The 57671-nt window shown below is 65.6% G+C and carries 52 protein-coding genes, 1 tRNA gene and 4 pseudogenes (2 of these 57 running past the window's edge); 27 read left to right on the top strand and 30 right to left on the bottom strand.

What is annotated here, in order from left to right; genetic code table 11:
• Positions 1-709, bottom strand: the 5' portion of a protein-coding gene (locus tag QP164_RS19230) for a phosphatidylserine decarboxylase (RefSeq protein WP_132738126.1). The gene continues 20 nt to the left of window position 1, outside the view; the window shows 709 of its 729 coding nt (coding positions 1-709); it begins with the start codon at positions 707-709; its stop codon lies off the left edge, out of view.
• A gap of 130 nt (positions 710-839) precedes the next feature.
• Here QP164_RS19230 and QP164_RS19225 point away from each other — a divergent pair, with 130 nt between their 5' ends.
• Complete coding sequence (locus QP164_RS19225; protein WP_132738123.1) at positions 840-2060, top strand: NADP-dependent isocitrate dehydrogenase; 1221 nt, start codon at positions 840-842, stop codon at positions 2058-2060.
• A gap of 214 nt (positions 2061-2274) precedes the next feature.
• Positions 2275-4053 carry a cation:proton antiporter domain-containing protein gene (locus QP164_RS19220; protein WP_333924141.1) on the top strand — a complete coding sequence of 593 codons (1779 nt, stop codon included), beginning with the start codon at positions 2275-2277 and terminating at the stop codon, positions 4051-4053.
• Positions 4054-4117: 64 nt separating this feature from the next.
• Here QP164_RS19220 and QP164_RS19215 read toward each other — a convergent pair whose 3' ends face one another.
• Entirely contained in the window at positions 4118-5710 is a 1593-nt protein-coding gene (locus tag QP164_RS19215; RefSeq protein WP_333924140.1) for a long-chain fatty acid--CoA ligase, read from the bottom strand.
• An 18-nt stretch (positions 5711-5728) separates the two neighbouring features.
• Positions 5729-9247, bottom strand: coding sequence for a DNA polymerase III subunit alpha (gene dnaE / locus QP164_RS19210; protein WP_435368366.1), 3519 nt, complete (start codon positions 9245-9247; stop codon positions 5729-5731).
• Between the two features lie 151 nt (positions 9248-9398).
• On the opposite strand from dnaE, the gene QP164_RS19205 reads away from it, so the two are divergent.
• Positions 9399-9992, top strand: a complete 594-nt coding sequence (locus QP164_RS19205) for an HdeD family acid-resistance protein (RefSeq protein WP_333924138.1) — start codon at positions 9399-9401, stop codon at positions 9990-9992.
• Positions 9993-10213: 221 nt separating this feature from the next.
• On the opposite strand, the gene QP164_RS19200 is transcribed toward QP164_RS19205, so the two are convergent.
• The 6 genes from QP164_RS19200 to QP164_RS19175 all read right to left on the bottom strand — a co-directional run bounded on the left by QP164_RS19200 (position 10214) and on the right by QP164_RS19175 (position 14854).
• Complete coding sequence (locus QP164_RS19200; protein WP_333924137.1) at positions 10214-10693, bottom strand: glutathione peroxidase; 480 nt, start codon at positions 10691-10693, stop codon at positions 10214-10216.
• A complete protein-coding gene (locus QP164_RS19195; RefSeq protein WP_333924136.1) occupies positions 10690-11286 on the bottom strand; it encodes a GNAT family N-acetyltransferase in 597 nt (198 codons plus the stop codon). The genes QP164_RS19200 and QP164_RS19195 overlap by 4 nt, the downstream gene beginning before the upstream one ends.
• Complete coding sequence (locus QP164_RS19190) at positions 11283-11957, bottom strand: ABC transporter ATP-binding protein (RefSeq protein ID WP_333924307.1); 675 nt, start codon at positions 11955-11957, stop codon at positions 11283-11285. Before QP164_RS19190 ends, QP164_RS19195 begins: the two co-directional genes overlap by 4 nt.
• Positions 11958-11988: 31 nt before the next feature.
• A complete protein-coding gene (locus QP164_RS19185; RefSeq protein WP_333924135.1) occupies positions 11989-13239 on the bottom strand; it encodes a lipoprotein-releasing ABC transporter permease subunit in 1251 nt (416 codons plus the stop codon).
• Between the two features lie 666 nt (positions 13240-13905).
• Positions 13906-14592 carry a hypothetical protein gene (locus QP164_RS19180; RefSeq protein WP_333924134.1) on the bottom strand — a complete coding sequence of 229 codons (687 nt, stop codon included), beginning with the start codon at positions 14590-14592 and terminating at the stop codon, positions 13906-13908.
• A gap of 172 nt (positions 14593-14764) precedes the next feature.
• Positions 14765-14854, bottom strand: a tRNA-Ser gene (locus QP164_RS19175).
• A 155-nt stretch (positions 14855-15009) separates the two neighbouring features.
• On the opposite strand from QP164_RS19175, the gene hspQ reads away from it, so the two are divergent.
• The 4 genes from hspQ (at position 15010) to QP164_RS19155 (ending at position 17014) form a co-directional block, all read left to right on the top strand.
• Complete coding sequence (hspQ, locus tag QP164_RS19170) at positions 15010-15405, top strand: heat shock protein HspQ (protein ID WP_132738318.1); 396 nt, start codon at positions 15010-15012, stop codon at positions 15403-15405.
• A gap of 241 nt (positions 15406-15646) precedes the next feature.
• A complete protein-coding gene (gene rplU / locus QP164_RS19165; RefSeq protein ID WP_056065957.1) occupies positions 15647-15991 on the top strand; it encodes a 50S ribosomal protein L21 in 345 nt (114 codons plus the stop codon).
• A 13-nt stretch (positions 15992-16004) separates the two neighbouring features.
• Positions 16005-16295: a 50S ribosomal protein L27 gene (gene rpmA, locus QP164_RS19160; RefSeq protein WP_056055842.1), complete on the top strand. Its 291-nt coding sequence runs from the start codon at positions 16005-16007 to the stop codon at positions 16293-16295.
• 173 nt (positions 16296-16468) lie between these two features.
• Positions 16469-17014: a GNAT family N-acetyltransferase gene (locus tag QP164_RS19155; protein ID WP_332755434.1), complete on the top strand. Its 546-nt coding sequence runs from the start codon at positions 16469-16471 to the stop codon at positions 17012-17014.
• Between the two features lie 269 nt (positions 17015-17283).
• On the opposite strand, the gene QP164_RS19150 is transcribed toward QP164_RS19155, so the two are convergent.
• The gene (locus QP164_RS19150) at positions 17284-18153 is read right to left on the bottom strand and encodes a metal-dependent hydrolase (RefSeq protein WP_277983611.1); all 870 of its coding nucleotides are present in this window, start codon (positions 18151-18153) and stop codon (positions 17284-17286) included.
• A 63-nt stretch (positions 18154-18216) separates the two neighbouring features.
• Here QP164_RS19150 and QP164_RS19145 point away from each other — a divergent pair, with 63 nt between their 5' ends.
• The 10 genes and pseudogenes from QP164_RS19145 to lptG all read left to right on the top strand — a co-directional run bounded on the left by QP164_RS19145 (position 18217) and on the right by lptG (position 28317).
• On the top strand, positions 18217-18816 hold the full coding sequence (locus QP164_RS19145) for a TetR/AcrR family transcriptional regulator (protein WP_277983612.1): 600 nt from the start codon (positions 18217-18219) through the stop codon (positions 18814-18816).
• Between the two features lie 77 nt (positions 18817-18893).
• On the top strand, positions 18894-19940 hold the full coding sequence (obgE, locus tag QP164_RS19140; RefSeq protein WP_277983613.1) for a GTPase ObgE: 1047 nt from the start codon (positions 18894-18896) through the stop codon (positions 19938-19940).
• A gap of 149 nt (positions 19941-20089) precedes the next feature.
• Positions 20090-21186: pseudogene (proB, locus tag QP164_RS19135) on the top strand (glutamate 5-kinase).
• Positions 21187-21277: 91 nt separating this feature from the next.
• Complete coding sequence (locus QP164_RS19130) at positions 21278-22177, top strand: NAD-dependent epimerase/dehydratase family protein (protein ID WP_277983615.1); 900 nt, start codon at positions 21278-21280, stop codon at positions 22175-22177.
• Positions 22178-22235: 58 nt separating this feature from the next.
• Positions 22236-22481, top strand: coding sequence for an acyl carrier protein (locus tag QP164_RS19125; protein WP_333924133.1), 246 nt, complete (start codon positions 22236-22238; stop codon positions 22479-22481).
• 123 nt (positions 22482-22604) lie between these two features.
• On the top strand, positions 22605-23867 hold the full coding sequence (gene spt, locus QP164_RS19120; RefSeq protein WP_333924132.1) for a serine palmitoyltransferase: 1263 nt from the start codon (positions 22605-22607) through the stop codon (positions 23865-23867).
• A gap of 109 nt (positions 23868-23976) precedes the next feature.
• On the top strand, positions 23977-25506 hold the full coding sequence (locus QP164_RS19115; protein WP_333924131.1) for an ATP-binding protein: 1530 nt from the start codon (positions 23977-23979) through the stop codon (positions 25504-25506).
• A gap of 2 nt (positions 25507-25508) precedes the next feature.
• Positions 25509-25928 carry a response regulator gene (locus QP164_RS19110; protein WP_333924130.1) on the top strand — a complete coding sequence of 140 codons (420 nt, stop codon included), beginning with the start codon at positions 25509-25511 and terminating at the stop codon, positions 25926-25928.
• An 89-nt stretch (positions 25929-26017) separates the two neighbouring features.
• Positions 26018-27223: an LPS export ABC transporter permease LptF gene (gene lptF / locus QP164_RS19105; RefSeq protein ID WP_207894149.1), complete on the top strand. Its 1206-nt coding sequence runs from the start codon at positions 26018-26020 to the stop codon at positions 27221-27223.
• Positions 27220-28317, top strand: coding sequence for an LPS export ABC transporter permease LptG (gene lptG, locus QP164_RS19100; protein WP_132738088.1), 1098 nt, complete (start codon positions 27220-27222; stop codon positions 28315-28317). The genes lptF and lptG overlap by 4 nt, the downstream gene beginning before the upstream one ends.
• 65 nt (positions 28318-28382) lie before the next feature.
• Here lptG and QP164_RS19095 read toward each other — a convergent pair whose 3' ends face one another.
• Entirely contained in the window at positions 28383-29471 is a 1089-nt protein-coding gene (locus QP164_RS19095; protein WP_333924129.1) for a fatty acid desaturase family protein, read from the bottom strand.
• 173 nt (positions 29472-29644) lie between these two features.
• On the opposite strand from QP164_RS19095, the gene QP164_RS19090 reads away from it, so the two are divergent.
• Complete coding sequence (locus QP164_RS19090) at positions 29645-30796, top strand: N-acetyltransferase (RefSeq protein WP_333924128.1); 1152 nt, start codon at positions 29645-29647, stop codon at positions 30794-30796.
• 150 nt (positions 30797-30946) lie between these two features.
• Here the strand turns inward: QP164_RS19090 and QP164_RS19085 are convergent, their stop codons facing one another.
• From QP164_RS19085 to QP164_RS19055, 7 genes are all read right to left on the bottom strand, one after another.
• Positions 30947-31234 (bottom strand): hypothetical protein, encoded by a 288-nt coding sequence (locus tag QP164_RS19085; protein ID WP_333924127.1) that lies wholly within the window; start codon positions 31232-31234, stop codon positions 30947-30949.
• Positions 31235-32044, bottom strand: coding sequence for a transporter (locus tag QP164_RS19080; protein ID WP_333924126.1), 810 nt, complete (start codon positions 32042-32044; stop codon positions 31235-31237). It lies immediately after the preceding gene.
• Positions 32026-32796 (bottom strand): exodeoxyribonuclease III, encoded by a 771-nt coding sequence (gene xth, locus QP164_RS19075; protein ID WP_333924125.1) that lies wholly within the window; start codon positions 32794-32796, stop codon positions 32026-32028. Before xth ends, QP164_RS19080 begins: the two co-directional genes overlap by 19 nt.
• A gap of 7 nt (positions 32797-32803) precedes the next feature.
• Complete coding sequence (gene erpA / locus QP164_RS19070; RefSeq protein WP_056057508.1) at positions 32804-33142, bottom strand: iron-sulfur cluster insertion protein ErpA; 339 nt, start codon at positions 33140-33142, stop codon at positions 32804-32806.
• Between the two features lie 272 nt (positions 33143-33414).
• Positions 33415-34194, bottom strand: a complete 780-nt coding sequence (locus QP164_RS19065) for a M23 family metallopeptidase (RefSeq protein WP_333924124.1) — start codon at positions 34192-34194, stop codon at positions 33415-33417.
• Positions 34195-34453: 259 nt separating this feature from the next.
• Positions 34454-34909 (bottom strand): peroxiredoxin, encoded by a 456-nt coding sequence (locus QP164_RS19060; RefSeq protein WP_277983621.1) that lies wholly within the window; start codon positions 34907-34909, stop codon positions 34454-34456.
• Entirely contained in the window at positions 34899-37577 is a 2679-nt protein-coding gene (locus tag QP164_RS19055; protein WP_333924123.1) for a bifunctional [glutamine synthetase] adenylyltransferase/[glutamine synthetase]-adenylyl-L-tyrosine phosphorylase, read from the bottom strand. The genes QP164_RS19060 and QP164_RS19055 overlap by 11 nt, the downstream gene beginning before the upstream one ends.
• Here QP164_RS19055 and QP164_RS19050 point away from each other — a divergent pair.
• On the top strand, positions 37483-37842 hold the full coding sequence (locus tag QP164_RS19050) for a hypothetical protein (RefSeq protein ID WP_333924316.1): 360 nt from the start codon (positions 37483-37485) through the stop codon (positions 37840-37842). The two genes, QP164_RS19055 and QP164_RS19050, sit on opposite strands and share 95 nt — an antisense overlap.
• A gap of 178 nt (positions 37843-38020) precedes the next feature.
• On the opposite strand, the gene QP164_RS19045 is transcribed toward QP164_RS19050, so the two are convergent.
• Together QP164_RS19045 and QP164_RS19040 are read right to left on the bottom strand one after the other, a co-directional pair.
• Entirely contained in the window at positions 38021-38674 is a 654-nt protein-coding gene (locus QP164_RS19045) for a sigma-70 family RNA polymerase sigma factor (protein ID WP_132896205.1), read from the bottom strand.
• 398 nt (positions 38675-39072) lie between these two features.
• Positions 39073-39876 (bottom strand): response regulator, encoded by an 804-nt coding sequence (locus QP164_RS19040; protein ID WP_132896204.1) that lies wholly within the window; start codon positions 39874-39876, stop codon positions 39073-39075.
• Between the two features lie 247 nt (positions 39877-40123).
• Between QP164_RS19040 and QP164_RS19035 the strand changes: the two genes are divergently transcribed.
• The 3 genes from QP164_RS19035 to QP164_RS19025 all read left to right on the top strand — a co-directional run bounded on the left by QP164_RS19035 (position 40124) and on the right by QP164_RS19025 (position 42431).
• The gene (locus QP164_RS19035; RefSeq protein ID WP_132738058.1) at positions 40124-40327 is read left to right on the top strand and encodes a NepR family anti-sigma factor; all 204 of its coding nucleotides are present in this window, start codon (positions 40124-40126) and stop codon (positions 40325-40327) included.
• 119 nt (positions 40328-40446) lie between these two features.
• Positions 40447-41976 carry a sensor histidine kinase gene (locus QP164_RS19030; protein ID WP_333924306.1) on the top strand — a complete coding sequence of 510 codons (1530 nt, stop codon included), beginning with the start codon at positions 40447-40449 and terminating at the stop codon, positions 41974-41976.
• Positions 41977-42296: 320 nt separating this feature from the next.
• The gene (locus QP164_RS19025) at positions 42297-42431 is read left to right on the top strand and encodes an entericidin A/B family lipoprotein (protein ID WP_132738056.1); all 135 of its coding nucleotides are present in this window, start codon (positions 42297-42299) and stop codon (positions 42429-42431) included.
• Between the two features lie 77 nt (positions 42432-42508).
• On the opposite strand, the gene tatC is transcribed toward QP164_RS19025, so the two are convergent.
• From tatC to QP164_RS18980, 9 genes and pseudogenes are all read right to left on the bottom strand, one after another.
• Positions 42509-43291: a twin-arginine translocase subunit TatC gene (gene tatC, locus QP164_RS19020; protein WP_132738053.1), complete on the bottom strand. Its 783-nt coding sequence runs from the start codon at positions 43289-43291 to the stop codon at positions 42509-42511.
• Between the two features lie 371 nt (positions 43292-43662).
• A pseudogene (tatB, locus tag QP164_RS19935) lies at positions 43663-43903 on the bottom strand (Sec-independent protein translocase protein TatB); the annotation flags it as partial.
• A gap of 53 nt (positions 43904-43956) precedes the next feature.
• Positions 43957-44202 (bottom strand): Sec-independent protein translocase subunit TatA, encoded by a 246-nt coding sequence (locus tag QP164_RS19010; RefSeq protein ID WP_056416986.1) that lies wholly within the window; start codon positions 44200-44202, stop codon positions 43957-43959.
• A 28-nt stretch (positions 44203-44230) separates the two neighbouring features.
• Positions 44231-44839, bottom strand: a complete 609-nt coding sequence (gene scpB / locus QP164_RS19005; protein WP_333924121.1) for an SMC-Scp complex subunit ScpB — start codon at positions 44837-44839, stop codon at positions 44231-44233.
• Positions 44836-45558 (bottom strand): segregation and condensation protein A, encoded by a 723-nt coding sequence (locus QP164_RS19000; RefSeq protein WP_056055791.1) that lies wholly within the window; start codon positions 45556-45558, stop codon positions 44836-44838. The genes scpB and QP164_RS19000 overlap by 4 nt, the downstream gene beginning before the upstream one ends.
• A gap of 405 nt (positions 45559-45963) precedes the next feature.
• Positions 45964-46965 carry a glycoside hydrolase family 3 N-terminal domain-containing protein gene (locus tag QP164_RS18995; protein WP_333924120.1) on the bottom strand — a complete coding sequence of 334 codons (1002 nt, stop codon included), beginning with the start codon at positions 46963-46965 and terminating at the stop codon, positions 45964-45966.
• Positions 46966-47184: 219 nt separating this feature from the next.
• The gene (locus QP164_RS18990; RefSeq protein WP_333924119.1) at positions 47185-50895 is read right to left on the bottom strand and encodes a translocation/assembly module TamB domain-containing protein; all 3711 of its coding nucleotides are present in this window, start codon (positions 50893-50895) and stop codon (positions 47185-47187) included.
• Positions 50874-51356 carry a hypothetical protein gene (locus QP164_RS18985; protein WP_333924118.1) on the bottom strand — a complete coding sequence of 161 codons (483 nt, stop codon included), beginning with the start codon at positions 51354-51356 and terminating at the stop codon, positions 50874-50876. Before QP164_RS18985 ends, QP164_RS18990 begins: the two co-directional genes overlap by 22 nt.
• Positions 51353-53344 carry an autotransporter assembly complex protein TamA gene (locus tag QP164_RS18980; protein ID WP_333924117.1) on the bottom strand — a complete coding sequence of 664 codons (1992 nt, stop codon included), beginning with the start codon at positions 53342-53344 and terminating at the stop codon, positions 51353-51355. Before QP164_RS18980 ends, QP164_RS18985 begins: the two co-directional genes overlap by 4 nt.
• A 202-nt stretch (positions 53345-53546) precedes the next feature.
• Here QP164_RS18980 and QP164_RS18975 point away from each other — a divergent pair, with 202 nt between their 5' ends.
• Positions 53547-53759, top strand: coding sequence for a hypothetical protein (locus tag QP164_RS18975; protein ID WP_333924116.1), 213 nt, complete (start codon positions 53547-53549; stop codon positions 53757-53759).
• Positions 53760-54161: 402 nt separating this feature from the next.
• Here QP164_RS18975 and QP164_RS18970 read toward each other — a convergent pair whose 3' ends face one another.
• Complete coding sequence (locus QP164_RS18970; RefSeq protein ID WP_333924115.1) at positions 54162-54794, bottom strand: S24 family peptidase; 633 nt, start codon at positions 54792-54794, stop codon at positions 54162-54164.
• A gap of 89 nt (positions 54795-54883) precedes the next feature.
• Here QP164_RS18970 and QP164_RS18965 point away from each other — a divergent pair, with 89 nt between their 5' ends.
• From QP164_RS18965 to QP164_RS18950, 4 genes and pseudogenes are all read left to right on the top strand, one after another.
• Entirely contained in the window at positions 54884-55060 is a 177-nt protein-coding gene (locus QP164_RS18965; protein ID WP_165899516.1) for a hypothetical protein, read from the top strand.
• Positions 55061-55062: 2 nt separating this feature from the next.
• Positions 55063-55383 (top strand): hypothetical protein, encoded by a 321-nt coding sequence (locus tag QP164_RS18960; RefSeq protein ID WP_333924114.1) that lies wholly within the window; start codon positions 55063-55065, stop codon positions 55381-55383.
• A 67-nt stretch (positions 55384-55450) separates the two neighbouring features.
• A pseudogene (locus QP164_RS18955) lies at positions 55451-56634 on the top strand (acyl-CoA dehydrogenase).
• Positions 56635-56770: 136 nt separating this feature from the next.
• Positions 56771-57671: pseudogene (locus QP164_RS18950) on the top strand (CaiB/BaiF CoA transferase family protein); it runs 232 nt beyond the window's last position.

Raw genomic sequence — 57671 nt, 5'->3', positions numbered from 1 at the left:
CCGGAACACCACCGACGCGACCCAGCACGGTCTCACCTGCAACGCTGCGCTGACCGAGGCAGACCTGCGGCACGACATGATCGGGCAGGTACACGTCGACGCGGCTGCCGAACCGGATCAGCCCGATGCGCTGGCCGGCCGCGACCATGTCGCCGGCCTTGACGAAACCAAGGATACGACGCGCGACGAGGCCCGCGATCTGCGTAAAGCCGACCCGCATGCCGTGACGATCTTCGACGACAAAATGCTGACGCTCGTTTTCGTCGCTGGCCTTGTCGAGGTCGGCGTTAAGAAACTTGCCCGAGATATAAACGACTTGGCGGACGGTCCCGGCGATCGGCGTGCGATTGATGTGCACGTCGAACACCGACATGAAGATCGACACGCGGACCAGCGGCGCATCGCCGAGGCCGTTCTCACCGGCGAGTTCGCGCGGGATCGGCACGCGCTGGATCATCGTGATCAGTCCATCGGCCGGCGCGACGATCAGGCCTTCACCCTGAGGGGTCGTGCGGATCGGATCGCGAAAGAACGTCGCGACCCAGATCACGACGCCGACCATCGGCCAGAACAGCACGTGGCTGACAATCGTCAGCAACAGTGTGATGCCGGTCGCGATCGCGACGTATTTGTGGCCTTCCGGATGGACTGTGGGAAATCGCCATTTGACCGTGGAGGTCGTGACGGGCGGCTTGTCGAGCGATGCCATAGCCCGCGGGTCTATCCGTGCAGGACGCGCGATACAACGATGAACCCGCTTTTCCTTACAGGACCAGTGGTTGATCGCCGCGGCGTGCTCCCCTAGACGCTCCCCAAACCCCTCCCCGAAGGACCCGGATATGGCGAAGATCAAGGTAAAGAATCCGATCGTGGAGATCGATGGCGACGAGATGACCCGGATCATCTGGGAATGGATCCGCGAGCGCCTGATCAAGCCGTATCTCGACATCCAGCTCGATTATTACGATCTCGGCGTCGAGCACCGCGACGCGACCGACGACCAGGTCACGATCGACAGCGCGCTCGCCACGCAGAAGCACGGCGTCGCGGTGAAGTGCGCGACGATCACGCCCGACGAGCAGCGCGTGACCGAGTTCGGCCTCAAGAAGATGTGGAAGTCGCCGAACGGCACGATCCGCAACATCCTCGGCGGCACCATCTTCCGCGAGCCGATCGTGATCAAGAACGTCCCCCGCCTGATTCCGGGCTGGACGCACCCGATCGTCGTCGGCCGTCACGCATTCGGCGATCAGTACCGCGCAACCGACTATCTGGTCCCAGGTCCGGGCAAGCTGCGCCTCGTCTTCGAAGGCGACGACGGCACGGTGATCGACCGCGAGGTGTTCCAGTTCCCGTCGGCGGGCGTTGCGATGGCGATGTACAACCTCGACGATTCGATCCGCGATTTCGCCCGCGCCTCGATGCACTACGGCCTCAACCTAAAGTGGCCGGTGTATTTGTCGACCAAGAACACGATCCTCAAGGCCTATGACGGCCGCTTCAAGGACCTCTTCGCCGAGGTGTTCGAGGCCGAGTTCAAGGACAAGTTCAAGGAAGCCGGCATCGTCTACGAGCATCGCCTGATCGACGACATGGTCGCATCGGCGCTGAAGTGGAATGGCGAGTTCGTCTGGGCCTGCAAGAACTATGACGGCGACGTCCAGTCGGACCAGGTCGCACAGGGCTTCGGATCGCTCGGCCTGATGACCTCGATCCTGCTGACCCCGGACGGCAAGACCGTCGAGGCCGAGGCGGCGCACGGCACCGTCACGCGGCACTTTCGCATGCACGAGCAGGGCAAGGCGACCTCGACCAACCCGATCGCGTCGATCTTCGCGTGGACCGGTGGCCTGAAGTATCGCGGCAAGTTCGACGATACGCCAGACGTCACGAAGTTCGCCGAGACGCTCGAGCGCGTCTGCGTCCAGACGGTTGAGAACGGCCACATGACCAAGGATCTCGCGATCCTGATCGGCCCGGACCAGCCCTGGATGACGACAGAGCAGTTCTTCGAGCAGGTGCGCGCGAACCTCGAGACCGAAATGGCCAACTGGGCCTGATCGCACTGCCCCGCTCCCCCTGAAGGGGCGGGGCCTTATCCCTCCCGTCATCCTGACGAAATTCAGGACCCAGGGTTATAGACGCTGACGTTTTTGGCTCTGGATCCTGACTTTCGTCAGGATGACGGAGGAAATACACCTCTTTCCGCTGCCGATTGCGGCAGCACGTCACCACGGGTGACAAATCCGTCATGCGTCCCCTAAGGTCGCACGCATGGCATTACGGCTCGACAATCAAGGTTTCAGCGACACGCTCGTCATCCTCGGCGCGGCGGGCCTCGTCATTCCCGCGTTCGCGCGGTTCCGGGTCAGTCCGGTCATCGGTTTCATCCTGGTCGGGCTGCTCGTTGGCCCGGCCGGCTTGGGCTCGCTTACCGGCTCTGCGCCGTGGTTGTATTACCTGACCATCTCGAATCCGGAATCGATCGAGCCATTCGCCGAGTTCGGAATCATCCTGCTGCTGTTCTCGATCGGCCTGGAACTGTCGTTCAAACGCTTGTGGTCGATGAAGCGCCTGGTGTTCGGCACCGGCGCCGCAGAACTGATCGGTTCGGCGCTGATCATCGGCGTGGCGCTTCATTTCATCGGCCAGGAATGGGCGGGAGCGATCGGGCTTGGGTTCGCGCTCGCCCTATCGTCCACAGCGCTGGTCCTGCCGCTTGTCGGCACCACCGGCGCGGTCGGGCGCGGCGCGTTCGCAATGCTGTTGTTCGAGGATCTGGCGCTCGTCCCGATCATCTTCGTGCTCGGCGCGCTGGCCCCGACCGCGAGCGCGGATGGCTGGTCGAATATCGCCGGCGTCGCGTTCCGCGGCGGGCTGACCGTGGTCGCGATGTATGTCGGCGGACGGCTCGTCCTGCCCCGCCTGTTCGGACAGGCCGCACGAACCAAGAGCCCCGAACTCTTCCTCGCCGCGTCGCTGCTGGTAGTGATTGTCGCCAGCGTCGCGACCACCGCCGCCGGGCTGTCGCCGATCGTCGGCGCGCTGCTGGCGGGACTGCTGATCGCCGAGACCGAGTATCATAGCGAGGTCGAGGTCATCACCGCGCCGTTCAAGGGGCTCGCGCTTGGCGTGTTCCTGATCACCGTCGGCATGAGCCTCGACCTCCGGTTGATCGCACAGAACTGGCCATCGCTGCTGCTCGCGGTGACCGGCGTGGTCGCGACCAAGGCGATCGTGACGTTCCTGTTCCTGCGCGTCGCCAACTCTCGGCGCGGCGTTGCAGCGGAAACCGGCCTGCTGATGGGCAGTCCGTCCGAGACGACGCTGATCGTCCTGGCCACCGCCGCACAGGCACAGCTGATCCTGCCGTCGACTGCGTCGTTCTGGCAGACGGTCACCGCGATCGGGCTGACGATCACGCCGCTGCTGGCAAAACTGGGCCGCACCGTCTCTCGCCAACTGGAGAGCCGATCGGGTGCCGATGCAGGCGATATCGAGATCGACGAGGACGGGCCGGGAACGGTCGTGATCGGCTTTGGCCGGGTGGGCCGGATGGTGGCGGACATGCTCGCGGTCCATGGGCAGAAATACGTCGCGGTCGAGGCGGACATCGACTCGGTCGAAGCCGCGCGCGCCCAAGGCCATCCGGTACTGTTCGGCGATGTCGCTCGCCCGGAACTGGTCGATCGGCTGAAGCTGCATACCGCCAAGGCGCTGATCCTGACGATGGATGATCCGGTGTTGACGGTGCGGCTGGCGCGGCGTGTGCGGGCCTTGGCGCCGGATCTGCCGATCGTGGCGCGTGCGCGCGATACGGCGCATGCGGCCGAGCTGTACCGGGCGGGCGTGACGGATGCGGTGCCGGAGACTTTGGAGAGTTCGCTGCAGTTGGCGGAGGCGGTGCTGGTCGATCTCGGGGTAGCGATGGGGCCCGTCATCGCCTCGATCCATGAGAAGCGCGACGAGCTTCGTCAGGAGATCAAGGCGGCCGCCGACATGATCGCCGAGCCCCGGATCAGAAAGGCCAAGCGAACACCCCGCGCGGTGTAGCGGTGTAAGTGTCGAGCGATGCTCGTTGTACCTGGTTATCAAATGACGGCGGTGAGCGGATCGATCAGGCGGCGGCCAGCGCGAAATCCTTGAAGCGTTCGCGGAGGGCGGTTTTCAGGAGTTTGCCGGTCGCGGTGTGCGGCAGGTCGTCGACGAAGACGATCGCGTCGGGGAGCCACCATTTGGCGACATGCTTGGCCAAATGATCGAGGATCGCCTGTTCGGTCACCTCGCTGCCGGGCTTGCGGACGACTATCAGCAGCGGGCGCTCGTCCCATTTGGGGTGGTAGACGCCGATTGCCGCCGCTTCCGCGACTCCTGGGCAGCCGACAGCGGCGTTCTCTAGGTCGACCGAGCTGATCCATTCGCCGCCGGACTTGATGACGTCCTTCGAGCGGTCGGTAATCTGCATCGTGCCGTCGGCGTGAAGCATCGCGACGTCGCCGGTGTCGAACCAGCCTTCCTTGTCCACCGCATCTTCGCCGGCGCCGAAATAGCGTTGGACGACCCAGGGGCCGCGGACTTGCAAGCGGCCCGCGACCTTGCCGTCGCGGGCTAGGACCGTGCCTTCATCGTCGATGATGCGGAGCTCTATACCGAAGGGGACGCTGCCCTGTTTGCCGACGAGGTCGAGTTTTTCGTCGTGACTCATGTCGTCCCAATGCGGCGGATTGAAGCCGGCGGTGCCGATTGGGGAGGTTTCGGTCATGCCCCAGAGGTGTTTCACCGTGGCGCCCATGCCCATGATCCGTTCGATCATCGCGCGGGGAGCTGCCGAGCCGCCGATCGTCACCTGTTTGAGGTGGCGCGGGGCATCGCCCGAGGCGTCCATGTGGCCGAACATCGCCAGCCACACCGTGGGGACGCCGGCGGAATGCGTGACCTTCTCGTCGTTCATCAGCCGGCACAGCACGGCGGGATCGTTGACCGCGGAATAGACGACCTTCGCACCGGACAGCGCGCAGGCGAACGGCAGGCCCCAGGCGGCGGCATGGAACATCGGCACGACGGGGAGCACGACGGCGTTGGGGGAGAGATCGAACACCCACGGCGCGACCTCGGCCATCGCGTGGATCAGCGTCGAGCGGTGCGTATAGAGGACGCCCTTCGGATTGCCCGTGGTGCCGCTGGTGTAGCAGAGCATGCACGGGTCGCGCTCGGGCCCTTCGACCCACGCGTAATCGCCATCCTCCGCGTCGAGCATCGCCTGGAAACCGTCGGGGCCAAGATCGTCGAAGCAGATATAGTGGTGGACGCTGGTCCACTGCGCGCGGAGACGATCGACCAGCGGTTGGAACGCCTTGTCGTAGAGCATCACGCGGTCTTCGGCGTGGTTGGCGATGTAGACGAGCTGTTCGTCGAACAGCCGCGGGTTGATCGTGTGAATGACGCCGCCCATGCCGATCGTGCCGTACCAGGCGACGAGGTGGTGCGCGTGGTTCATCGCCAGCGTCGCGACCCGGTCACCGGGCGCTACGCCTAGTTTTTCGAGCGCTTGCGCGAGTTTGCGGGCGTCACGCGAGATGCCGGCCCAGTTGGTGCGCGTTTCGCGGCCGTCGGCCCAGTAGCTGACGAGTTCCCTCGCGCCATGCTCTCTCGCCGCGTGGTCTATCAGGCGGGGAACACGAAGCTCGAAATCCTGCATTCCACCCAGCATTCTCGCTCTCCCAAGCTGTTATCCGACCAGAGCGAGCCTCGTTTCCGAGGTCTTCATCTCCACCTTGGCGACACCGTGCAACGACTCGATGTGCTCGACAAGCTCTCCGTCGAGCAGGAAGTCGCGGCCGAGCAGGATGCAGACCTCGCCGTCGGGCAGTTGCGCGCGGACGCGAACCTCGCCGCGCGCGCCGCGGTGTTCGGCGAGCAACGATGCGAGGCCGGCGAACGCGGTCATGTCGGAGATCGTCACGACCACCTGGAAGCGCGCGAGGTTGGCGAGGCCCTCGAATGGCTGGATGCGCTTGATACTGACGCGCGGCGTGTCCTCGCCGGGCTTGCGGTCGAGTTCGACGGTGATGAGGCCGCAGCCGCCGGCCTTGGCTGCCTCTTCGAGGTCCTTCGAGACCTGTTCGTCGAAGCAGGTCGCCATGAACTGGCCGCTGGCGTCGGAGCATTGCGCCATCATGAAGCGCTTGCCGCGCGCGGACGTGCGGTAGCGCGCGTCCTCGACCAATACCGCCATCGTCGCGCCGGCGCGGCTGCCGTCGTCGGGGATGTTGAGCTCCGACAGCGCGGTGTAGGCGCGGGCACCGTGGCTGACCGCGATGTGACGGTGGCGGTCGACCGGGTGCGCGGAGAAATAGAAGCCGAACGCCTCCTTCTCCTGGTCCATGCGCTGGCTTAGCGTCCAGCGGACCGATGGCGGCAGCTTGATCGCGTCGCCGGCTGGCTCGGCGTCACCGAACAGGCCGCCCTGCCCGCTGGTCTTCTGTTCGTGCGTGCGCGCGGCGATCGCGAGAATCGTCTCGGCGGTGGCGTGGATGCCGGCGCGGTTGGGTTCGAACGAGTCGAACGCGCCGGCGGCGGCGAGCGTTTCGAGCTGGCGCTTGTTGAGCAGGCGCGGGTCGACTCGTTTGGCGAGGTCGTCGAGGCCGGCGAACGGGCCGTTCTGGACGCGCTCGACGATGAGCTTCTCCATCGCGCCTTCGCCCACGCTTTTGAGCGCACCTAGGGCATACCGCACCGCAAGATTGTTTCCCCGCGAAGGCGGGGACCCAGTCTGGGCACCCGCCTTCGCGGGTGAACATTCTGCTGGTGGAGCGTCAGCATTTGCAAAGACCTCGACGTCGAACTCGGCCTGGCTCGCGTTGATGCACGGCGGCAGCGCGGTGATCCCGAGGCGGCGCATGTCGTCGGTGAAGATCGCGAGCTTGTCGGTCTGGTGGAGGTCGTAGCACATCGACGCCGCGAAGAATTCGTGCGGGTGGTGCGCCTTCAGCCACGCGGTCTGGTAGGCGAGCAATGCATAGGCCGCGGCGTGGCTCTTGTTAAAACCGTAGCCGGCGAACTTGTCGATCAAGTCGAACAGCGCGTTCGCCTCGGCCTTCTTGATGCCGTTAACCGTGAGACACCCTTCGACGAAGCCCGCGCGCTGCGCGTCCATCTCGGCCTTCACCTTCTTGCCCATCGCGCGGCGCAGCAGATCCGCGCCGCCGAGCGAGAAGCCCGCCAATACCTGCGCGGCCTGCATGACCTGCTCCTGGTACACGAAGATCCCGTAGGTCTCCGCCAGGATCGGTTCGAGCAGCGGGTGCGGATAGTCGATCGCCTCGGTGCCGTTCTTGCGGCGACCGAACGACGGGATATTGTCCATCGGGCCCGGTCGATAGAGCGATACGAGCGCGATGATGTCGCCGAAATTGGACGGGCGGACGGCGGACAGCGTGCGGCGCATGCCCTCCGACTCGAGCTGGAACACGCCGACCGTGTCGCCCTTTTGCAGGAGCGCGTAGACGCCCGCATCGTCCCATTCGAGCGCTTCGAGATCGACCGTTACGCCACGCTTGGCAAGCAACTGCACCGCCTTTTGCAGTACCGACAGCGTCTTAAGCCCGAGAAAATCGAACTTCACGAGGCCCGCGCCCTCGACATATTTCATGTCGAACTGGGTGACGGGCATGTCGGAGCGCGGATCGCGGTAGAGCGGGACTAGCTGCGCCAAGGGCCGATCACCAATCACAACGCCGGCGGCGTGCGTGGACGAGTGGCGCGGCAGGCCCTCCAGCTTCATCGCCAGATCGAGCAGCTTCCGGACGCCGTTGTCGTTGGCGTATTCCTTCGCCAGTTCGCCGACGCCGTTGAGCGCGCGCTCCAGCGTCCACGGGTCGGTCGGGTGGTTCGGCACCAGTTTCGCGAGACGATCGATCTGGCCGTAGCTCATCTGGAGCACGCGGCCGGTGTCCTTGAGCACCGCGCGCGCCTTCAGTTTCCCGAAGGTGATGATCTGCGCGACCTGGTCGCGGCCGTATTTCTCCTGGACGTAGCGGATCACCTCGACGCGCCTAGTTTCGCAGAAATCGATGTCGAAATCGGGCATCGACACACGTTCCGGGTTCAGGAAACGCTCGAACAGCAAGCCCAATTTGATCGGATCCAAGTCCGTAATCGTCAGCGACCAGGCGACGACCGAGCCTGCGCCTGAGCCGCGGCCCGGACCGACCGGAATGTCGTGATCCTTCGCCCATTTGATGAAGTCCGCGACGATCAGGAAATAGCCGGGGAAGCCCATCTGGACGATCACGTCGACCTCGAACGCCAGCCGCTTGCGGTAGACGTCGCGCCAGCCGTCCTCGCCTTCACCGTGAAGTTCGGCGATGCGGGCGAGACGCGCTTCGAGACCGGCTTCGGCGTCGTCGCGCAGCAGCTTGGCCTCGCCCTCGATGTCACCGGCGAGGCTGGGGAGGATCGGTTTGCGGTACGGCGCCATCACCGCGCAGCGCTGCGCGACGACCAGCGTGTTGGCGATCGCCTCGGGCAGATCGGCAAACATCTCGTGCATCACCGGCGCGGGCTTCATCCATGCTTCGGGGCAACTGCGGATGCGGTCCTCGGTCTCGACATAGGTCGAGTGCGCGATGCAGAGCATGGCGTCGTGCGCGTCGCCGAACGCGCTCTCGGTGAAGCAGCACGGGTTGGTCGCGACCAGCGGGAGATTGCGGTCGTAGGCGATGTCGATCAGGTCGGCTTCGGCCGCGGTCTCGATCGCGTCGTTGCGGCGCGAGAGCTCGATGTAGAGGCGGTCGCCGAACAGGCCTTGCAGGCGATCGAGATACGCGCGGGCGCGGTCGGGCTGGCCTTCCGCGAACAGGCGGGCGAGACCGCCCTCGCCGCCGGCGGTCAGGGCTATCAGACCGTCGGTGTGGCGTTCGAGCGCGGCGAAGTCGACATGCGCGGGCATCTCGATCGGGCGGTCGAGATGCGCCATCGAGACGAGCGCGCAGAGATTGTCGTAGCCGGTCATATTTTGCGCATAGAGCGCGAGCCAGTCGAACTGCGTCGCGACGCCATCGGGCATGTCGGGACGACCGACGCCAAGCATCACGCCAATGATCGGCTGCACGCCGTCCTTCTTGGCGGCGTCCGAATAGGCCATCGCCGCGTACAGCCCGTTGCGATCGGTCAGCGCGGCAGCGGGGAAGCCCAACGCGCGCGCCTGCTTGGCGATCGCTTTCGGATCGATGGCGCCGTCGAGCATGGTGTAGCAGGAGAAAACGCGGAGGGGGACGTAACCGGAATGCATCTACCGGAGGTAGGCGCTGCGGCGTGATTCGACCAGCCGGGATGAGTCCGGTCGGAACTGCGGACACGACGAGCCGTTGCGGCGGGGACTTCTGGGAGCATTCTTCATGACGGATCCACGCGGGCACTTTGCCGATACCGAAACCACTGCTGCGGGGACGCCTCGTGCGGGCGCTGGCTGGGGGTGGATCCTGGCTTACGGCGTGCTGTCGGTAGTGCTCGGGATCATGGCGTTCGCGTCGCCGTTTTCCGCGACCTATGCCGCGACTTTGGTGATCGGGGCGTTCTTCATTGCGGCCGGGATCGTGTCGATCGTGTCGGGGTTTGCCGGCAAGGGGCATGAGGGGCGCGGCTATGCGATCGGGTTCGGGATTGTGTCGCTGGTGATCGGGCTGATCATGGTGTTCGAGCCGGCTACGGGCGCGATTTCGCTGACGTTGCTGATTGCGGTTTGGCTTGGTTTGCGTGGCGTTCTGGAGATCGGGCTTGGGGCGCGGTTTCGGCATGGCAAGGGGCTGATGATCGCGCTGGGGGTGGTGAACGTCGTGCTGGCGGTGATCGTGCTGGCGACGTTGCCTTGGTCGGCGTTGACGTTGCCAGGGTATGTGCTGGGGATTAGCTTCTTGTTTGGTGGGGTTACTTCGGTTGCGTCGGCGCTGGCGCATAAGAAGGGCGCGCCGGCGTTTTCGGTGACCGCGTAATTGTTCTCCCGCGAAGGCGGGAGTCCAGTCTGGGCCCCCGCCTTCGCGGGGGAACATTCTTACTTTGAATTGCGCTGCCACCCTGCATACTGTGCCACCCCGGCGGAGGCCGGGGCCCAGTTGGGGGACGTCGCTAACTGAGGCCGGCGCTTCGTTACTGCGACCTTTACAACTGGGCCCCGGCCTTCGCCGGGGTGGTGCCGTTTGTGGGGTGACTGCTTCTAGAGCAGCTTCTCGATATCCTTGCGGATGTCTTCGGGCTTTGTCGTTGGGGCGTAGCGGTCGAGGACGGTGCCGTCGCGACCGACTAGGAACTTCGTGAAGTTCCACTTGATCGCTTTTGACCCGAGGACCCCCGGTGCGTCCGACTTCAGGCGTTCGAATAGCGGCTCCGCATCAGAGCCGTTGACGTCGATCTTCGCGAAGACCGGGAACGTCACGTCGTAGGTCAGCGTGCAGAAGTTCGCGATCTCCGCTGCATCCCCCGGCTCCTGCCCGCCGAACTGGTTGCACGGAAACGCCAGCACCTCGAAACCCCGATCGGCATAATCACGGTGCAGCGCTTCGAGGCCATCATATTGCGGGGTGAAGCCGCATTTCGAGGCGGTGTTGACGATCAGCAGCACCTTGCCGCGATACGGCTCTAGCGACGCTGCGGTGCCGTCGGCGGTCTTTACGGTGAAGTCGGTGATCGCGGTCATGGGCGGTCCTCGTTGCGGGCCAGCAGATACGCCAGGTTCTGACGCACGCCCGGCCATTCGTGGCGGAGGATGCTGTAGACGACGGTGTCGCGCAAGCGGCCGTCGGCCATCACCTGGTGTCCGCGCAGCACGCCGTCGCGCCGTGCCCCGAGGCGTTCGATCGCGCGCTGCGAATTCTTGTTGAGCGAGTCGGTGCGGATCTGGACGCATTCGCAGCCGAGCGCGTCGAACGCATGGTTCAGCAGCATCAACTTTGCCTCGGTGTTGACGCCGGTGCGCTGCACCGCCTTGGCATAGAAGGTGCCGCCGATCTCGAGCCGCTTGTTGCCCTCGTTCATCCGCATGAAGCGCGTGGTGCCGACGACGATCCCGTCGGCGACGACCGCGAACAGTCGCGCCCGCCCGAAGTCCTGCTCGCGCAACGCCGCCGCGAGCCAACGGTCCGGCGCCTTTATCATCGCGACGTTGGCGTAGAATGTGTCCCAGAGGTTGTCCGCCGACGCTGCCGCGACCAGCGCGTCCATGTCGTCGGCGACCAAAGGGCGGAGCGTGACGTGACGCCCGGTGAGCGTCGGCGTCTCGCCCCAGGTCACGCCAGCCGTCCCTCGTGCAGCCGGAACACGCGGTCCATGCGCGCTGCCAGCCGTTCGTTGTGCGTCGCGACCAGCGCCGCCGTCCCCTGCTCGCGGACCAGACGGACGAATTCGGCGAAGACGATGTCCGCGGTATGCTCGTCGAGATTGCCGGTCGGCTCGTCGGCCAGCACCAAAGCGGGCTTGTTGGCGAGCGCGCGCGCAACGGCGACGCGCTGTTGCTCGCCGCCGGAGAGCTGGCTTGGGCGGTGCGTCAGGCGGTGGCCGAGACCGAGCTGGGTCAGCAATTCCGCTGCGCGCGCGTCCGCCTCGGCGCGGGTGGCGCCGTGGACGAGCTGTGGCAGCACGACATTCTCGGTCGCGTTGAAATCGGGGAGAAGGTGGTGGAACTGGTAGACGAAGCCGAGGCTGTCCCGGCGGACGACCGTGCGCTCATGCGCGTTGAGCTTGGCCGCCTCGGTGCCGGCAATCCTGATCGATCCCTGAAAGCCGCCCTCGAGCAGACCCACGGCTTGCAACAGCGTCGACTTGCCCGAGCCCGATGGCCCGAGCAGCGCGACGATCTCGCCCGGTGCGATCGCGAGGTCGACGCCGCGGAGCACGTCGATGGTCGCGCCGCCTTGCGTGAAGCTCTTGGTCAGCCCGCTGGTCTGGAGGACGTAATCGTCCATGCGCTCGATCTGGCGGTCGATTCGGAGGCCTTCATTCATAACGCAGCACCTGCACGGGGTCGGTACTCGCCGCTTTCCAGGCCGGATAGAGCGTTGCGAGGAAGCTGAAGATCAACGCCATCGCCGCGATCACGACGATCTCGACGGGGTCGGTCTTCGACGGGAGTTCGGTCAGATAGCGGATCGACGGATCCCACAGGTTCTGGCCGGTGACGAGCTGGACGAAGTTCACCACCCCCTGGCGGTAGAACAGGAAGACGAAGCCGAGCCCGAGTCCCGCCAGAGTCCCGAGCGCACCGATCGTGGTACCGACGACGATGAAAATCCGCATCAGCCCGCCGCGCGTCGCGCCCATCGTCCGGAGGATCGCGATGTCGCGGGTCTTGGCGCGGACTAGCATGATCAGCGACGACAGGATGTTGAACACCGCGACCAGGATGATGATCGACAGCACGGTGAACATCGCCACCCGTTCGACCGCCAGCGCCTCGAACAGCTGCGCGTTCATCGTCCGCCAGTCTTGGATGATCGCCTGCCCGCCGATCTTGTCGGCCAGCGGCTTGAGGATCTCGCCGACTTTGTCCGCGTTCACCGTCTTGATCTCGACCATGCCCGCCGCATCGCCCATCAGGAGGAGCGTCTGCGCGTCCTCGATCGGCATGATGATATACGCCTTGTCGTAATCGTAGACGCCGATCTCGAAGATCGCCCCGACGGTGTAACTGACGATCCGCGGCACGGTGCCGAACGGCGTGGTCTGCCCCTGCGGGCTGAACAGTGAAATCTCCGAGCCGACCTGCGCACCGAGCGACTCCGCCAGTCGCGAGCCGATCGCGATCCGGCCGCTGCCTTGCGTGATCGACGATAGCGAGCCCATCACGATCTTGTTCTGGATCGTCGAATTGCGGCGGATGTCGTCGACGCGCATCCCGCGGACCAGCACCGCCTCGGCGCGCCCGTTATAGGTGGCGGCGAGCGGCTGTTCGATCAGCGGCACGGCGCTGGTCACGCCGGGGGTCGCGCGCGCCTGTGCGACGATCTCGCGCCAGTCGGGCAGCTTGCCGCCGACGCCCTGCACCACCGCATGGCCGTTGAGCCCGACGATCTTGTCGAACAGCTCGGCGCGGAAGCCGTTCATCACGCTCATCACGATGACGAGCGCGGCGACGCCGAGCATCACCGCGACCAGGCTGATCGAGGCGACGAGGAAGATGAACGCCTCGCCCTTGCCCGGCAACAGATAGCGACGGGCTATCATCCGTTCGTAGCGGGACAGGATCATGGGCAGCCGGGTTCGATCGTTAGGGAAACAGTCCTGCGGCTCTAGGACGCGGCCCCGCGCGAGGCAACACGCGCGAGATGGCGCGCGAGTTGGAGGGAGCGGAGATCGCAGCGTCATGGGTATGCTCTCGCCAATGGCTAGATTGGTATGTTGCGTAATCGCCACAGGGCGTATTCAATCGTGCCGCAGCACGCGCAAACACCGTGACAAATCCCGGCAACATAACTAGCAAAAACCTCGCTGAGACACAGGCAACGGCCGTGGTTCGGGGACTGCTTTTACGCCGCACGCAAGTGCAGAGCGGAAGCACAAAAATGGGGGCTGACGAGCGATCGTCACGCAGGCGCCCGGATCGGCAACGGTCCGGGCGTTTGCTTGTCCGCCGTAGTTCGTTGCTGCATCTATACTTCGTTATACTTGGCGGATCCGCAACCTGGCGGTGCCTGCTGCGCTGTTCATGCATCGATGACGACAGACAGGTGCATTGCACTTGGTCGGAAGTTCGCGCGTGCCCGACGGACGAGAGAGGTCACGCTCACGCGTGTCGCGCCCTCCGCCTCCGTCGTCTTAGGCGCCACCCCTCCCCGGCGGGGGAGGATTTAATCACGCCTCCCGCCGACATGGAATCAGCCGTCGAGCCAAGGTCGAGCCGAGGTCAACCCGATGTCAGCGCCGCGCCGATGCCATCGCCTGTCCCGTCAGCGCGCCTTGCTCGAAAGTCGCTGGCGCGGGCTGGGCCATGGCGGGCGCCATGTCGGGACGGACCTGCGTCGCCGCGACCTGCTGCCATGGCTGGACCGCGAACCTTAGATCTTCCGCGAGATAGGCGCGAACGACGGTGCCCGGCGGCAATTGCGCGCTCGTCCCGTGCACGAGAAAGCCCAGCACCGACGCAAACATGATCGTCGCGACCGAAGTGATCGTTCCGCTGGTCCCCTCGTCGTTCGCCTGATTGCTCAACCGGACCGGACCGTTGGGCGTATCGATATAGAGCAGCCGGATCTCCAGCTTGCCCTTCTTGCCGAAATGCCCGTTGCGCTGCACCGCTGCGACCTCGGCAACGGCGACCGACCCTGCGGGGATCACGACTTGGCCGCGGTATGACAGGCTCTCCGCCACTTCCAGATAGAGACGGTCGCCCGGCGCGTTCATCTTGGTCGACACCTGCGTGCGCGACCGGAGCGTCAGCGGCGTCCCCATCGGGAAATACGACATCAACGCCGGACTCGCGGCGGTCGTCACCTGCGCTGGCCAATAGGCAAAATTCTGTGCGCCCGCAGATCCCGAACTCGCAAGCAGCGCGGCCCCTGCCATGATGCCTGCCTTTACGCCTGCCTGTACCATCGTCTTCATCACGCTTCCCCCGTTACTGTGGGGCATGCGCTACGACCCATTCGTGTCGAACCGCCGAAAGAGCAGAGTTTCTGCAGCTTTAACCACGCGGCCTTAGCCACGCGAAGCGCGAGTTCACGCACGGACATGGGGCCCCAGCAAGGGCGATGTATCCAGCGATGTCAGCAAATAATGGCGGAGAGGGTGGGATTCGAACCCACGGTACCCTCGCGGGTACGCCGCATTTCGAGTGCGGTACATTCGACCACTCTGCCACCTCTCCGCAGGTCATCCAAGGTGCTGCGAACAGTCCCTCCGATCGGTCGAAGCGCGGCCTCTAATGAAGTGCCCCAAGGGACGCAAGCGGATTTCGGGGTTGCGGGCTCCAGCTGGCGCGTTTTCCTTGTGCGGCGCAAAACAGACCCTAAATTGGCGAATATGCCCCGACACGACAGTATCGCTCACGACATCACCAGCCCGCTCATCCCCGTCGAGGTGGTCGCGCCGCCGATCTCGCATGCGAATTTCTCGATCGGCGACGTCGTGCGGCACCGGCTGTTCGATTTTCGCGGGGTGATCTTCGATGTGGACCCCGTGTTCGCGAATAGTGACGAATGGTATGCGGCGATTCCGGAGGATATCCGTCCGCGCAAGGATCAGCCGTTCTACCATCTGCTCGCGGAGAATATGGAGTCGAGCTACGTCGCGTATGTAAGCCAGCAGAACCTGGTGCCCGACGACAGCGACGAGCCGGTCGACCATCCGGCGATCTCGGGGTTGTTCAGCGACTATGCGGATGGCCGGTATGCGCTGCGGCAGGTTCACCGGCACTGAGGCGAATCGCGCCGTCGCCTAAAGACGCTTGTTCTTTCGCGAAGGTGGGAGTCCGGCCCGGCCCCGCCTTCGCGGACAAACAATCTTGCGACGGTGCGGTAGACGACACCACACTCTCCATCTTTACCACCCTCCCGCGCCCCTTCTCGGTTGACAACTCTGCCCCCTCCCTTAGCTGCCCGGCTTCTCCCGGCGGACCTTGCGTTCGTGGGGCACATGTATTTGGAAAGTGACAAGGGCCATGTTCGCAGTCGTGCGCACGGGCGGCAAGCAGTATCGCGTCGCCGCCGGAGATAAGATCGTCATCGAGAAGATCGAGGGCGATGCAGGTGCGTCGGTGACGCTTGGTGACGTTCTGCTGGCGGGCGAAGGCTCGGAGCTGCGGTCCGTCGAGGGCTTCGTCGTCGCCGCAGAGATCATCGCGCAGGCGAAGGCGGACAAGGTCATCGTCTTCAAGAAGCGTCGTCGTCACAACTATCGTCGTAAGAACGGCCATCGCCAGCAGCACACGATCCTGAAGATCGTCAGCGTTGGTGGCCAGACCGCCAAGCAGACCGAGGCTGATGCCCCGGCCGCTCAGGCATAAGGAGTAGCTTCAGATGGCACATAAGAAAGCAGGCGGCTCTTCGCGCAACGGTCGCGATTCGGCCGGTCGTCGCCTCGGCGTCAAGAAGTTCGGTGGCCAGGCGTGCGTCGCCGGCAACATTCTCGTGCGTCAGCGCGGGACGAAGTTCTACCCGGGCACCAACGTCGGTATTGGTACGGACCATACGCTGTTCGCGCTGGTCGATGGCCGCGTCGTGTTCAGCCAAGGCAAACTCGGACGCAAGTTCTGCTCGGTCGAGCTGGCAGCGAACGACACTGCCGATATGGCAGCAGCAGCCGAATAACATCGGGTAACCATCCGGGTTGCCCACCAGGGTGACCCGGGTCGCGAAAGCGAACCTGAACAAGGGAGACGGGTCACCCCGGCTCCCTTTTTATTGCTCCCTCCACGCGGCTGTCGCGGTCCCGTCATCCCGACGTGGCATGCGCGCAGCCAACGACGCGATAGGAGAGAGCCGTGTTCGCGCGCACCAAGAGACTGACGTTGCGGCCGGGTTGGCCGGAAGATGCGCCCGCACTGGCACGGGCGATCGGCCATGAGTCGGTGGTCGCCAAGCTGGCGCGGGCGCCCTGGCCATACGCGCTGGGCGACGCGGAGGCGTTTCTGGCGCAGCCGCGTGGGCCGCACGATCCCCATTTCATGATCGAGACGATGGAAGCAGGCGCGCCGCGACTCGTCGGCGGGATCGGTATCCGCGCGGCGGATGCGGGCCATGAACTTGGCTATTGGCTGGCGCCTGACGCCTGGGGTCGCGGCTATGCGACCGAAGCTGGCGAGGCGGTGGTGGCGATGGCGCGGCATGCGCTGGGCCTGCGCCGGCTGGATGCGTTCCATTTTGTCGATAACCCGGCGTCGGGGCGCGTGTTGGCGAAACTTGGGTTTCGGCCGACCGGGCGGGTCGAGCCTCGGACGTCGCGTGGGCGGGGTGGCGAGGCGCCGGCGGTGATGTTCGAGCTGGATCTGGATGACGACCGATGTGCGCCGATGCCTTTGGCGGCGTGATTCGCGCACACGTCCATTGAGCGAGCAGCCCCACCCCGGCGAAGGCCGGGGCCCAGTTGGGGAACGTCGCTAACGGAGGACATCGCTCCGTTACTGCGACCTTTCCAATTGGGCCCCGGCCTTCGCCGGGGTGGATTGATGTCAGACGGCTGCCTGCGAGTCATGTTCCACAAAGCTCTGTCATCCTGACGAAAGTCAGGATCCAGGGTAACGGGCGCAGTCGCTGATGGCTCTGGATCCTGACTTTCGTCAGGATGACGGGAGAAGGCTCAGGCTACCGCCACCACCCGCTTCGCAACCGGCAGTACCGCCGCCTCATACTCGCTCTCCGCCAGCCCGATCAGCGCGCGATCGTCGTGCTTCCACGGATGGAACCCCGGCAGGAAATAGGCAGCCCAGACGCCCGCGACTTTCCGCGCCATCCCCGGATTGCCGAACGCGTACCACGCCATCCGCGCCCACACGCGTGGCCCGGTCAGCCCGTCCTGCCGCAGCAGTTCCGCCATTCCGCGCGCACGCCCGGTGAAGAAGCGCCAAGTCGTGATCAGCATCACCTTCGACTTGATCCGCCACCGCAGCAGTCGCGGCCAGTCACGAGTCGCGTGCAGCCAGGTGTCGTAGGCGACGCCCTTGTGCTCGATCTCCTCGGCTGCGTGCCACAGCCACAATGCCGCCGCCTGCTCGTCGCCTCCCGCCAGATGCTTCGGGTTGGCGATCAGTTCGTGCGCCAGCATCGCGGTGAAATGCTCGAGCGCGGTGGTCGCGGCAAGGCTCGCGATCTCTGGCTTGTCCTTGGTAATTGCCAACTGCGCATCGACATCGGCCATCAACGGCGCGACGTCATAGCCCTGGTCGGTCACGTGGCGGTTGAAGGCGACATGCTCGCGCGTGTGGATCACCTCCTGCTTGATGAAGGCGTTGATCTCCGCGTGGAGCTTGGGCGGCGTACCCTCGCGAAACTTCCGCACGCTGTCGACGAAATAGCCCTCGCCCTTCGGAAACGTCACCGACAGCGCGTTGTAGAACGCGGTCGCGACGGGATCGTCGTTCAGCCACCAGCGACGGATATCGGCGCCGCGGCCAAAGCGGCGGTCGCGTGGGGTGATCGTCAGATCGGCAGGCGTGGTTGCTTTCGCCACGGAAACCTCCAAACAGGAATGAACACTCGTTACTTACATTGATGTAAATAGGTTTCCCGATCCGTGACGTCAACTCCGCGCAAGCGCCTCTCCCCCACCGAATCGCGCGAAGCCGCCGTCGAGGCTGCGCGCGCCCTGCTCGTTGAAAGCGGGCCCAGCGCGGTCACGCTGAAGGCGGTCGCGGGCCGGATCGGGCGCACGCACGCCAATCTGCTCCACCATTTCGGCTCGGCGGAGGCGCTGCATACCGCGCTGATCACGCGGATGGCGGCGGACATCGTTGGGACGATCGGCGCCGCGGTGCTACGCGTGCGGGCGGGCGAACTCGACCCGCGCGAGGTCGTCGAGATGACCTTCGACGCGTTCGGCAAGGGCGGCGCGGGCGCGCTGGCGAGCTGGATGATTCTGTCGGGCAACACCGATGCGCTCGACCCGATTCTCACCGCGATCCACGATCTGGTCGACGAGCTCGCAGAGGGTGACATGCCCGGCGACCAGCCGATCCAGGAACAGACTCTGACGCTGGTGCTGATGGCGCTCGGCGATGCACTGATGGGGGCGCCGATGGCGCGCGCGCTCGGGCTGCCGGTCGGCAAGGCACGCGAACTGGCGCTCGACGCACTGCTCGCCAGCAAGGACGCCGCCGCCCCTCCCCGCTGCTGACACGCTCGGATCGGGGGCGAATCGCAAGCTAGATCGCAGAGGGTAGAAATTTTTGCCCATTTCGCTATGGGGCGGCGATGCATTTTCTAGACCAAGCCAAGATCTACGTACGTTCGGGTGAGGGCGGCCCCGGTGCCGTCAGCTTCCGCCGCGAGAAATATATCGAATATGGCGGCCCCGACGGCGGCAATGGCGGCAAGGGCGGCGACATCGTGTTCGAATGCATCGCCGGCCTGAACACGTTGATCGACTTCCGTTACACGCAGCATTTCCGCGCGCCGCGTGGCTCGGGCGGGTCGGGCTCGAACCGCACCGGCGCAGGCGGCAAGGACCTCGTCATCCGCGTCCCGCTCGGCACGCAGGTGCTGTCGGAGGACAAGGAAGAGGTCCTGATCGACTTCACCGAGGTCGGCCAGCGCGAAGTGCTGTTCCGCGGCGGCGACGGCGGGCGCGGCAATGCGAGCTACAAGACCTCGACCAACCGCACCCCGCGCCAGCACGGCACCGGCTGGCCGTTCGGCGAGGCGTGGGTCTGGCTGCGGCTGAAGCTGCTCGCCGACGCGGGCCTTGTCGGGCTGCCGAATGCGGGCAAGTCGACCTTCATCAACCAGGTGACGAACGCGCAGGCGAAGGTCGGCGAGTACGCCTTCACGACCACGCGCCCGCAGCTGGGCGTGGTGCGCCACAAGCAGCGCGAGTTCGTGGTCGCGGATATTCCGGGGCTGATCCAGGGCGCCGCCGAAGGTGCGGGGATCGGCGACCGTTTCCTCGGGCATATCGAGCGGTGCCGGGTGCTGCTGCATCTGGTCGATGCGAACGACCGTGACGTGGCCGAATCGTACCGGATCGTGCGCGACGAGCTGGAGAATTACGGCGAGGGGCTCACCGACAAGCGGGTGATCGTCGCGCTGAACAAGATCGACATGCTCGATCCGGAGCTGATCGCGGCGTTGTCGGCGGAGCTGGCCGAGGCCAGTGGCGCCGAGGTGATGGCGATTTCGGGGGCAAGTGGCGCTGGTATCGAGGCGGTGCTGGACCAGCTGATCGAGGCGATCGGGCCGGCGGCGGGCGCGGCGAAGGAACTGGAAGAAGGCGAAGTGCCGGTCGCATGGTCGCCGCTTTAGGGGCTTCCTTGGCCCTCTCCCCTGCGGGGAGAGGGACGGTTCCAGATTTCTCCCCTTCCGCTTGCGGGAGGGGTCGGGGAGGGCTTTCTTGTCGATAGGTCACGCCCGCCCCTCCCTAACCCCTCCCGCAAACGGGAGGGGAATGCGTGATGTTTCCGCCGTCGTCGTGCGCGCGACTGATCGTGAAGATCGGGTCGGCGTTGCTGGTCGATCCTGACGGGAGCGTTCGACGCGAGTGGCTTGCGGGCCTTGTGGCCGACATTGCTGCTCGAACTAGCGCGGGCCAGCAGGTCGCGATCGTGTCGTCTGGCGCGATCGCCTTGGGCGCGCGCCGGCTTGGTCTCCCCAAGGGTGGGCGAGCCAGTCTCGAGGACGCGCAGGCCGCAGCCGCCACCGGTCAGATCGCGCTCAGCCAGGTCTGGGCCGAACTGCTCGCCGCGCAGGGGCTGAACGCGGCGCAGATGCTCGTCACGCTCGACGACCTCGAAGACCGCCGCCGCTATCTCAACGCCGCCGCGACGCTCAACCGGCTGTTGTCGCTCAAGGTCGTGCCGGTCATCAACGAGAACGACAGCGTCGCCACCGAGGAAATCCGGTTCGGCGACAATGACCGCCTTGCTGCCCGCGTCGCGCAGGCCGCCGGCGCGCAGGGCGTGATCCTGCTGTCCGACGTCGATGGGCTCTACACCGCCAACCCGCACACGGATCCATCCGCGACTTATATCGCCAGCGTGCCGCGGATCGATGCGGTTGCGGGGATGGCGGATGACGGGTCGGGCTCGGGGATGGGTTCGGGTGGGATGGCCTCGAAGATCGCCGCAGCGCGGATCGCGACGGGTGCGGGCATTTCACTGGCGATCGCTTCGGGGCGGATCGAGCACCCGCTGTCCACCCCTGCCCGCCACACGATATTTACGGCGGAGCGGACGGCGTCTGCACGGAAGGCCTGGCTTGCGGGGGGCTTACCGCGAAGGGTGCGATCCATGTCGATGCGGGGGCTGCGGCTGCGCTTGGACGGGGGCGGAGTTTGCTGGCGACCGGCGCGACGCGGATCGACGGCGGTTTCGCGCGGGGCGATCTGGTGACGATCGAAGGGCCGGCCGGGACTGTCGCGCGGGGTCTTGCGGAGTATGATGCGGCGGATACCGCTCGGCTACTCGGTCACCATAGCGACGACCATGCGGAGATCCTCGGCTATGCACCTCGGTCGGCGCTGGTGCACCGCAATCACCTGGCGCTCATATGATCGGCCGGGCCTTGTTCACCCGCGAAGGCGGGTGCCCAGTCTGGGCACCCGCCTTCGCGGGTGAACAATCTTCTTCGATTGGAGCGCCGTCATGATTCTCGCCATCACCGGCGGCACCGGGTTCGTCGGTAGCCACCTGATCGATCATGCGCTGGAGACCGGGCACACCGTTCGCGCGCTCGCGCGGAAGCCGCAGGCCAAGCGCATCGGCGTGACCTGGATCGAAGGCGCGCTCGATCGCCCCAAGAGCCTCGCGACCCTGGTCGAAGGCGCGAATGTGGTGATCCACGTCGCCGGTGTCGTCAACGCGGCCAACCGGGCGGGCTTTGCCGAGGGCAACGTCGCCGGAACCGAAGGCATCCTTCAGGCGACGCGAGCGGCCGGCATCCGCCGTTTCGTCCACGTCTCCTCGCTCGCCGCGCGCGAGCCGACGCTGTCGAACTATGGCTGGTCGAAGGCCGAGGCGGAAACGCGTGTTCAGACGTCGGGGCTGGACTGGACGATCGTCCGCCCGCCCGCGATCTTCGGCCCGCGCGATCTTGAACTGCTCGACGTCTTCAAGGCGGCACGGTCCGGCTACATCCCGATGCCCCCGGCCGGCACGCGCGTCTCATTGCTATACGTCGAGGACCTGACCGCGCTGTTGCTCGCGCCCGCCGAGGGTAACGATGCGCCATCGATCATGGAGCCCGACGACGGGGTGCCGAACGGCTGGGACAACCGCGATTTCGCGCGCGCGATCGGTGTGGCCGTGGGCAAGCCGGTCAAGGTCTTCTCGACGCCCCGCGCGCTCCTGAAGCTCGCGTCGGCCGCCGACCGGCTCGTCCGCCGCGGCAAGGCCAAGCTGACGCGCGACCGGGTCAGCTATTTCTGCCACCCCGACTGGGTCTCGCACAAGCCGCCGCCGGCCGCGCTGTGGACGCCGTCCGTCCCGACCCCGCAGGCACTCGCGCAAACCGCGGCGTGGTATCGCGCCGCCGGGCTGCTATAGCGCCGAAAAGCCGCCGCAATTTCCTGCGAGGGATGTGTGCGACACCGAAGGGAATAGCATGAGCGACCGTCAGCAGATCTACGACATCGTCACCGCGCAGATCGAGCCATTCAACAAGAAGGGCGTCGCGCTGAGCGATGCCACCACGTTCCAGGGCGACCTGGAGTGGGACAGCCTGACCGTCATGGATTTCGTCGCCGCGATCGAGGACGAATTCGACATCATCATCACGATGAACATGCAGGCCGAGATCGAGACGGTCGGCCAGCTGGTCGACGCGGTCGCGAAGTTGAAGACCGCCTAACACTACCCTCCCCGTTCGCCCTGAGCGAAGTCGAAGGGTGGCCCCGTGAGGCGAGGCTTCGACTTCGCTCAGCCCGAACGGGGTGGGGGAAAGACGACACATTCCAACCTCATGGAATCTAACATGACCGAAGCCGCCACCACCGCCCACGCCCTCCCTGTCGACGCTCCCGAGGTCGCGCCCGAACGCGACCTGATGTCGAAATTCGACGCGCTCATCGCCGAACGCGAGGCGCTGATCGCCAGTGGCGTGCGCAATCCGTTCGCGATCGTGATGGACGAGGTGAAGGGCCCGACTCAGGCGGTGATCCGCGGCAAGGACACGATCCTGCTCGGCACCTACAACTACATGGGCATGACGTTCGACCCCGACGTCATCCAGGCGGGCAAGGACGCGCTCGACGCGTTCGGGTCGGGCACCAACGGCAGCCGGATGCTCAACGGCACGTTCCATGACCATATCGACGTCGAACAGGCGCTCCGCGAATTCTACGACATGACCGGCGCGATCGTGTTCTCGACCGGGTACATGGCGAACCTCGGGATCATCTCGACGCTCGCCGGCAAGGGCGAATACGTCATCCTCGACGCCGACAGCCACGCGTCGATCTACGACGGCTGCAAGCAGGGCAATGCCGAGATCGTCCGCTTCCGCCACAACGACGTGCAGGACCTCGACAAGCGGCTCGGTCGCCTGCCGAAGGAAGCCGGCAAGCTGGTGGTGCTCGAAGGCGTCTATTCGATGCTCGGCGACATCGCCCCGCTGAAGGAGATGGTCGCAGTCGCCAAGAAGCATGGCTGCATGGTGCTGGTCGACGAGGCGCATTCGATGGGGTTCTTCGGCCCCAACGGACGCGGCGTGTACGAGGAGATGGGGCTTACCGACGAGGTCGATTTCGTCGTGGGCACCTTCTCGAAGTCGGTCGGCACGGTCGGCGGATTCGTCGTGTCGAACCACCCGAAGTTCGAAATGGTGCGGTTCGCCTGCCGTCCGTACATCTTCACCGCCTCGCTGCCGCCCTCGGTGGTCGCCACCGCCGCGACGTCGATCCGCAAACTGATGACAGCACACGACAAGCGTGCGCAGCTCTGGAAGAATGCGCGCCGGTTGCACGGCGGTCTGAAGGCGATGGGCTTCAAGCTGGGCACGGAGACGTCGGATTCGGCGATCATCGCGGTGATCCTGACCGACCAGGAACAGGCGATCGCGATCTGGCAGTCGCTGCTCGAGGGTGGTCTCTACGTCAACATGGCCCGCCCGCCCGCGACGCCTGCGGGGACGTTCCTGCTACGGTGCTCGCTGTGCGCGGAGCATACCGACGAGCAGATCACGACGATCCTCGGGATGTTCGAGGCGGCTGGGCGCGCCGTGGGTGTGATCGGCTGATCCTTGATCCTCCCCTATATGGGTAGGATCAAGACAGGTGCGTGATACCATCTGTAGCCGCTCGCGAAATCATTGCGCGGGGGCAACGACGCGTTAGGATGGCCGGGTGATGCGTAGCGAGGCCCAGACCGCAGCCCTGGGGGGCGGAGCGACCTGGCGGGTCATCATGCTGGTCGTGATGGGACTGCTCGGCGCCGCCGTGCTTATCGCGCTGATCGTGACGCTCGGGAATGCCAATCGCCAGCGCGACCGCGCGTTGGAACTGCAAGCTCACAGCTACGACGTGATGATCCTGGCCCGCACGCTGTCGGGCACGATTGCGCAGTCGGAGGCGTCGCTTGGCCGCTACGTGATCAGCGGCGACAAGCGGCTCGGCCAGCTGTATTTCGACGAATGGCTGCTAGCCGGCACGCAGATCGATCGGCTCGACCGGATCACCAATGACAATCCCGAGCAGCAGCCGCGAGTCGACCGGCTCCGCACGGCCTATGATTCGCGCGGCCGGGAATTGTCGCTGACTGCACTCAGCACGAGTTACGGCAAGAACGGCCAGGCGCTCGCGCGCTATTACCAGGCGCGGAAATCACCGACGCTCGCCGAGATCAATACGACACTCGACACGCTCATTGCCCGCGAACGCGCGCTGTTGGACGACCGGACCGCAACCGCATTGGGATCGGTCGAGCGCTCCAGCTGGGTTGCGGGGGTACTCGCGGTGTTCGGCGTGCTGATCGTGCTGGGCGCGATCCTGCTGGGCTGGTTCACGATCCGCGCGGTTGGCGATCGCGCGGTCGCACAGGCCGACGCCGAACTGGAACGCGAGCGTGCCGACGAGCTGACCGCCGCAGTCGCCACCGCCACTGCCGAATTGCGCGTGCAGGAAGCCAAGTTACGCCAGATCCAGAAGATGGAAGCCGTCGGCCAACTCACCGGCGGGATCGCGCACGACTTCAACAACATGCTGGCGGTGGTGCTTGGCGGCCTGGAGCTTGCCCGGCGTAGCGTCGCCGCCGATCCTTTGGCAGCGCGTCGGCACATCGACAGCGCCACCGAAGGCGCGAACCGGGCGGCGGCGCTGACCCGCCGGCTGCTCGCCTTCAGCCGCGAGGATTCGCTGAAGGCCGAGACAATCGACGCCGCCGCGTTGGTCGCCGGGATGTCGGACCTGCTCGATCGCACGCTGGGCGACGCGATCATGATCATCGTCCGTGACGATGCGGCCGGCGGCTGTGTGCGCGCCGACCGCGTCCAGCTGGAGAACGCCGTCCTCAACCTCGCGGTCAACGCGCGCGACGCGATGAACGGACGCGGCATGTTGACGGTCGCGACCGGCACGACAACCCTGGCAGCCGAGCAAGTCGGGCGGTGCGCGGCAGGCGATTATGTGACGATCACCGTCCGCGATGACGGTTGCGGAATGGCGCCAGACGTCGCCGAGCGCGTATTCGAGCCGTTCTTCACAACCAAGGAAGTCGGCAAGGGCACGGGACTCGGGCTCAGCCAGATCTTCGCGCTGGTCCAGCAGCTGCACGGTGAAGTCGGCATCGTCTCTGCACCGGGCGAGGGAACGACCGTCACGCTCTATCTCCCCGCGCCGCCGCTTTGGGCACACCCTCTTTGCCGACCGTTCCGATCGTAGCGGTGGATCCAATCGCGCCGAAGATGCCGGAGACGCTGCATATCCTGGTGGTGGAGGACGATCCGCGCGTGCTGGCGGCAACGACCGGCGCGCTGGAAGAGATCGGCCATCATCCGATCGGTTGCGACGATCCGCTCGCCGCCCCTGCCCTGCTGGCGGCGAACCCGGCGATCGGGCTGATCATTTCCGACGTGCTGATGCCGCGCCAGACCGGCCCGGAGATGATCGCCGCACTTTCCCCGCTTTATCCGCATATCGCGGTGCTGTTCGTCACTGGCTTTGCCGGCGAGGTGAACGTCGCGCAGTTCGGAGGGCACGAGGTGTTGCGCAAGCCGTTTACACTCAATGGCCTGGAACGCGCGGTCGTCACCGCAATGACGGCAGATCGCCGCGCCGCAGCCGATCGTATCGCCGCGGAATGATCGTTCACTGACGTGTTGCGATTGAGGATGACGCCCCGCCCTGCCGCCCCTATACCCGCGCGACCCAGCATACCGAGCCCAACCCGCGCATGAAATCCATCGACCGCTACATGGCCCGGCTGATCGCGGTGCCGCTGTTCTCGACGCTGCTGATCGCCGTCATGCTGTTTGTGCTCGATCGCATGCTCGGGCTGTTCAATTTCGTCGCGACGCAAGGCGGGCCGATCAGCGTCGTGTGGCGGATGCTCGCCAACCTGCTGCCCGAATATCTGGGGCTTGGCATCCCGATCGGGCTGATGCTGGGTATCCTGCTCGCGTTCCGGCGGCTGTCGACCTCGTCCGAGCTGGACGTGCTGCGCGGTGTCGGCATGAGCTACAACCGGCTGCTGCGCGTGCCGTACATGTATACGATCGCGCTGGCGCTGCTGAACCTCGCGATCGTCGGCTATGTCCAGCCGATCGCGCGCTATTATTACGAAGGCCTGCGGTTCGAGCTACGCACGGGTGCGCTCGGCGCATCGATCAAAGTCGGCGAGTTCACCAATCTCGGCCAGCGGATGACGCTACGGATCGAGGAGAGCAAGGACAAGGGCCGCGAGCTGTCTGGCATTTTCGTCCATGCATCGACTCAGACTGGCGACTGGCTGGGCGTCACCGCGGAGAAGGGCAAGTTCCTGGCGACCGACGATCCCAACGTCATCATCTTCCGCCTCGCCAACGGCACGCTCGTCCACGACAAGCCCGAGTTCAAGACGCCGCGCGTGCTGACCTTCACCAGCCACGACCTGCCGATCAACCTGCCCAAGTTCGAGAGCTTCCGCAGCCGCGGCGGTCGCAATCTCGAATATACGCTGCCTGAACTGGCCAAACAGGGCCAGCGCGGGGCGACGCTGGAGCAGCGCGACGGCAGCCGGTCGGAATTCCACTTCCGCCTCGCCGAGGTCGCGACGATGTTCCTGTTGCCGCTGCTCGCGCTCGCGCTTGGGGTGCCGCCCAAGCGATCTTCGTCCGCACTCGGCGTGTTCCTGTCGATCGTGATGATCGTCACCTATCACAAGGTGAACCAGTATGCGGCGGACGTCGGCGAACTGGGGCGGATCGACCCGATCATCGCGCTGTGGGTGCCGTTCACGATCTTCGCCGGACTGATCCTGTGGATGTATTACACCATAGCCTATGTGCCGGGAGGCCAACCGATCGGTGCGCTCGAGCGCGTGTTCTCGAAGACGTTCAAGGCGATCACCAAGCGCATTCCGGGCTTCCGGCCCAAGTCGCAGACGAGCAAGACCGCATGAAAACCGTCAGCTTCTTCCCGTCGCGCACGGTCGCTATCTACATGGGACGGATGTTCCTGGTGCGGACGTTCGCCGTGCTGGCCGCGCTCGTGCTGGTGCTCCAGGCACTCGACCTGCTGAGCGAGTCGGGCGACATTCTCGCCTATCCCGGCAATGGAGATGCGCAGGTCTGGCAATATGTCGCGCTGCGCGTGCCGCAGATCGTGTCGCGGTTCCTGCCCTTCTCGGTGCTGCTGGGGACGATCCTGACGCTGATCACGATGAACCAGAACAGCGAGATCGTCGCGCTGAAGGGTTCGGGGCTATCCGCGCATCAAGTGCTCGCGCCATTGCTGGTCGCGAGCCTCGGCGTGGCGGTGATCAGTTTCGCATTCAACGACCGGGTCGTGGCGCGCTCCACCGCGACGCTGAACCAGTGGCAGAAGGTGAATTACGGCAAGCTGCCGATCGATCGCGGCGACCGCGCCAACGTGTGGGTCCGCGATGGCGACGACCTGATCGAGGTCAATCAGATCCGCGGGCGCGGCGATGCGACGCGGCTGGGTGGGATCACGCTGTACGATCGTACCGGTGGCAACCTCGTCGCGATCCTGCGTGCCGATCACGGCAAGCGCGCCGGTGGTGGCTGGCTGGTCGAACCTGCGACGCGGTTCGATGTGGCGCGCGGTACCGTTACCAACCTTGGCTCGATCGTGATCGCGAAGGACGTACGGCCGGATCAGTTCACGCTGGCGAGCGTCGATGCGGATGGGTTGTCGTTCGGCGCATTGAAGGCGGCGATCGGCGACCTGTCCGATGCCGGACGCCCGACCAAGGCGCTCGAGGGCTCGCTATGGCACAAGCTGTCAGGGCCGCTGTCGTCGGTGTTGATGCCGTTACTGGGAGCGGTCGCGGCGTTCGGTATCGCGCGGTCGGGCAAGCTGTTCGTGCGCGCGGTGATCGGGATGGGCCTGGGGTTCGCGTTCTTCGTCGCAGATAATTTTGCGTTGGCGATGGGCAATCTTGGGGCCTACCCGCCGTTCCTGGCGGCGTGGGCGCCGTTCCTGCTGTTCTTCCTTATCGGGGAAGCGGTGCTGATCCGGTCCGAGGAATAGAGCCTCCCGCGAAGGCGGGAGCCCAGTCTGAACCCCCGCCTCCGCGGGGGAACACACACTCTCTCCTAGCGCCTAACCATCGTGCTGCGGGCGATCTTGCTCACCAGCCCCGGCAATCCCGGATAGCTCGCCTTGTGATACGGCGACATCGCATCCAGCTCCGCCGAGATCCGCCGATGTGCCTCACCGAGCGCGTGATATGGCAGTCCTGGCAGCAGGTGATGCAGCGCATGATAGCGCAGACCGACAGGCGCCCACAGCGCGGGCAGCAACGCCGGCGGCGGCACGTTGACCGTGTCGAGATACTGCGCGGTCACCGTCATCGGCTCGCCGTCATTCTCCCACAGATGCGCCACCAATGTGCGGACCTGGTTGAGCACTGCGAACGCCGACGCCACGCCGAGGATCGTCAGGAACGCACGCAAAGGCAGCACGCCCGTCACCGTAATTGCGATCAGCGTGATCGCCCACAGGCTCGCCGCGATCTCGAGGCGGTTCCAATAGGTCTTCGCCTCGCCCTCGGGCGTGCGACGGCGGAACTGAGGATTGATCGCAAGCGCCGAATAGCGCTCGACGATCATCGTCCGCAGCTTCGGCGACAGCAGCGACAACGGCGACAGGATCGCGAACCGGACAATCAGCGCGATTGGCGCCAGTGCGGACACGACGATGAACAGCGGCAACGTCCACGGCTTCATCAGCGCGAGCGGCAGATATTCGGGATCCTCGACCGTGCCATAGCGCGTCTTGGCATGGTGGAGGTTGTGCACGCCCTCATACATGAACGACGGCGTCATCATCGGCACGCCGACCAAGATGTTCCAGCCGAGCCGGAAGTTCGGCACCGACGTATGCTTCATGTGGCTGACTTCGTGGATGAAGCTCAGCCCGCGATACAGCCCGAGCACGGACGCGATCGCGGCGATCACCGCCACCGCCGTCGAGTCGCTCGTCGCCGCCACGAACAGCGCGCCATAGCCCAGCACCATCGACGCGATCAGGTCGCCCCAATACACCGCGGGCCGCGGCTTCACGAGGTCGCGCGTCAGGTCGGCGGCGGCACGCAGCATCGCCTTGTCGTCTGCAACGCGAACGACGCCAATCGGCGGAACGGGAGCGGCCTTGCCGCGGGCGAGGCTGAGCGATGTGTCCATGGGCATATCCATTGCTCGAAGATAATGGCTGCAGCGTGGCATTTACAGGTTGTCGGCCCACCCGCCTGCGGAGGAAACGCGATCACCGTGACAGTAGCGGCCGATAACGCATGTACTCGCCTTTGTCGGCATCGCTGGCTAGACACGCTCGACTGCGCTTTCGGGAACGACACATGGCCAAGCTTACGATACGTCCGGTCGAGACGAAGAAAGACCGGAAGATCTTCATCGACCTGCCGTTTCGCCTCTACGCGGACGATCCCAACTGGGTGCCGCCGCTGAAGTCCGAGGCGCTGGGGCTGATCACGCCTGCGAAGAATGGCTGGTTCAGCCATGCCAAGGCGCAATTGTTCCTCGCCGAGGAAGACGGCCGCTTGGTCGGGCGGATTTCCGCGCACATCGATACGCTCGCGCTGACGATGCCGCCCGAGCAGGGCTTCGGTCCCGGCGTCGGCCAATGGGGCCTGATGGAGGCCGAACGGCAGGACATCTTCCAGGCGCTGCTCGCGCGCGCCGAAGCGTGGCTGCGCGAACAGGGCATGACGCGCGCGATGGGGCCGATCAGCATGTCGATCTGGGAGGAGCCGGGCCTGCTGATCGACGGTTACGATCATCCGCCGACGATCATGATGGGCCATGCCAAGCGCGAATATCGCGGCTGGATCGAATGGGCGCAATATCGCCCGATCAAGCAGCTGATGACCTATGAGGTCGACGTCACGAAGCAGTTCCCGCCGATCGTCCAGCGCATCATCAAGTCGGGCGAGAAGAACGCGCGGATCACCGTTCGCAACGTCGACAAGACCAAGTTCGAGGAGGAGGCGGCGATCATCCTCGCGATCCTCAACGATGCGTGGAAGGACAATTGGGGGTTCGTGCCGCTCACCCCGCCCGAGATCAAGGACGTCGGCGTGAAGCTGAAGCCGATCGTCTTCAACGACCTGATCCGCATCGCCGAACTGGATGGCAGGCCGGTCGCGTTCATGATCACGCTCCCCGACCTGAACGAGGCGATCAAGCCGCTGAACGGCAGCCTGCTCCCGTTCGGCTGGGCCAAACTCTTGTGGTGGTTGCGCAAACCCAAGGTGCGGACGGTACGCGTGCCGCTGATGGGGGTGGTGAAGGAACTGCAGGCGTCGCGGATGGCGAGCCAGCTGGCCTTCATGATGATCGAATATATCCGCCGCGCCTCGGTCGCGAATTATGGTGCGAGCCGGGCCGAGATCGGCTGGATCCTCGACGACAATCAGGGGATGCGGTCGATCGCCGAGACGATCGAGAGCCGGGTGAACAAGGTGTACCAGGTGTACGAGCGGACGCTGTAGAGGGACCCCACCTTCCGTCATCCTGACGAAAGTCGGGACCGATGGCATCGAACACTGCCCTGCTTGGCTCTGGATCCTGACTTTCGTCAGGATGACGGAAGGCGTGTACGCGCTACTCCCGCTTCCCTTTGCCGAACGGCATCTTCAGCGTCACCGCGCCCCCTGCCCGACCGCGCCGGGCAGTTCGGTACGAATCGCGTGGACGTTGCCCTTGCCGCCCCCGGGTAGGCGAAACGACAGCGGATTGTCACGCAGCGGCTGGACGGGTTCGGCGAGCGTGGCGAGACGCTGATCGGTCGGCCGCGCGCAGACGACGATCTCGCCGTCGGGATCAGATTGCACCGGGCACGGCATCGTCGCTCGCGCGACGCGTTTGCGCAGTTCCGGCGGAAGCGGCGGCCCAGCTACCGCTTGGAGCAGGAACAGGCCGGCCAGCATCTAGAACCGCCGCGATATTCCGGCATACACCCGCGCATCCGGGGTGTCGTCGTTCAGCCCCGCCGCGCCGAGGATGTCGAACTGGAGATCGTCGTTCGCCATCCACGCCAGCGACAGCGCGGCGAGCGCCTGCGTCGCATGCTGGTCGGGATCGTTGTCGCGCAACGCCTGCACTTCGCCGGTGAGCGTGAAGTCCTTCGCGACCTTGAACGCCAGGCCCGCGGTCGAGCTGTACGCCAGATGCCGGCCGTTGCCGTCCTGATCGACCGCCGCATCGATCTCCGGTGTCAGATCGAGCGAGACCGTGTCCGACAGTTCGTAGGTCAGCGGCACGAGAAACCCCGCACCCCAGTCGCCTGCACCGATCGAAGACCGTCCGACCGGCAGCGTCACGAACGGCAGCACCGACACCGACACTCCCGAGCCATCCGGATTGAGCAGGTTCGCCTTCATTCCGAGCGACACGTCGCCGACGCCGTTGACCGTATCGACGCCCGTCGAGTCGCGCATCCGGTCATGCCCGAACGGCGTCCACCCAATTCGCGCCTCGATCGTGTCGCTCACCCCGACGCGGACCAACGTGTCGCCGAACAGGATGCTGTCTTCACGCGAACCGGGCTGATCGTCGCGCGTCCAGTCTGCGATCGACGTCTCGACCGAAATCTTGCCGGGCGCGATCGTGCAGGCGGGCGTATCGAGCCCGGGCCGCTCAGGGCAATATTCGCGGTCCTGCGCACTGGCGCTGGTCGCATACAGTGCCGCGAACGACAGCAGGGCGACCGATAGCGCCTTCACCGCAACCGGACCCATGTCGGTGCATGGTCGCTGGCCTTTTCACGGCCGCGATAGGCCTTGTCGACGCCGGCCTCGATCATCCGGTCGGCGGCCAGCGGGCTGAGCAGCAGGTGATCAATGCGGAACCCGGCATCGCGCTGCCACGCGCCGGCCTGGTAATCCCAGAACGTCCAGACGCCGCCCTTGGGGAATTGCGTGCGAAGCGCGTCGGTCCAGCCCTGCGCGACGAGCGCGCGGTAATGCTCGCGGCTTTCGGGCTGCATCAGCGCATCGTCCTGCATCGCGCGGACGGAGAAGGTGTCGTCGTCATTGGCGATGACGTTGTAATCGCCTGCGAGGATCGCTGGCTTTTCTTCAGCCAGGATTACGCGTGCGCGGTCGGCGAGGCGGTCCATCCAGCGGAGTTTATAGTCGAATTTGGGCCCCGGTTGCGGGTTGCCGTTGGGCAGGTACAGCGCTGCGACGATCAGACCGTCGATTTCCGCTTCGATATAGCGGCTGTGCTCGTCCTCGGGTTCGCCGTCGAGGCCGCGCTGGCGGACCACCGGCGTGCGGCTTTTCGCGAGGATCGCGACGCCGTTCCAGGCCTTCTGGCCGTGCCACACCGCGCCGTAGCCGACCGCTTCGATATCGGCGATCGGGAAGGTGTCGTCGCTCGACTTGAGTTCCTGGAGACAGACGATGTCGGGTTGCGCCTCGACGAGATACTCGATCAGCCGCGGCAACCGCGCCTTGATGCCGTTGACGTTGTACGTGACGATTTTCATGGCGTTGTCAGACCGAGAAGCTGGAGCCGCAGCCGCAACCCGAGGCGGCGTTGGGGTTCTCGACCTTGAACGCGGCGCCGGCGAGCGACTCGACGTAATCGACCGCGCAGCCGCGGACGAGATCGATGCTGACGCTGTCGACGACGAGCTTCACGCCGTCATGCTCGGCGATTACGTCGTCGGACTCGACCGAGTCGGCGAACCCGAACTTGTACTGGAACCCGGAACAGCCGCCGCCGTCGACCGAGAGTCGTAGGATCGCCGGCTTCCCCTGCTTGACGGCGATCGCCGCGACGCGTGCCGCGGCGGAGGGGGTGAGGATGATGTCTTGAACCAGCGTTGCCATGTCTGGGAGATAGGGGGTTGCGGTACTGGCGGCAACCTTGGCTGCGATGGCACGCGTGACGCCTGTCGAAGTTCCGCAGCCTCCGCCTCACCCGTCATCCCAGCGAAAGCTGGGATCTCATGCTGATGGTCCGTCCTCGGGGAGGGAGATCCCAGCTTTCGCTGGGATGACGGGGTTGCTGGACGATAGTCCGTCCCTGTGGGGCGAGGTCCCGGCTTTCGCCGGGATGACGCGGGTGTGCCCAACTATTGGCGCCTAGGCCTGCGTCGGCATTAGTCCTGTGCGGCGGGGCCGCCCGTCGACACTGGGATCGCGTTGACCGAGCGGTCCTGGGCGGCGAGCAGGTAATCCGCGGTGGTCAGGAACGGGATCGGGTTGACCGCGTGGCCGTCGATACGGACTTCATAGTGAAGATGCGGGCCGGTCGAGCGGCCGGTCGAGCCCATCAGCGCAATCAGCTGGCCGCGGGTGACGCGGGCGTTGTCGGCGACGAGGATCTTCGAAAGATGGCCGTAGCGGGTCGCGATGCCCTTGCCGTGGCTGATCTCGACCATGTTGCCATAGCCGCCCTGGCGACCGGCGTGCGCGATGATGCCGTCGGCGGTGGCGTAGATCGGCGTGCCGACCGGACCGGGAATATCGACGCCGGCATGCATCGCCGCGGTGCCGCGGAACGGATCCGAGCGGATGCCGAAATTGCTGGTGAACGAAAGCGAATGGACCGGCTGGACCGATGGGATCGCGATCACGCCCTGCTGAGTCGCGTCGAGCTTCTTCCAGGTCTGGAACAGCGTGCGGAACTGCGCGTCGGCACGGAGATCGGCGGTGGCTTCCTCGGTGTTGGCGGCGATCATCGGACCGCCGGTGGCTGCAATGTGGTGCAGCTTAGCGCCGTTGGTCGACGTGGCGACCTGCGCCTGGGCGGTAACGCCGAAGCCAGATAGCGCGATCATTGCGGCGGCACCGGCGACCCGGCGGAAAACGGATGATGTGGCGGTCACGGACGCGGTCTTGAAGCGCGTCACGATGGCTGCTGCGGTAAATTCGACCATTGGTCCCCGACACAAAAATGCAGGGCCGTTCGCGTGAAAGCGCACGGCACCGAAACTCTGTCCTGACTCGCAGCCCCTCCGCGCCCCAGACACTGGGAGTTAGGCCAAATACGGCCGTTCCGGGCAAGGGCGCGCGGGCGTTCTAGCGGCGGGGCGGCAGGTTGATGCGGCGAGTTGATGCGGATCAGGGCACTTAGCCGGGAACGATGCCGCAAGGCGCCGGAATATCCGCGAATCCCGGGGCCTTACGGAAACGTCTTCAGAGTGCCTTTGCGGCTGCCAGCACGGCGTCAGCATGGCCAGGAACGCGGACCTTGTGCCACACCTTGGCGAGCGTGCCGTCGGCGCCGAACAGGAACGTCGCGCGCTCGATGCCCATGTACTTCTTGCCGTACATCGCCTTCTCGACCCAAACGCCGAACGCCTCGCAGGCAACGCCGTCGACATCGCTGCCGAGTTGCACGGTAAGCGCATGCTTGGCGGTGAATTTCGCGTGCGAGGCGGGCGTGTCCTTCGAGATGCCGACGACCTTTACGCCGGCCGACTCGAACGCTTCGGCCAGTGCGGAAAAGTCCTTCGCCTCGGTGGTGCAGCCCGAGGTGTCGTCCTTCGGATAGAAATAAACCACGAGCGGCGCACCCAGGCTCGCTAGCGACACGGCTGTGCCGTCAATCGTGACGTTCACGTCGGGGATCTTTGCGCCTTCATCCATCATGCTCTCCCGTCACTTGTGTCCAGAACCGGCGAACCTCCTGCCGCGTCGATTCGAGCGCGGCAACCACCGCCGGCCAGTCCGCGACGCCGATCGCACGCGCGATCAGTTCTTCCGTCGCGTGACCCGGCGGCGCGGCATCGGGCGCGACGAGGCGAAGCGTGACCAGCAGCCGGGTCAGCACGTCATGCGCAGCAAGCAACGTCGGCGGGACAAGGCCTTTAGTCGTAAGTCGATCGATCGCGGCGCCCAGATTGGGATCAAAGCCGGCGCGGTTGACCAGCTGGACGACGTGCACCGCGAATTCCAGATCGACGAGGCCGCCGGGGAGAAGCTTGGCGTCGAGCGGTCCCTTGGGTGGCTTGTGCGCCGCCATGTCCGCGCGCATCGATTTGGCCTCTGCGACGACGTCGCGGGTCGGGCGGTCGCCTTCGAGCACGCCGCGGACGATCTCCGCGACCGAGGCGCGCGCGTCCAGCGAACCGAACACCGGCCGCGCCCGGGTGAGCGCCATATGCTCCCACGTCCACGCATCCTCGCGCTGGTAACGGGCAAAGCTGTCGAGCGTGACGACCAGCGGCCCCTGCCCGCCCGACGGCCGCAACCGCGTGTCGATCTGGTAGAGCGGGCCGGCGGCGGTCGCGACCGATAGCGCCGCGGTCACGCGCTGGGCGAGCCGATTGTAATACAGCGTTGCACCAAGCGGTTTCGGCCCGTCGGACTCCGCGGTGAAGTCGCCCGTGAACAGATAGATCAGGTCGAGATCGGACGCGTGCGTAAGCATCGCGCCGCCCATCCGCCCGAGCGCGAGGATGACGAGCTCGCCGCCCGGCACCGCCCCATGCGCCTTGGCGAACTCCTCGATCGTCGCGCGGGCCAGCACGCCGATCGCTGCCTCCGCCACCCGCGCATAGCCCGCGGCGACATCCAGCGGATCGGACGCGCCCGCGACGATCTGCGCGCCGAGCGCGAACCGCAATTCACCGACCACCCGGCGGACATGATCGAGCCGGGCCTGGTAATCGCCCCCGGCCTCGCCTGCGCGCATCGCCGCCTCCAGCGTCGCGATATCACCGACCGGCTCGAACGCGGTGGCGTCGATCAGCCCGTCAAGCAGGTTTGGTCGTCGCCCGAGATCGTCAGCGAGAGTCGGCGCATGACTGAGGATCGCGGCGAGTAACGTCGCCAGCCCCGGCCGCGCCTCCAGCAAGCGGAAGATGTTGATCGCGCTCGGCAGGCGTTCGAGCAGAGCATCGAGCCTGAGCAACGCCGCTTGCGGCACCGGCGCGGTCGCAAACGCCGTGACGAGGGTCGGCAGCACCGCCTCCAGCGCCTCTCGCGCGGCCGGGCTACGCAGCGCAGGATACGCTCCACTCCGCCACGCCTCGATCCGACGACGCGCAGGCTGGGGCTCGTCGAACCCCGCGGCGGCGAGGTCGGCCTCCAGCGTCACCGCGTCATGCGAAAAGGCAGGGCGCACGGTGTCGTCGAGCGCATCGTAGATCCGCCCGGTCGCCGCCACCCGCGGTACGAGCAGCTCCAGCAATGCCCCCGCATCCTCCAGCCCGTGCAGCTTGGCGACGCGATCGAGCGCCTCTCCGATCGGCAGCGCGTGAGTCTGGCGATCGTCGATCATCTGCACGCGGTGCTCGATCGTCCGGAGCAGCGTGTAGCCGTCAATCAGCGCCTGCGACTCGTCGGCGCCGATCCAGCCCGCCTCCGCCAGCCGCGCGAGCGCATCGCGAGTCGCGGGCGCACGGACGCTTCGATCGCGCCCGCCGTGGATCAGCTGGTGGATCTGCGCGAAGAACTCCGCCTCGCGTATCCCGCCCCGCCCGCGCTTCAGATCGTAGCCCGGACCGAAAGCCTGCCCCTGCGAATGATGATCGCGGATCCGCGCGGAGATACCGCGGATCTCGCCGATCGCCCCGAAATCGAGCGCGCGGCGCCATACGAACGGCCGGATCGCATTGAGAAACCGCTGCCCCAGCGCGACATCCCCCGCCGCCGCGCGCGCACGAATGAACGCGGCGCGCTCCCAGGGCAGCGCCTGCGCCTCGTAATAGCCGATCGCCGCCTCGACCGGCAGGACGATCGGCGTGATCTCGGGCGAGGGTCGCAGCCGCAGGTCGACGCGCAGGACATAGCCGTCGCCGTCACGCGCCTGGAGCAGCTCGACAACGCGCTTGCCGATCCGAACCGCCGCCTGCTCTGGCTCCTCGCGCGGTTTCAGCGGCAGCGTCGCCGGATCGAACAGCAGGATCGGATCGATGTCCGACGAATAATTGAGTTCGCCGCTGCCCTGTTTGCCGAGCGCGATCGCGGTGAAGCCGAGCGGCTCTGCGCCGGGCGTCCGCTCCTCGATTGCGGCACGGATCGCGGTATCGAGTGCATAATCGGCAAAGCGCGTCAGCGCCCCTGTCACCGCGGTGAGGTCGAGCACGCCCGCCAGATCGCCGATGGCGACGTTGAGCGCCATTGCGCGCCGTTCGAGCCTCAACCGTTTTGCGACCGGCATATCGGGCTCGGCGCTCGACAACCCCAGATCAAGACGTCCCGCCGCGAACGATCGCACGATGACCGGTTCACGGTCGAGGATCATTGATAGAAATGGCGACCACAAGCGGGCGCGATCAACCGCATTATCTAACTTATGTTCAGTATTCGGCATGACCACCCCGCAATACTCAATAATAAAAGTATTGCTTGACAAACGAAAGCAACGAATTTCGCGATCGCACGTTGTGCGCGGTATGATGTATTCTTCTCTAACGATCAAACGCGAAACCGATGGCCAACAGATCGTGCGGCGCCCCCGCGTCACCGACGCGGTCGGCGATGTGCTGCGCAATGCCTTTAGTGAACAGGGTGGCTTGCCCGCCGATATGGAGCGGCTTTTGCGCCAACTGGATGGAACGGGTCAGAGCTTCCACTGATCGGGAAGATGCAAGTGCAGCACCAGCCTAGCCCGGCCATGGTTTGAGCACGCATGCTCAAAGCAGTCCAATGTAGCGGCCTCATTCCGGCATCCCCGACATCGGGTAACTTTCAGAAACCGAACTACGGCACCAACCACCCCGGAATATCTCCGGGGCGACAGCTATGCATCGCAGTTTAGCGACCGCGACTCAGATGTTCGACGTCACCCATGATCGAGTCGAGCGCCGTCTTACTGGTGTCCGTCTCATGATCGCGGCGTGATGGCAGCGAACCGTCGGTCAGGATCGTCTCCAACGCGACGCGACCGCGCGCGACGCGGCTCTTGATCGTGCCGACCGCGACGTTGCAGATCTCCGCGGCCTCTTCGTACGCGAAACCACCCGCACCGACGAGAATCAGCGCCTCGCGCTGTGGCTGCGGGAGATGCATCAGCGCACGCTGCATGTCGCCGAGTTCGACGTGGCGATCCTGGCTAGCAGGCGCGGCGAGGATGCGGTCTGCGACAAGATCGTCCCACTCGCCCTTGAAGCGCGCGCGACGCATCTGCGACAGATACAGGTTGCGCAGAATGATGAAGGTCCAGGCGCGCATGTTGGTGCCAGCCTGGAAGCGCAGACGTGCGGCCCAAGCCTTGAGCAGCGTCTCCTGAACCAGATCGTCCGCGAGATCGCGGCTTCCGGATAGCGAGCGCCCGAACGCACGCAAATGAGGGATCACCTGCGCAAGCTGAACCTTGAACTCGGCGTCGGACAAAGAGACATGCTCCACCGGCGCGACGACTTCGTCGATATCGTCCTCATCGTCGGTATGTGGAGCAGGCTGAACCATGAAAATCCTGTCAGTATCGATCGTTAGCTTACGAGCACGTCATCGGACGTGCTGCACCAAGTGTAGCAGCTTGCAGGCGAACATAGGCGTTCACACCGGCAATGCCAGCCATGTACGCCTAACTTATGTCAGCGAATAACGAGGAAGCCAAATATCGCTATGACGAGCACCAGGGATATGACGAGGATATACCGGGTCATATGCGGGGTGGAGCCTGCGCGGGCATCTTCGGTGGCAATATGAATGGGTTCGTTCGGATCAGCCATGTCGAGTAAACCCCCGAAAACCGTTTTGGGTCCGCAACCATTTACGGAAGCGAACCCAAGATGCATCGACACGGACACGCGATCAAGCGGTTGGAAAAACTGACCGCTAACGCCGCATGTCAGCCTGCGATCTTACGCGACAGGAACGGTCGCCTGATCGAAGAACAGCGCCTGGCTGATCGCCGCCTTCACCGTGGAGCGCTGGAACGGCTTGGTGATCAGGAACGTCGGCTCGGGACGCTCGCCGGTCAGCAGACGCTCGGGGAATGCGGTGATGAAGATCACCGGAACCTCGAACTCGGCAAGGATATCCTTGACGGCGTCGATGCCCGAACTGTCGTCGGCAAGCTGGATGTCGGCCAGCACGAGGCCCGGCCGCGTTTCCATCGCCAGCGCGACCGCTTCGTCGCGGGTGACGGCAACACCGGTCACATCATGGCCCAGATCCCGAACGATCGTCTCGATATCCATCGCGATGATCGGCTCGTCCTCGATGATGAGGACCTTGGCCCGCGTCTGGCTCTCGATCTCGGAAAGTGCTTCGGCGACGAGATCGTCGACTTCGCTCGAATCGACCTCGATCAAATAGGCCGCGTCCTCTGGCGTAAAGCCTTCCATTGCGGTCAGCAGCAGGGCCTGACGCGACAGTGGCGTCATACGAGCGAGACGCGCACGGGCGACTGCCTCATGACCGCCGCCGTCCGATATCGTCTCATCGGCAACCTCGTCGAAGTTGGCCGAATTCCAGATCACCTGGAACATCCGATACAAGCCCAGGCGGGGATCGACGTCCCGCGGGAACTCTTCGGGTGCGGCGACGATCGCCTCGAGCGTAGCGCGCACATATTTGTCGCCGTGCATCTGACTGCCGGTCAGGGCCCGGCCGTAGCGCCGCAAAAAGGGAAGGTGCGGTGCGAGTTGCTGTCCAAGCGACATGGGTAACGAATACTCCCTGATCCTACGCGGCCCCTCATGTGTCGGGTGCCTCGTATCATTGCAATGGCGATAGCCGAAAAAGCATCCTTTGGTCCAAAAGGCACATACGGCTGGACCAAAGGTTCGATTTTCGCTTGAACAGGGAACTAACGAGACAGTGTTTGGTTTCACCTCCATCGTAGGCGACTCCGCAACCCGCTCGACATCCGTCGTGGCGGGTTTGCATATCGCCCTTTTGTGACATGGTATGCCAGATGATCAGGTTCGCGTCGTGCAGGGGGAAGTTTTGAGTTTGGGCCACGACACGCAGAATACAGTGCCTGCTACCACCTCCACAAAGGGGCCGGACAAGGATCAGCAAATGGGGTCGGCCCTTCGTTCGGTTTATCAGAAAACCGTCGATGAGGCGATCCCGGAGGATCTGCTGGACCTTCTCGGCAAGCTAGACTGAGCGCGGGCCGCATGGCCTCGCCGCAAAATTCCATCCCAGTTCAGCCCGCCGTAACCGCCATTGCCACCGAGCATGACGACCAGACCGACGGCCGACGCGAAACCCGGCTGATTTCGGCGATGGGGCGGCTGCCCACGGGCGCCAAGCTGTTTCTGATCCTCAGCGCGGCATTGTTGCCGTTGGCGCTCATAGCCGTTTTCGCAACCTTCCAGACGACTCGGCTGGCCGATACCGAGGCGCGGGCGCGCCTGCGCGTGACCGCGAACGAAAGCGCGCGGGCAATCGCGATCGAGTTGGTCGGCGACATGACCGCATTGCGGGTCGCGGTGAACGCGCTCGGTAACGATCCCGCCGACGCGCCGAGTTGCGCGCGTGCCCAAGGCGTATTCGCCCAGCAATCCTCCGCCGGCACACGGTTCGTCATCACCGACCGCGCCGGCACCGTATTATGCGGCACGCCGATCCCGATGCCGGCGGCGCTCCGCCAGACCGATATGCCGATCACGGCGGATATCATCCCCAACCGCGGACTGGTGCTGGCGATCTCCGGGCCCGGTGGCGATACGTTCGCCCGCGCCTATTTCCCGCAGCCGTTCCTCCAGAAGATCGGCCGCCCGTCCAGCCGCGCACTCACCTTCAGCAGCGCGCTGGTGCTCGACGAAGATGCCTTGACGCTCGAGACCATCCCCGACGAACGCCCGCTCGATCGCATGGAGACGATGCGGACCGATCTGGGCGTTGCCGGGATCGCCTTGCGCACCAGCATCCGAAGTGCGCCGGTCACCTCGTCGCTGGTCGTGGCGATGCTGCTTCCCTTGTTGATGTGGCTCGCAGCAGCAAGCATCGCATGGTTCGTCGTCGACCGTCTGTTGATCCGACCACTCCGCCGTCTTCGTGGTGCAGTCGCTGCGTTTACGCCGGGTGAGACGCTCGATCTCGGCGAGGTCCGGACGTTGCCGGCACAGGAAATCCGCGAACTCGGCGACACCTTCCAGGCGATCAGCCAGACCGTGGCGCTGCACGAGGCCGGGCTCGCGGAGGGGCTCGTCCGCCAGACCAAATTGACGCGCGAAGTGCATCACCGGGTCAAGAACAACCTGCAGGTCATTTCCAGTCTCATCAATTTCCATGCGCGGAGCGCACCGAGCGAGGATGCGACGGTGGCCTATGCGTCGATCCAGCGCCGCGTCGATGCGCTCGCCGTGGTCCACCGTAATCATTTCGCCGAACTCGAAGAGAATCGCGGCCTGAACCTGCGGACGATGATCGGCGAACTGTCGGCTAACATTCGTGCGACCGCGTCCGAACGATCGCATGGATTGGGGATCACGCTGGATATCGATCCATACCTGGTCAATCAGGACGTCGCCGTGGCGATCGCGTTCCTCGCGACCGAAACGATCGAGCTGGCGATATCCTGTGATCCCGCCGCGCAGATTCGGATCGTCGTCAAGCCTGCCGACGCGCCCGAACGCGCGCTGTTGCGCGTCGTCTCGCGCGCCCTCGTGGAGAGCGATGCGTTTCGCGAGGCCGTCGTGCGCTATGGCCGCGTCATGGAAGGCCTGTCGCGGCAGTTGCGCTCGCCGTTGCACCACGACCCGCTGGTCGGCGCTTACGAGATCGCGTTCGCAGTCAAGGGGCGCGACTGATCGGCAGCAAGTCGCTGACGGTTAATACTTGTTAGCCCTAGTTTTTTCGGATAATCGTCGCGCGACGGGAACATCTTGGGGCGGTCGCCGTTCAACATTACGGACAGCGACTTTATGCCCCCCGCTCTCGCTGTCCAAGTCATAGGCCCGGATGCATCACCCTCCCCCCGGTGATGCATCCGGGCCTTTATCGTTCGGTGCGCGATGCCCGTGCGCAAGCCGCTGAATCCGCGCAAATAGTGCCCGGTCGATCGGAACGAACCGCGATCCCGAACATTTCACCCCCGGTGGCATTAGTGCCTTTTCTAGGAGGAAGTTTCATGCGTAAGTTGGTTGGATTGGTTGTCGTCGCAGGCGCGCTCATGGTTTCGGCATGCAACACCGTTGAGGGTGCAGGCAAGGACGTGGCATCGGCGGGCAAGACCGTCGCGAAGACCGCAGACAGCGCCAAGTAAGCCTCGCGCTTTTGATACGGAACGGGGTCCGGTGCACATGCACCGGACCCCGTTTTCGTATCGGTCTTTGGTAGCCTTCAGCTTTCGACGATATCGGTGGACTCGCCCTCGACCGCCTTGGCCTTTGCCCGGCTACGCTCGGTGAACCAGATGCCGATCAACGCGAGTTCGTACAGAATGACCAGCGGGATCGCCAGCAACAGCTGCGACCCGATATCCGGCGGCGTCAGCACCGCTGCGATCGCGAAGGCCGCAACGATCGCGTAGCGCCGCGCACCGATCAGCTGCTTACGCGTGACGATCCCTGCCCGCTCCAGCAGCATCAGCAGCACCGGCAGCAGGAACGAGATCCCGAAGCCGAACAGAAACTGCATCGTGAACGAGAGGTAGTTGCCGATCGCCGGCAGCGCTTCGCGGTGAATCCCGCCGACCATCCCGTCGAACCCGAGCAGGAAGTGCAGCGCCATCGGAATGGCGATGTAATAGGCCATCGCCGCGCCGGTCAGGAACAGCACCGGGGTCGCGAGGATGAACGGCAGGAGCGCACGCTTCTCCTTCTTGTACAGGCCCGGCGCGACGAACTGCCAGAGCTGGTTCGCGATCACCGGGAACGACAGCATCATCGCCGCGAAGAACGCCACCTTGATCTGGACGAAGAATGCCTCGAAGATCTCGGTATAGATCACCTTGTTCTGCCCCGCCGCGAGCAGGGGGTGGACCAGGAAGCCGAAGATATCCTCGGCAAAATACATCGCGATCCCGAACGTCACGACCAGCGCGGCGATGCAGTACAGCAACCGCCGCCGCAGCTCGATCAGATGGTCGAGCAACGGCGCCCGGCTTGCGTCGATCTCGCTCATGCTATGCTTTCGGCGTTTGGGGAGGCGTTCACAACCATAACGCTCACGATGACGCTATGTCGGACTTGCCGGTCTTGTCGTCGGGATGGACCACGGTCGAGACCGGGCTATCCAAGGCGTCCTTACTACGATCCGCGAGCGGCTTACCGTCATGGTCGGTTCGAACCGCAGACGTGTCGGACGAGGTCGCGGTAGACGATGACGCGGCGGGGGTGCGCCGTCGGACGGAGCGGCGGCCACTACCGGCTTCTCGACCATGACCGGCTCGTTCGTGTGATCGTCCGCATCGTCGATAGACCGGTAATCGCGCCGGTGCTCGTCCGTTTCCGGCGAATGCACGACCTGTGCGGTATCCGCCGCTGCATCCGCACTCGTCTGCGGATGCTCGCGCATGATGCGTTCGTTTTCCGACGCCCAGCGCTTTTCCATCTCTTCGAGTTCGGCCTCGCGAACCATCGAATCGAAACCCGAGCGGAATTGCCGCGCGACGCCGCGCGCCTTGCCGACCCAATAGCCGACCACGCGCATCGCCTTGGGGAGGTCCTTCGGACCGATCACGACGAGCGCGACGAATGCCACGAGCAGGAACTCGGAGGGCGCGATATCGAACATTCAGCCGCGCCTATCTAGGGTCTTCAACTCTGCCAACTTCAAGCACGCATGCTTTAGGCAGGACGGTCGTCGCGGACGCGATTGCCATCGCGATCGAACGCGGGGTCGGCAGACTTCTGCGCTTCGATCCGCGCCGACGGCTTGGCCGGCGTCTCGTCGTCGTTCTCCGACATGCCCTTCTTGAAGTTCTTCACGCCCTTGGCGACATCGCCCATCAGGTTCGAGAACCGACCGCCGCCAAGAAGGAGGATCGCGACAACCGCGAGGACGAGCAAGTGAATCGGGCTAAAACCGCCCATGGCCATTCTCCTGAAAACTGGACCCTATCTAAGGCTCATCCCGTCCCAATGCCAGAGATTGCGCCATCCCACTGCCATCTTCATCATCTTCAAGCCGATCGAAGGCGAGATCGACCGGATCGAGCAGCCCCGCAGCGCGCAGATCGTCGATCCCCGGCAGGCCGCGGCGGCTCGCCAGCCCGAAATGGACAAGAAATTCGGGGCTCGTCGCGAACATAAGCGGCCGCCCCGGCACCTCGCGCCGCCCCGCCGGTTTCACCCAGCCCGCTTCCATCAGCACGTCGAGCGTCCCCTTCGAGATTTGCACCCCGCGAATCGCCTCGATCTCCGCGCGGGTGACCGGCTCGTGATAGGCGATGATCGCCAGCGTCTCGATGCCGGCGCGGCTGAGCCTGCGCGGCTCCTCGCGGTCGCGGCGGAGCATGTGCGCCATGTCCGGTGCGGTCTGGAACTGCCAGCGTTCGCCGCGCCGGACGATATGGATACCGCGCCCGGCATAATCGGCCGTCAGCCGGCCCAGCGCCGCGCGGACATCGCCCGCCCCGACATGCGCGCGGATCGAGTCGATCGTCAGCGGGCTCTCGGCCGCGAACAGCACCGCCTCCACCGCGCGTACGTAATCGTCCGGCAGCGTCATGCGCGCGCCCTGAGATAGAGTGGGGCGAAAGGCGAGGCCTGACGCAGCTCGATCTTGCCCTGTCGCGCGAGTTCGAGTGCCGCGACGAAACTCGATGCGAGCGCCGAGCGCCGCAACCGTTCGCCTGCTTCGGGCAGGAAGCTTTCGATCACGCTCCAGTCGATCCGTTCGCCGACCAACATCGACACGCGCTCCAGCGCCGCCTCCAGCGTCATCACCTCGCGGTCGGCGACGACATGCATCACCGGCCGCGTCCGCGCGGAAATCCGACCGTAAGCGGCGATCAGATCGAAGATTTCCGCCTGCCACGCCGCCTTCCGCACCGTCCGCAGCCCCTCCGGTGCGCCCCGCAGGAAGACGTCGCGCCCGGTCCGATCGCGCGCCATCAGCCGGGCGCCCGCCTCGCGCATCGCGCTTAGCCGCTCGAGCCGGAGTTGCAGCCGCAGCGCGAGTTCTTCCGGGTCCGGCTCGGCGAGCGGATCGCGCGGCAACAGCAACGCCGATTTCAGATACGCCAGCCACGCCGCCATCACGAGATAGTCCGCCGCCAGTTCCAGCTTCAGCGCGCGCGCGGAGTCGACATAGGCGAGATACTGCTCGACCAGCGCGAGGATCGAAATCTTCCGCAGATCGACCTTCTGCCCGCGCGCGAGCGATAGCAACAGATCGAGCGGCCCCTCCCACCCGTCGAGATCCAGCGTCAGTTGGGCGTCATCCATTGGCGCACGCTACAGCATGCAGGAAAACAGTGCATCCCGGGGTGGTGCGGTAGCTTGGCGCGAGAAGGCGCTGGCGATGGAGACGGCTGGCACGCGGATTGAGTGATGTGGCTCTGGCTCGTGGGGCGGGTCACGCAACCTCAAGCTCTCCCCGCAAACTGACGCCCCCCAAACCGTTCGTGCTGAGTAGCGACTGAGTAGGCTCGTCCGAGCCGTATCGAAGGCGCGTATCGAAGCACCGGTTCCAAGCACCACGCTTACCAAAGATCCACCCCGGCGGAGGCCGGGGCCCAGTTGGGGGACGTCAATTGTCGGCGTCGCGCTTCGTTACTGCGACCTCTCCAACTGGACCCCGGCCTCCGCCGGGGAGGTGAGTAGGGAGATGTGCACTAGTCTTAAATAAGCTCAAACCCGCGCCAACAACGCATCCCGCGTAGCGACCAGTTGGGCGAAATCACCCTCAGCCGCCCCGACCGACGCCATCGCGCGGTCCAACCGCGCGCGCGCCGCTGGCGAGATTTCCTCCAGCCGCCTGGCGATCTCGACCATCTCGTCCATCCGCGCCCAACAATCGAGCACCACGTCACACCCCGCCGCAATCGCCCCAGCAGCCTTGTCGCCAGCGGTGCCCGACAGCGCCTTCATGTCGATATCGTCGGTCATCAACAGCCCGCCGAAGCCGATCCGCTCTCGGATGATCCGCTCGATCACGATCGGCGACAGCGTCGCGGGGCGGTCGGCGTCCCACGCGTCGAAGACGATATGCGAGGTCATCCCCATCGGTACCTGGTTGAGCGTGCGGAACGGTTCGAGGTCGATCTCGAGCTCGGCATCGGTTGCGGTGACGGTCGGGAGGTGGTGGTGCGTGTCGAGCTTGGCGCGACCGTGACCGGGCATGTGCTTGACGACACCAACGACGCCGCCTTCTGCCAGACCCTCGAGCATCGCCCGACCCAACGCCGCCACCCGCATCGGGTCCGACCCGTAGGTGCGGCAGGAAACAGCCTCCGTCGTATCGGGCTGCGCAACGTCGAGCAGCGGCGCGCAGTCGACGGTGATGCCGACTTCGCTGAGCATCACCCCCAGCGCCTGACCGTTCGCCCGCGCCGCCTGGATCGCGGTCATCGGCGCGCGCTCATACGCCGCGTCGAACACCGGGCCTGCCGGAAATACAGGCCATTCGGGCGGGCCCATCCGCGCGACGCGACCGCCTTCCTGGTCGATCAGGATCGCCAGATCGTCGCGCCCGGCGAGCGACCGCAGCGAGTCCGTCAGCGCGCGCACCTGAGCCCGGTCGACGATGTTGCGCTTGAACAGGATGTAGCCGGCGGGCTCGCACTCGGCGAAGAACGCGCGTTCCTGGGGCGTGAGGACGGGGCCGGACAGGCCGAAGATGACGGGCTTCATGACTGGGTCCTAAACCGAAAAATTCCCTTACCGTTCGCCCTGAGCGAAGTCGAAGGGCCTGCGCGACATAAGGCCACCACCCCGGCGAAGGCCGGGGCCCAATTGGGGGACGGTCATGACCAAGGGCAGCATTTTGTTACTGCGACCTTTCCAGTTGGGCCCCGGCCTTCGCCGGGAGGTAGTAATTCGCGAAAATCGCGCGTGAGCAACCGGGAACGCTCAATAATCCTTCGACACGCGGACGTTGGCGCTCTGGCGGCCGAGCGTAGAGATGCTCGACAACAGCGACAGCCAGCGCGTGACCTGGAACTCGACCTGCGTGGCGGAATAGCCCTGCCCGTCGGTGACGATCTCCGCATATAGCCGCCGCGTCACGTATTTGCCCGCCGCGATCGACGTCCCCTGGCCCGTCTGCGGGTCCGCCGGCAGGATGCGCAGGCGGTCGAGCCCGGCCGCACGGCGCACCGCGTTGATCGGGTTGAGGCCATTGCCACCGCCCTGCAACGCCGCCACCGCCGCCGCCAGCTGCAGCGCCTCGGGTGCGGACAGATTGGTGATCGAGGTGCCGAACAGCAGCCGCGAGAGCAGTTCGTCCTCGGGCAAGGCCGGCGTGCTGGTGAAGCTGATCTCGGGTTTCAGCGCGTAACCGGTCACCCGGATCGAGGCGCTGAGCCCGGTCGAATCCGCGTTCGCCTCGATATCGAGCGCGGGGTTGGCGGGCACCTGTCCGTCGAAGCGGATCACGCCGCGCGCGAGTTCGAACTTGCGACCGGCGAACTCGTAGTCGCCGCGGATCAGCGTCGCGCGGCCGGTGATCGCAGGGTTCTCGGGCTGGCCGGCGATCTGGAGGTTGGCGGACCATTCGCTGGTAAGCCCGAGCCCGCTGACCATCACCTGGTTCGGCGCGCGCGCCTTGATCGCCAGCGTCCAGGGCTTGGTCGGCATCTCGATCTCCTCGCCACCATCGGGCAGGTTGATCTCGCGGATGTTGAGTTGGGGAACGGCGCTGGCCGCGGTGGCCTGGCCGAGGCGGTAGCGGCTCTTGTTCAAAACGACGTCGCCTGCGATCGTGCCGCCCGAGCCGTTCGACCTGAACGTCAGCGGGCCGGAGACGGTCGCGCCGATGTCGTCGCGGTTGATCATCACCGCCTTGTCGGCCTGCAAGGTCAGATCGAGGCCGACACCGTTGGCGGCGGCGAACTCGAACTGACCGGTACCGGTGACGCGCCCGCCCTTGCCTGCGTCCGCGCCGAACCGGTCGATCACGAGCCGCGATCCACCGAAGCGGCCGGTCGCCTGGACGTTGGACAGGACGGTGCCCGTGGTCGCGCTTTCGATCCGCGCGCCGTTCGCCTGGACGACGCCGCGCAGCGTCGGGTTGGCGAGCGTGCCGACGACGTCCGCGCCGATCGCGACCGGGCCCGACAGGTCGAACAGCTCGACACCGGTGAGCCGCCACAGCGTGTCGGCAGGGCCGCTGTACCGCAGTTGCCCGAACAGGCGGGCCTTGCTGATCCGCGAGGCGAAATCCCCCTGCCCGAGTGGCGCGAGCTGGGCTTGCGCACGGCCGATCGTCTTGCCCGCCGACGCGATGACGGCGCGCAGGCCGAGCTTGTCGGGGGAGAGCACCGCCGCGACGCCGACGTCGATCGGGCGCGACGAGAGGACGAGACCGGCGCGGCTAAGCCCGCGAATCGTGACGTTCGCCTTCCCCGTCGGCGCGGCACCGTTCGCGGTCGCGACCGTGACGCTCCCCGACGCGCTCCCGCTGAGGCCGAGCCCGGGATACGCGATGTCGAGGATCGCGAGCGGCATCCGCGTCAGGCTGGCGTCGATCGCGGTGCTGGCGGCGGTAAAGCGGCCGCCGACCTGTGCCTCGCCCCCGGAGAAGCTGAGCCTGGTCGGCGCGAGGTGCCAGCCGTCCTCGGCCTGGGTGACGATTGCCGGGGTGAGCAGTTTCAGCGGCCGGCCATCGAGCGTGCCTTGCGCCGAGATCGCGTAGCTGTTGGCGGTGACCTGCGTGACGCTCTGGATGTCGAACGCCCGGCCGCGGGAGCCGGCGATCGACGCCTTGATCGTGCCGACGCCGCCCCGGAGCGACGCGGACCCGTTGAGCCGGGCGAGGCTGAGCGCGCCGCGACGCAGCCCGAGGCCGGTCGCGGTGGCCTCGATCGAGGTGCCGGCGGGATCGAGCAACGTGACGAAATCGAGCTTGCCCGAGCGGAGCGCGACGGTGTCGAGCGTCGCGGCCTTGGCGGCGAGATGCCCTTCGATGCGCTGGATCTGGCCGACCGGGCGGAACAGGAGTTCACCCGAGATACCGCCGCCTGCGACTGCCAGCGCGCCGTTGAAGCCGCCATCGACCACCGCGACATTGCCGCTCGCGCGCGCGCCGGCGACGTTCAGTGCCGCGACCTGGATCGTCGCACCGGCACCGGGCGGCAACAGGATCGCGCCGTTGGTGGTGAACGGCCCGAGCCGCGAGCCGCCCGCGGTGAACGGCCCGAGCCGCGAGCCGCCCGCCGCGGTGAACGCGAACCCTTGCGGCGTCGGATCCAGATGCGCGCGGACGTTCGACAGGCCGAGCGTCGCATTGGGGCTGGCGAAGACGAGGTCGAGCGTCGGCTTCTCGATCTGGCCATCGAGTTTCAGCGTGAGCGAGCCGTAGGTGGTCTGGCGCCCGCCGCCCTCGAAATGAAAGGTGCCGTCACGGCGGCGAAAGCCGTTGCCGGTCAGCCGGATCTGCGGCGCGGTTAGCACGAGGTTCGTGAAGTGCAGGACGCCGTCGGTGGTGCGTTCGAGGTCGGTGGTGATCCGCGGCAACCCGCCCGCGAGACTGCGGAAGAAGGCGTTGTCGAGCCGCACCATCTGCGCGCTGCCTTGGCCGATGACGCGCGTGCCCTTGCGGTTCGGGCCGGGGACGACCCGCAAGGTCGATTTCACGTCGACGATGCCGAGACCGGGGATCAGATACCGCCCCAAGCCACCGTTGATGCCGACCTCGAACTGACCGTTGCGCAGGTCGACCGCCAGATTGATGCTGCCGGTGAGCTTGTCCGACCGGAGCTTGAGGGCATCGCCGGTCAGCAGCGTCGGCGTCACGCGGAGCAGGCCGTCGACCGACAGGTTGCGCAGGATCCCGCCCGCCACGGTACCGACTCCGGTCACGCGGGCGGCGGTGAAGCGGATCGGGACGGTGACGGGCGCGGCGGACAGGCGGCCCTTGCCGGCGGCATGGGCGTTCTCGAAACCGGTCTGGTCGAACGCGAAGCGGCTCGCGTCGAGGCGATAGTCGAACGCTGCGGTCGCGAACGGACCGTCGAGGATCGCGCGAAGCTCCACCATGTTGCCGGTCATGTTGTCGAACAGCGCGGGCGGGCGCAGCAGCCGCGCCTTGATCCGCACGTCGCGGTAGGCGTTGGCGCCGAGATCGACGATGCCGGTCGTGTCGATCGCCAGCGCGGGGGTGCGCAGCGAAAGCTGCCCGTCGAGCCGGCGATTGGCGAACCCCGCGCTGCCGTTGACGAGGATGCGTGGCGCGGTCAGCCGTTGCAGGCGACCATGCAGCAGCGACGACGGCGAGAGCGTACCCGACAGCGTGTAGCGGCCGGCGACTTGCGCGAGCGCGAGGTCGACGACTCGGGTCGCGCCGATCATGCCGTTTGCGCGGCCATTCCATTTGGCCCAGCTGCCGTCACCGGTGACCGCGAGCGCGACCGGCCCCTTCGCCTTCACCATCCGCGCGAGCACGCCGTTGACCGCGCCCTTGGCCGCGACGTCGATGTCGAAGCGGTCGCGCGCGGGCTCGGCATCGATCCGCAGCTTCAGGTCGTCACTGCCGGCAACGCGTGCCTTGAGGTCGACTAATGCGCGGCCCGAGCGAATGTCCGCACGCCCTTCGAGCGTCCCTACCCGCTGCGTTCCCAGCACGCGCTTCGCCAGCGTAAGCCGTCCGACCGAGAGCTTGCCGATATGGATATCGAAATCGGGCAGGATCGGGCCGCGGGTTTCGATGGGCGCGTGCGCGGGGTGTGCGTCAGGATCGCGCGATCGACGATCAGCCGTTGGATCTCGAGCCGGTTCGAGAACCAGTCGAACGGCGACCAGTCGAGCGTGACGTTGGGCGCCTGGAAGACCAGCCCCTCCAGATCGTACACGCGCAGATCGACCAGCCGCGTATCGCCGTACAGCGAGCCATCGATCCGCCCGACCGTAAAGCGCAAGCCGTTCGCGGTTCGGATCGCGGCGATCCGGTCCGCGACGAAGCGGTGGCCGATCCCCGTGTCGACGATGAGCAACGCGGTACCGACGATCACGAGCAACGCCATGATGGCACCGACGATCCACCGCCACCACGCGATCCGACGCTTTGGGAGAGCCTCCTCGATCAAAACGCCTGCCCCAGCGAGACGTACACCGCGATCCTGCTGTCGCCCGGCTGCGGGTTGATCGGCGTGCCGACGTCGAGGCGGATCGGGCCGAAGTTCGAATAATAGCGCACGCCGATCCCGGTGCCGTATTGCAGCCCGGTGAATTTCGGCAGCGGCGAGGTGTAGATGTTGCCCGCGTCGAGGAACGGCACGATCCCGAAACTGCCGAGCACGCGCACCCGCGCCTCGATCGAGAACTCGGTCAGGCTGCGACCGCCGATCGGGTCGTTATTGGGATCGCGCGGGCCGATCGCCTGATAGCCGTAACCGCGCACCGACGCGCCGCCGCCGGCGTAGAAACGCCGCGACGGCGCGACCTGATCGCGCGGCGCGCCCACTATGGTGCCGAGGCGGGTGCGGGCTGCGAGCACTACCCGACTGCCGAACGGCTGGTAGACGCTGCCGTCGAACTGGGTGCGGGCATAGCCGAACACCGAACCCTGCAACGATACTTCGGGGCTGAGCCGCCCGCCGAGGCGGAAGCCCTTGGTCGGGTTGAGCAGATCGTCCGAGCCGTCGTAATTGAGGCTGGTCGGCAACGCGCCGATGAAGAAGGTGCGGCGGCGTGGCGCGCCGGTCGACAGGATCACGTCGCGCTCGTCCGACGCCAGCAGCTCGGCACCGACCGACCAGGTCCAGGTCTTCTGGAAGAAGATGTTGGTCTGGCGTTCGAGGCTGCCCGCGAGCGAGAACGTCTTCGCATCATAGGCGTCGCGGTTTGTGTGCACGGCGGACGCCTGGAGCGTCAGCACACGGTCGCGCGCCTGGAAATTGTTGCGGCGGAATACGATCGAGCCGAGTTGTTCCTGCGTTCCCAAGACGCCGCGCAGCGTCAGCGCGCCCTCGGGCGGGAACAGGTTGCGGTGCGTCCAGCTGAGTTCCGCGCGCGCGCCCTCGCCGGTACCATAGCCGAGCTCGCCTGCGACGGTGTGCGGCGGCGCGGGGTCGAGCTTGACCGCGACGTCGACAGTGTCGGGCGTCGCGCCCTGCACTGGCTTCAGGTCGACCGAAGACACCAGGCTGGTCTGGATCAGCGCGCGGCGGAGATCGTCGAGCTTGGTCGCGTCGTACAGGTCGCCCGGCGAAAAGCGCGCGATCTCCGCGACGTGGTCGGCGCCGAACACGCGGTTGCCGGGCAGCGCAAGGATCTGGCCGAATTTGCGCGCGCCGCCGGGTTGCACGGACAGATCGAGCGTCGCGGTGCGGGTGGCGTGATCGACGACGATCGCGGGGTCGCCGACCTTGGCGAACGGAAAGCCCTCGCGACCGATCTGCGTGGTGAGCTTCGCCTGCCCCGCGACGATCGCGTCGGAATTGACCGGATCCTCGGGCTTCACGCCGAACGCGGTCACGAGCCCCGGCGCCTTGTCGCCCGCCGCGGCGATGCCATCGATCGTCACGCCCTTGAACGTATAGAGCGTGCCGGGGGTGGCCGACAGCACGACCATCGGCTTCGCGCCAGGCTCGACCCGCGTGACGACGTTGGCATCGTAATAGCCTTGCGCACGGAGCAGGCTGTTAAGCAGATCGGCATCTTCGCGCGCCCGCCGATCGAGTTGGGCGGCGTTTGCAGCCTGGTGATCATTCGCGTCCAGCGTCGACAGGGCGGCGAACCGCTGGCGCAGCAGCGTGTCGTCGATGCCATCGATGCCATCGATCCGCCACGCATAGCGGCTCTCCGCATTGGCATCGACCGCGGCGATCGTCGCCGCCGGGTCCATCGGCGAGCTCGCGAGGTCAGGCCAGGCGACACCGATATCGGGGAGCGCGGTGAGCGGCGAATTGGGGTCGAGCGACATCGGCGTATCGGCCGCCGCGCTGGCTGAGGGCGTTGCCAAAGTCTGCGCGGGAGCAGGCGTGGTCTGTGCGCCCGCGGCGAATACGGCCCCGGCGGTCGTCAGAACGAAAAAGGCGGCGGCCGGCCCGGCTCGCCCGACGCGGAACACCATGTCCGGCTCCTAGCCGGGCTTGTCGTGACGGAACAGTATGTAACGCCGTATTTCCGCCACGTTTCATCCGGGCATAGGCGTGTCATAAGGTTTGGGCGCTCGACGGCAGCGTAAGTAGCCCGGCGCGACGTGAGGCCGGCATCGCATAAACCGGATAGGGAGCATCGAGCAGCGCCGGGTAGCTGGCATCCGGGCGCGGCGCGTGGCAGGACACGGCGATGGCCGATCCGACTTCCCGCGACACCCTCCCCCTCACAAAGATCCCAGCGCCGCGGGCGGGTTCCTCGTCGCGCTCGGCATGCTGGGCGGCGCAGGAGTCGGCTTTGCGATCGGGCAGGCCACGCCGGGGTTTCTGGTCGGGACGGGACTGGGCGTGATTGCTGCGGTTCTGGTGTGGGTTAAGGACCGGCGGTAGAAGGCCACTCCTGCCTTTCCACCCCCATCCGTTCGTCCTGAGTAGCCGTCGAGTAGCTGCAACGCAGCGTATCGAGACGGCGTATCGAAGGACAGGTTGGCGCTCGGAACCCATGCTTCGATACGCGCCCTCGATACGCTCCTGACGGAGCTACACGGTCGCTACTCAGCACGAACGGGGGTCAGCACGAACGGGGGTCGGCACGAGCGGTGGTCGGCACAGACAGGCGGACCCGGACAGATAGAATTCTCGATCCTCCCCCGCCAGGGGGAGGTGTCGCCGAAGGTGCCGGAGGGGGAGGACACAAACCGGCGGTTGCCTTTTCCGCCCCCTCCGTCAGGCTAACGCCTGCCACCTCCCCCTTGCGGGGGAGGATCGCACGGACCCGACACGTTCACGCCCTTAACGCGGCTCACGCATCTGCCACACCACGCGGCCGATCACGGCAATCCGTCCCCGCGGGATCGGTCCCGCCGCCAGATTGTCGCTCGTCGCCACCAGCGCCCCACCTGCCAGCGCAACCCGCTTCACCATCACCGCATCGTCGATCCGAATGACATACACCCCGCCTTTCGCGCGCGGCGTCCGGTCCGCAGTGTCGACGACGATGTGATCGCCGTCGAACAGCCCCGGCTCCATCGAACTGCCACGGACTCGAATGATCGCCGCCTGCCCGTCCTTCAGTCCGAGCTTCCGCGCGAGGCCGGGGTCCAGCGTATCGGTCCCCAGCACGATCTCGCCATCGACCTGCGCACCCGGCCCTGCGGACGCGGCGACATCGAGCTTGCGGATCCGGAAGCCCGTCACCCGATCGAGTGGCGCACCCAGCACGCTCTCGCTCACGCCGAGATACGCTGACAGCAATCGCCGATCGCGTTCGCCCAAAATCCGCGGTGATCCGCGCCGGACATATTGCTGGAGATACGCCGCGTTGCGTCCGAGCATCGCCGACAGCGCCGCCAAGCTGTCACCCCGCGCCGCCGCCAACGTCGCCAGCGCAGTCCTTGGGGCGGGATCGGATGCGATTTTCGACACCACCCGACCCTAGCGTAGGAAATTTCCTAGACAAGTAGGATTTTTCAGAACAGATCAAGAACGGAATAAGGGACTCGGGAGGAACGACGGTGACGATTCTCATGAAGATCGATCGATATCTGCGGCAGACTGGCATGCCGATGACCAAGTTCGGGCGGCTGGCGGTCGGCGATCCGCGGCTCGTGCATGACCTGCGACGCGGTCGGCAGGCGCGCGAACCGATGGTGGCGCGGATCGAGTCGTTCATCGCGCGGAACGGATCATGAGAATGGACGCGATCCGCGGCCCCGATGCGGGCACGCTGCTGATCCGCGCGCTTCGGGGTCACGCGAGTGCGGCGGGCCTGACGATGCACGTCGAGTCGATCGCGTGCACCCCGTGGGCGAGCGCGACGTTCGTTGGGACGCTGCACCGGCTAACGATTGCGGCGGTCCCCGTACCCGGTCTTCGAGACTGGATCGACGCGCTGCCCGAAGCGGAGTTCGCGCTGCGCGGGCATATCGTCGCCGATCTATCGGTCGACTGCGTTGAGACGATCGGCGACCGGGAGCACGTGACGATCGCGGTACTGACGCTGATCGATGCTTAAACGGCTCGTCAGGGCTGGACTTTCGCCTGCCGAACCACGAAGTCGGCGGTCAACGAAGGAGATGCAGATGGCCGGGATGGGCAAGTTCGATTGGGCGGATCCGTTCCTGCTCGACGATCAGTTGAGCGAGGACGAGCGGATGATCCGCGACAGCGCGAAGGCCTATGCCGACGACAAGCTGGCGCCCAGGATCATCGACGCGTTCCAGCACGAGCATACCGATCCCGCGATTTTCCGCGAGATGGGGGCGCTGGGGTTGCTCGGGCCGACGATTCCCGAGGAATATGGCGGCGTCGGTGCGTCCTATGTCGCCTATGGGCTGGTTGCGCGCGAGGTGGAGCGCATCGACTCGGGGTATCGCTCGATGATGTCGGTGCAGTCGAGCCTGGTGATGTACCCGATCAATGCGTTCGGCTCCGAAGAACAGAAGCGCAAATACCTGCCCAAGCTCGCGACCGGCGAATGGATCGGCTGCTTCGGGCTGACCGAGCCGGATGCGGGGTCCGATCCCGGCGGGATGACGACGCGCGCGAAGAAGACGGCGAACGGCTATGTCATCTCGGGCGCGAAGACGTGGATCTCGAACTCGCCGATCGCCGACGTGTTCGTGATCTGGGCGAAGTCCGACGAGCATGGCGGCGGCATCCGCGGCTTCATCCTGGAGCGCGGGATGAAGGGGCTGGAGACGCCCAAGATCGAGGGCAAGCTGTCGTTGCGCGCGTCGATCACCGGCATGGTGATGATGGACGAGGTCGAGGTCGGCGAGGACGCGTTGCTGCCCGACGTGCAGGGACTGAAGGGGCCGTTCGGGTGCCTCAACCGTGCTAGGTACGGGATTTCGTGGGGAGCGTTGGGCGCGGCGGAGTTCTGTTTTCATGCCGCGCGACAGTACGGGCTGGATCGTAACCAGTTCGGCACGCCGCTCGCCGGACGGCAGCTGTTCCAGAAGAAGCTGGCCGACATGGAGACCGAGATCGCGCTCGGGTTGCAGGCGTCGTTGCGCGTCGGGCGGCTGATGGACGAGGGCCGGTTCGCGCCGGAGATGGTCTCGATCGTCAAGCGCAACAACGTCGGCAAGGCACTCGATATCGCGCGGATGAGCCGGGACATGCATGGCGGCAACGGGATTTCGGGGAGTATCAGGTGATGCGTCACCTGATGAACCTGGAAACGGTGAACACGTATGAGGGTGCGCATGACGTGCATGCGCTGATCCTCGGGCGGGCGATCACGGGTATCGCTGCATTTTGACATCCCCCGTCACCCCAGCGAAAGCTGGGGTCTCCCTCCGCAAGGGCACGCTCCATTACCGGGAGATCCCAGCTTTCGCTGGGATGACGAACTTAGGTGACGCGTCGATGATGATGGGTGATGGGATGAGACCGTGGTGAAAGACACCCCTCTCACCGGCCTCAAAGTCGTCGAACTCGCCCGCATCCTGGCCGGCCCGTGGGCGGGGCAAGTCCTCGCCGATCTCGGTGCCGACGTGGTCAAGATCGAGAGCCCCGCCGGGGACGACACGCGAACCTGGGGTCCGCCGTTCATCGACAATCCCGACGGCACGCGCGACGCCGCGTATTTCCACGCCGCCAACCGCGGCAAGCGATCGGTCGTCGCCGACTTTACCACCCCGAAGGACAAGCTGTCGTCCGCGACCTGATCGCCGACGCCGATGTCGTGATCGAGAATTTCAAGGTCGGTGGGCTCGTCAAGTACGGGCTCGACTACGCTGCGCTGGCTGCGATCAATCCGCGGTTGGTGTATTGCTCGATCACCGGGTTCGGACAGGACGGCCCTTACGCCCCCCGCGCCGGCTACGACTTCATCGTCCAGGGGATGAGCGGGATCATGGACCTGACCGGCGAGCCGGACGGCGCGCCGCAGAAGATCGGCGTGGCGTTCGCCGACATCATGACCGGGCTGTATTCCGTGATCGCGATCCAGGCGGCGTTGGCGATGCGCGAGCGCACCAGCCGGGGTCAGCAGATCGACATGGCGTTGCTCGACACGATGACCGGGGTGCTGGCGAACCAGGCGATGAACTGGTTTGCGAGCGGCGTGTCGCCGACGCGGGTCGGGAATGCGCACATGAACGTGTGTCCGTATGCGGTTTTCCCGACCAGCGATGGCTGGTTCATCCTGGCGGTCGGGAATGACGGCCAGTTCCGGCGGTTCTGCGATGCGATGCGCTTGCCCGAGATGCGCGACGACCCGCGGTTCGCGACCAATGCCGGGCGGTTGGCGTTCAAGGATTTGCTGTTCGCAGGGATCGAGGCAGCGACGTCTCG

It is taken from the genome of Sphingomonas sp. LR59 (genome assembly GCF_036855945.1).
Lineage (GTDB): Bacteria > Pseudomonadota > Alphaproteobacteria > Sphingomonadales > Sphingomonadaceae > Sphingomonas.
The sequence above is the reverse complement of the archived record's forward strand: the minus strand, read 5'-3'. Positions and strand labels throughout refer to the sequence as shown.

Coding starts and splice junctions, on each gene's coding strand:
- QP164_RS19225 (WP_132738123.1), top strand. CDS start 840: ATGGCGAAGATCAAGGTAAAGAATCCGATCGTGGAGATCGATGGCGAC.
- QP164_RS19220 (WP_333924141.1), top strand. CDS start 2,275: ATGGCATTACGGCTCGACAATCAAGGTTTCAGCGACACGCTCGTCATC.
- QP164_RS19215 (WP_333924140.1), bottom strand. CDS start 5,710: ATGCTGGGTGGAATGCAGGATTTCGAGCTTCGTGTTCCCCGCCTGATA.
- dnaE (WP_435368366.1), bottom strand. CDS start 9,247: ATGCTCGACGGCGCCATCGATCCGAAAGCGATCGCCAAGCAGGCGCGC.
- QP164_RS19205 (WP_333924138.1), top strand. CDS start 9,399: ATGACGGATCCACGCGGGCACTTTGCCGATACCGAAACCACTGCTGCG.
- QP164_RS19200 (WP_333924137.1), bottom strand. CDS start 10,693: ATGACCGCGATCACCGACTTCACCGTAAAGACCGCCGACGGCACCGCA.
- QP164_RS19190 (WP_333924307.1), bottom strand. CDS start 11,957: ATGGACGATTACGTCCTCCAGACCAGCGGGCTGACCAAGAGCTTCACG.
- QP164_RS19185 (WP_333924135.1), bottom strand. CDS start 13,239: ATGATCCTGTCCCGCTACGAACGGATGATAGCCCGTCGCTATCTGTTG.
- QP164_RS19180 (WP_333924134.1), bottom strand. CDS start 14,592: ATGAAGACGATGGTACAGGCAGGCGTAAAGGCAGGCATCATGGCAGGG.
- hspQ (WP_132738318.1), top strand. CDS start 15,010: ATGCCCCGACACGACAGTATCGCTCACGACATCACCAGCCCGCTCATC.
- rplU (WP_056065957.1), top strand. CDS start 15,647: ATGTTCGCAGTCGTGCGCACGGGCGGCAAGCAGTATCGCGTCGCCGCC.
- rpmA (WP_056055842.1), top strand. CDS start 16,005: ATGGCACATAAGAAAGCAGGCGGCTCTTCGCGCAACGGTCGCGATTCG.
- obgE (WP_277983613.1), top strand. CDS start 18,894: ATGCATTTTCTAGACCAAGCCAAGATCTACGTACGTTCGGGTGAGGGC.
- QP164_RS19130 (WP_277983615.1), top strand. CDS start 21,278: ATGATTCTCGCCATCACCGGCGGCACCGGGTTCGTCGGTAGCCACCTG.
- QP164_RS19125 (WP_333924133.1), top strand. CDS start 22,236: ATGAGCGACCGTCAGCAGATCTACGACATCGTCACCGCGCAGATCGAG.
- spt (WP_333924132.1), top strand. CDS start 22,605: ATGACCGAAGCCGCCACCACCGCCCACGCCCTCCCTGTCGACGCTCCC.
- QP164_RS19115 (WP_333924131.1), top strand. CDS start 23,977: ATGCGTAGCGAGGCCCAGACCGCAGCCCTGGGGGGCGGAGCGACCTGG.
- lptF (WP_207894149.1), top strand. CDS start 26,018: ATGAAATCCATCGACCGCTACATGGCCCGGCTGATCGCGGTGCCGCTG.
- lptG (WP_132738088.1), top strand. CDS start 27,220: ATGAAAACCGTCAGCTTCTTCCCGTCGCGCACGGTCGCTATCTACATG.
- QP164_RS19095 (WP_333924129.1), bottom strand. CDS start 29,471: ATGGACACATCGCTCAGCCTCGCCCGCGGCAAGGCCGCTCCCGTTCCG.
- QP164_RS19090 (WP_333924128.1), top strand. CDS start 29,645: ATGGCCAAGCTTACGATACGTCCGGTCGAGACGAAGAAAGACCGGAAG.
- QP164_RS19085 (WP_333924127.1), bottom strand. CDS start 31,234: ATGCTGGCCGGCCTGTTCCTGCTCCAAGCGGTAGCTGGGCCGCCGCTT.
- QP164_RS19080 (WP_333924126.1), bottom strand. CDS start 32,044: ATGGGTCCGGTTGCGGTGAAGGCGCTATCGGTCGCCCTGCTGTCGTTC.
- xth (WP_333924125.1), bottom strand. CDS start 32,796: ATGAAAATCGTCACGTACAACGTCAACGGCATCAAGGCGCGGTTGCCG.
- erpA (WP_056057508.1), bottom strand. CDS start 33,142: ATGGCAACGCTGGTTCAAGACATCATCCTCACCCCCTCCGCCGCGGCA.
- QP164_RS19065 (WP_333924124.1), bottom strand. CDS start 34,194: ATGGTCGAATTTACCGCAGCAGCCATCGTGACGCGCTTCAAGACCGCG.
- QP164_RS19060 (WP_277983621.1), bottom strand. CDS start 34,909: ATGATGGATGAAGGCGCAAAGATCCCCGACGTGAACGTCACGATTGAC.
- QP164_RS19050 (WP_333924316.1), top strand. CDS start 37,483: ATGACCGGTTCACGGTCGAGGATCATTGATAGAAATGGCGACCACAAG.
- QP164_RS19055 (WP_333924123.1), bottom strand. CDS start 37,577: ATGCCGAATACTGAACATAAGTTAGATAATGCGGTTGATCGCGCCCGC.
- QP164_RS19045 (WP_132896205.1), bottom strand. CDS start 38,674: ATGGTTCAGCCTGCTCCACATACCGACGATGAGGACGATATCGACGAA.
- QP164_RS19040 (WP_132896204.1), bottom strand. CDS start 39,876: ATGTCGCTTGGACAGCAACTCGCACCGCACCTTCCCTTTTTGCGGCGC.
- QP164_RS19035 (WP_132738058.1), top strand. CDS start 40,124: ATGCCAGATGATCAGGTTCGCGTCGTGCAGGGGGAAGTTTTGAGTTTG.
- QP164_RS19030 (WP_333924306.1), top strand. CDS start 40,447: ATGGGGCGGCTGCCCACGGGCGCCAAGCTGTTTCTGATCCTCAGCGCG.
- QP164_RS19025 (WP_132738056.1), top strand. CDS start 42,297: ATGCGTAAGTTGGTTGGATTGGTTGTCGTCGCAGGCGCGCTCATGGTT.
- tatC (WP_132738053.1), bottom strand. CDS start 43,291: ATGAGCGAGATCGACGCAAGCCGGGCGCCGTTGCTCGACCATCTGATC.
- QP164_RS19010 (WP_056416986.1), bottom strand. CDS start 44,202: ATGGGCGGTTTTAGCCCGATTCACTTGCTCGTCCTCGCGGTTGTCGCG.
- scpB (WP_333924121.1), bottom strand. CDS start 44,839: ATGACGCTGCCGGACGATTACGTACGCGCGGTGGAGGCGGTGCTGTTC.
- QP164_RS19000 (WP_056055791.1), bottom strand. CDS start 45,558: ATGGATGACGCCCAACTGACGCTGGATCTCGACGGGTGGGAGGGGCCG.
- QP164_RS18995 (WP_333924120.1), bottom strand. CDS start 46,965: ATGAAGCCCGTCATCTTCGGCCTGTCCGGCCCCGTCCTCACGCCCCAG.
- QP164_RS18980 (WP_333924117.1), bottom strand. CDS start 53,344: ATGGTGTTCCGCGTCGGGCGAGCCGGGCCGGCCGCCGCCTTTTTCGTT.
- QP164_RS18960 (WP_333924114.1), top strand. CDS start 55,063: ATGGACGCGATCCGCGGCCCCGATGCGGGCACGCTGCTGATCCGCGCG.